The sequence below is a fragment of the Pseudomonas hunanensis genome (assembly GCF_013393325.1).
In the GTDB taxonomy this organism is placed as follows: domain Bacteria; phylum Pseudomonadota; class Gammaproteobacteria; order Pseudomonadales; family Pseudomonadaceae; genus Aquipseudomonas; species Aquipseudomonas putida_P.
Window position 1 is genome coordinate 1 of the sequence record NZ_QJRC01000033.1, and the last position, 55,867, is coordinate 55,867.

54 protein-coding genes and 1 other RNA gene are annotated in these 55,867 nt (G+C 62.1%); 40 read left to right on the top strand and 15 right to left on the bottom strand.

The features are described from left to right. Nucleotides 1-60 precede the first annotated feature (60 nt). Nucleotides 61-1,530 (bottom strand): ATP-dependent RNA helicase RhlB, encoded by a 1,470-nt coding sequence (gene rhlB / locus DM807_RS00265; RefSeq protein ID WP_012274093.1) that lies wholly within the window; start codon nt 1,528-1,530, stop codon nt 61-63. Between the two features lie 101 nt (nt 1,531-1,631). After that, on the bottom strand, nt 1,632-2,288 hold the full coding sequence (locus DM807_RS00270) for an alpha/beta hydrolase (protein WP_012274092.1): 657 nt from the start codon (nt 2,286-2,288) through the stop codon (nt 1,632-1,634). 332 nt (nt 2,289-2,620) lie between these two features. Between DM807_RS00270 and DM807_RS00275 the strand changes: the two genes are divergently transcribed. From DM807_RS00275 to DM807_RS00290, 4 genes are all read left to right on the top strand, one after another. Continuing rightward, nucleotides 2,621-3,649 (top strand): amino acid ABC transporter substrate-binding protein, encoded by a 1,029-nt coding sequence (locus DM807_RS00275; protein WP_012274091.1) that lies wholly within the window; start codon nt 2,621-2,623, stop codon nt 3,647-3,649. Nucleotides 3,650-3,716: 67 nt separating this feature from the next. Then, on the top strand, nt 3,717-4,895 hold the full coding sequence (locus DM807_RS00280; RefSeq protein WP_012274090.1) for an amino acid ABC transporter permease: 1,179 nt from the start codon (nt 3,717-3,719) through the stop codon (nt 4,893-4,895). Between the two features lie 10 nt (nt 4,896-4,905). Further along, nucleotides 4,906-6,003, top strand: coding sequence for an amino acid ABC transporter permease (locus DM807_RS00285; protein ID WP_012274089.1), 1,098 nt, complete (start codon nt 4,906-4,908; stop codon nt 6,001-6,003). Nucleotides 6,004-6,013: 10 nt separating this feature from the next. Further along, a complete protein-coding gene (locus DM807_RS00290; RefSeq protein ID WP_003251792.1) occupies nt 6,014-6,778 on the top strand; it encodes an amino acid ABC transporter ATP-binding protein in 765 nt (254 codons plus the stop codon). A gap of 30 nt (nt 6,779-6,808) precedes the next feature. On the opposite strand, the gene algW is transcribed toward DM807_RS00290, so the two are convergent. Then, nucleotides 6,809-7,969 (bottom strand): Do family serine endopeptidase AlgW, encoded by a 1,161-nt coding sequence (gene algW, locus DM807_RS00295; RefSeq protein WP_012274088.1) that lies wholly within the window; start codon nt 7,967-7,969, stop codon nt 6,809-6,811. A 168-nt stretch (nt 7,970-8,137) separates the two neighbouring features. Here algW and DM807_RS00300 point away from each other — a divergent pair, with 168 nt between their 5' ends. The 3 genes from DM807_RS00300 (at nt 8,138) to cysN (ending at nt 11,929) form a co-directional block, all read left to right on the top strand. Then, the gene (locus DM807_RS00300; RefSeq protein WP_012274087.1) at nt 8,138-8,896 is read left to right on the top strand and encodes a Nif3-like dinuclear metal center hexameric protein; all 759 of its coding nucleotides are present in this window, start codon (nt 8,138-8,140) and stop codon (nt 8,894-8,896) included. Nucleotides 8,897-9,093: 197 nt separating this feature from the next. Then, nucleotides 9,094-10,011 carry a sulfate adenylyltransferase subunit CysD gene (gene cysD, locus DM807_RS00305; protein ID WP_003251799.1) on the top strand — a complete coding sequence of 306 codons (918 nt, stop codon included), beginning with the start codon at nt 9,094-9,096 and terminating at the stop codon, nt 10,009-10,011. A 16-nt stretch (nt 10,012-10,027) separates the two neighbouring features. Further along, a complete protein-coding gene (cysN, locus tag DM807_RS00310) occupies nt 10,028-11,929 on the top strand; it encodes a sulfate adenylyltransferase subunit CysN (protein ID WP_012274086.1) in 1,902 nt (633 codons plus the stop codon). A 93-nt stretch (nt 11,930-12,022) separates the two neighbouring features. Here cysN and DM807_RS00315 read toward each other — a convergent pair whose 3' ends face one another. The 3 genes from DM807_RS00315 to DM807_RS00325 all read right to left on the bottom strand — a co-directional run bounded on the left by DM807_RS00315 (nt 12,023) and on the right by DM807_RS00325 (nt 13,191). Further along, the gene (locus DM807_RS00315; protein ID WP_012274085.1) at nt 12,023-12,280 is read right to left on the bottom strand and encodes a bacteriocin immunity protein; all 258 of its coding nucleotides are present in this window, start codon (nt 12,278-12,280) and stop codon (nt 12,023-12,025) included. After that, nucleotides 12,277-12,597, bottom strand: a complete 321-nt coding sequence (locus DM807_RS00320) for an S-type Pyocin (protein ID WP_012274084.1) — start codon at nt 12,595-12,597, stop codon at nt 12,277-12,279. Before DM807_RS00320 ends, DM807_RS00315 begins: the two co-directional genes overlap by 4 nt. 114 nt (nt 12,598-12,711) lie before the next feature. Beyond that, nucleotides 12,712-13,191 carry an Lrp/AsnC family transcriptional regulator gene (locus tag DM807_RS00325; RefSeq protein ID WP_012274083.1) on the bottom strand — a complete coding sequence of 160 codons (480 nt, stop codon included), beginning with the start codon at nt 13,189-13,191 and terminating at the stop codon, nt 12,712-12,714. A gap of 127 nt (nt 13,192-13,318) precedes the next feature. Here DM807_RS00325 and DM807_RS00330 point away from each other — a divergent pair, with 127 nt between their 5' ends. Continuing rightward, entirely contained in the window at nt 13,319-14,515 is a 1,197-nt protein-coding gene (locus DM807_RS00330) for a methionine gamma-lyase (protein ID WP_060493237.1), read from the top strand. 59 nt (nt 14,516-14,574) lie between these two features. Here DM807_RS00330 and DM807_RS00335 read toward each other — a convergent pair whose 3' ends face one another. Then, nucleotides 14,575-15,012, bottom strand: a complete 438-nt coding sequence (locus tag DM807_RS00335; RefSeq protein WP_012274081.1) for a Z-ring associated ZapG family protein — start codon at nt 15,010-15,012, stop codon at nt 14,575-14,577. A 135-nt stretch (nt 15,013-15,147) separates the two neighbouring features. Between DM807_RS00335 and DM807_RS00340 the strand changes: the two genes are divergently transcribed. The 3 genes from DM807_RS00340 (at nt 15,148) to zapE (ending at nt 18,337) form a co-directional block, all read left to right on the top strand. Then, the gene (locus tag DM807_RS00340; protein WP_179026933.1) at nt 15,148-15,783 is read left to right on the top strand and encodes an alpha/beta hydrolase; all 636 of its coding nucleotides are present in this window, start codon (nt 15,148-15,150) and stop codon (nt 15,781-15,783) included. A gap of 25 nt (nt 15,784-15,808) precedes the next feature. Further along, nucleotides 15,809-17,158, top strand: a complete 1,350-nt coding sequence (locus tag DM807_RS00345; protein WP_060493236.1) for a tryptophan--tRNA ligase — start codon at nt 15,809-15,811, stop codon at nt 17,156-17,158. Between the two features lie 84 nt (nt 17,159-17,242). Further along, nucleotides 17,243-18,337, top strand: a complete 1,095-nt coding sequence (gene zapE, locus DM807_RS00350; RefSeq protein WP_012274078.1) for a cell division protein ZapE — start codon at nt 17,243-17,245, stop codon at nt 18,335-18,337. A 31-nt stretch (nt 18,338-18,368) separates the two neighbouring features. Here the strand turns inward: zapE and DM807_RS00355 are convergent, their stop codons facing one another. Both DM807_RS00355 and DM807_RS00360 read right to left on the bottom strand, forming a co-directional pair. Further along, on the bottom strand, nt 18,369-19,289 hold the full coding sequence (locus tag DM807_RS00355) for a GlxA family transcriptional regulator (protein ID WP_171577226.1): 921 nt from the start codon (nt 19,287-19,289) through the stop codon (nt 18,369-18,371). A gap of 179 nt (nt 19,290-19,468) precedes the next feature. Continuing rightward, nucleotides 19,469-20,509, bottom strand: coding sequence for an NADP(H)-dependent aldo-keto reductase (locus DM807_RS00360; protein ID WP_179026934.1), 1,041 nt, complete (start codon nt 20,507-20,509; stop codon nt 19,469-19,471). A 258-nt stretch (nt 20,510-20,767) separates the two neighbouring features. Here DM807_RS00360 and rplM point away from each other — a divergent pair, with 258 nt between their 5' ends. From rplM to DM807_RS00395, 7 genes are all read left to right on the top strand, one after another. Further along, on the top strand, nt 20,768-21,196 hold the full coding sequence (gene rplM, locus DM807_RS00365) for a 50S ribosomal protein L13 (RefSeq protein WP_003251819.1): 429 nt from the start codon (nt 20,768-20,770) through the stop codon (nt 21,194-21,196). Between the two features lie 14 nt (nt 21,197-21,210). Further along, entirely contained in the window at nt 21,211-21,603 is a 393-nt protein-coding gene (rpsI, locus tag DM807_RS00370; RefSeq protein WP_003260797.1) for a 30S ribosomal protein S9, read from the top strand. A 262-nt stretch (nt 21,604-21,865) separates the two neighbouring features. Further along, on the top strand, nt 21,866-22,459 hold the full coding sequence (gene petA / locus DM807_RS00375; protein WP_003251823.1) for a ubiquinol-cytochrome c reductase iron-sulfur subunit: 594 nt from the start codon (nt 21,866-21,868) through the stop codon (nt 22,457-22,459). Then, complete coding sequence (locus DM807_RS00380) at nt 22,459-23,670, top strand: cytochrome b (protein WP_003251825.1); 1,212 nt, start codon at nt 22,459-22,461, stop codon at nt 23,668-23,670. The genes petA and DM807_RS00380 overlap by 1 nt, the downstream gene beginning before the upstream one ends. Beyond that, entirely contained in the window at nt 23,670-24,449 is a 780-nt protein-coding gene (locus DM807_RS00385) for a cytochrome c1 (protein WP_012274075.1), read from the top strand. Before DM807_RS00380 ends, DM807_RS00385 begins: the two co-directional genes overlap by 1 nt. Nucleotides 24,450-24,566: 117 nt before the next feature. After that, the gene (locus DM807_RS00390; RefSeq protein WP_012274074.1) at nt 24,567-25,190 is read left to right on the top strand and encodes a glutathione S-transferase N-terminal domain-containing protein; all 624 of its coding nucleotides are present in this window, start codon (nt 24,567-24,569) and stop codon (nt 25,188-25,190) included. Nucleotides 25,191-25,200: 10 nt separating this feature from the next. Beyond that, on the top strand, nt 25,201-25,632 hold the full coding sequence (locus DM807_RS00395) for a ClpXP protease specificity-enhancing factor (protein WP_060493235.1): 432 nt from the start codon (nt 25,201-25,203) through the stop codon (nt 25,630-25,632). Nucleotides 25,633-25,682: 50 nt separating this feature from the next. Here DM807_RS00395 and DM807_RS00400 read toward each other — a convergent pair whose 3' ends face one another. The 5 genes from DM807_RS00400 to DM807_RS00420 all read right to left on the bottom strand — a co-directional run bounded on the left by DM807_RS00400 (nt 25,683) and on the right by DM807_RS00420 (nt 29,466). After that, on the bottom strand, nt 25,683-25,901 hold the full coding sequence (locus DM807_RS00400; protein ID WP_012274072.1) for a YgdI/YgdR family lipoprotein: 219 nt from the start codon (nt 25,899-25,901) through the stop codon (nt 25,683-25,685). Nucleotides 25,902-26,022: 121 nt separating this feature from the next. After that, nucleotides 26,023-26,601 carry a BON domain-containing protein gene (locus DM807_RS00405; RefSeq protein WP_012274071.1) on the bottom strand — a complete coding sequence of 193 codons (579 nt, stop codon included), beginning with the start codon at nt 26,599-26,601 and terminating at the stop codon, nt 26,023-26,025. Continuing rightward, nucleotides 26,598-27,191, bottom strand: coding sequence for a phosphoheptose isomerase (locus DM807_RS00410; protein ID WP_012274070.1), 594 nt, complete (start codon nt 27,189-27,191; stop codon nt 26,598-26,600). Before DM807_RS00410 ends, DM807_RS00405 begins: the two co-directional genes overlap by 4 nt. A gap of 86 nt (nt 27,192-27,277) precedes the next feature. Continuing rightward, on the bottom strand, nt 27,278-27,649 hold the full coding sequence (locus DM807_RS00415) for a YraN family protein (RefSeq protein ID WP_012274069.1): 372 nt from the start codon (nt 27,647-27,649) through the stop codon (nt 27,278-27,280). Continuing rightward, a complete protein-coding gene (locus DM807_RS00420) occupies nt 27,649-29,466 on the bottom strand; it encodes a penicillin-binding protein activator (protein ID WP_012274068.1) in 1,818 nt (605 codons plus the stop codon). The genes DM807_RS00415 and DM807_RS00420 overlap by 1 nt, the downstream gene beginning before the upstream one ends. Before the next feature lie 186 nt (nt 29,467-29,652). Between DM807_RS00420 and rsmI the strand changes: the two genes are divergently transcribed. From rsmI to lpxC, 18 genes are all read left to right on the top strand, one after another. Then, on the top strand, nt 29,653-30,528 hold the full coding sequence (gene rsmI, locus DM807_RS00425; protein ID WP_012274067.1) for a 16S rRNA (cytidine(1402)-2'-O)-methyltransferase: 876 nt from the start codon (nt 29,653-29,655) through the stop codon (nt 30,526-30,528). A gap of 67 nt (nt 30,529-30,595) precedes the next feature. Next, nucleotides 30,596-30,969, top strand: an RNA gene (gene rnpB, locus DM807_RS00430) — RNase P RNA component class A. Between the two features lie 308 nt (nt 30,970-31,277). Then, nucleotides 31,278-31,733 carry a division/cell wall cluster transcriptional repressor MraZ gene (mraZ, locus tag DM807_RS00435; RefSeq protein WP_004575120.1) on the top strand — a complete coding sequence of 152 codons (456 nt, stop codon included), beginning with the start codon at nt 31,278-31,280 and terminating at the stop codon, nt 31,731-31,733. Beyond that, complete coding sequence (rsmH, locus tag DM807_RS00440; RefSeq protein WP_012274066.1) at nt 31,730-32,677, top strand: 16S rRNA (cytosine(1402)-N(4))-methyltransferase RsmH; 948 nt, start codon at nt 31,730-31,732, stop codon at nt 32,675-32,677. Before mraZ ends, rsmH begins: the two co-directional genes overlap by 4 nt. Continuing rightward, nucleotides 32,674-32,967: a cell division protein FtsL gene (gene ftsL / locus DM807_RS00445; RefSeq protein WP_012274065.1), complete on the top strand. Its 294-nt coding sequence runs from the start codon at nt 32,674-32,676 to the stop codon at nt 32,965-32,967. Before rsmH ends, ftsL begins: the two co-directional genes overlap by 4 nt. Further along, the gene (locus DM807_RS00450) at nt 32,967-34,715 is read left to right on the top strand and encodes a peptidoglycan D,D-transpeptidase FtsI family protein (protein ID WP_171577224.1); all 1,749 of its coding nucleotides are present in this window, start codon (nt 32,967-32,969) and stop codon (nt 34,713-34,715) included. Before ftsL ends, DM807_RS00450 begins: the two co-directional genes overlap by 1 nt. Next, nucleotides 34,712-36,202, top strand: coding sequence for a UDP-N-acetylmuramoyl-L-alanyl-D-glutamate--2,6-diaminopimelate ligase (locus DM807_RS00455; protein WP_370739316.1), 1,491 nt, complete (start codon nt 34,712-34,714; stop codon nt 36,200-36,202). Before DM807_RS00450 ends, DM807_RS00455 begins: the two co-directional genes overlap by 4 nt. Beyond that, nucleotides 36,195-37,562, top strand: a complete 1,368-nt coding sequence (locus tag DM807_RS00460; protein WP_069942706.1) for a UDP-N-acetylmuramoyl-tripeptide--D-alanyl-D-alanine ligase — start codon at nt 36,195-36,197, stop codon at nt 37,560-37,562. Before DM807_RS00455 ends, DM807_RS00460 begins: the two co-directional genes overlap by 8 nt. Beyond that, complete coding sequence (gene mraY / locus DM807_RS00465) at nt 37,562-38,644, top strand: phospho-N-acetylmuramoyl-pentapeptide-transferase (RefSeq protein ID WP_003251852.1); 1,083 nt, start codon at nt 37,562-37,564, stop codon at nt 38,642-38,644. The genes DM807_RS00460 and mraY overlap by 1 nt, the downstream gene beginning before the upstream one ends. Nucleotides 38,645-38,650: 6 nt before the next feature. Further along, complete coding sequence (murD, locus tag DM807_RS00470; RefSeq protein WP_041166782.1) at nt 38,651-39,997, top strand: UDP-N-acetylmuramoyl-L-alanine--D-glutamate ligase; 1,347 nt, start codon at nt 38,651-38,653, stop codon at nt 39,995-39,997. Further along, a complete protein-coding gene (gene ftsW, locus DM807_RS00475; protein WP_012274060.1) occupies nt 39,994-41,208 on the top strand; it encodes a putative lipid II flippase FtsW in 1,215 nt (404 codons plus the stop codon). The genes murD and ftsW overlap by 4 nt, the downstream gene beginning before the upstream one ends. Next, nucleotides 41,198-42,277 carry an undecaprenyldiphospho-muramoylpentapeptide beta-N-acetylglucosaminyltransferase gene (gene murG / locus DM807_RS00480; RefSeq protein ID WP_012274059.1) on the top strand — a complete coding sequence of 360 codons (1,080 nt, stop codon included), beginning with the start codon at nt 41,198-41,200 and terminating at the stop codon, nt 42,275-42,277. The genes ftsW and murG overlap by 11 nt, the downstream gene beginning before the upstream one ends. Beyond that, nucleotides 42,270-43,718: a UDP-N-acetylmuramate--L-alanine ligase gene (gene murC / locus DM807_RS00485; protein WP_016713564.1), complete on the top strand. Its 1,449-nt coding sequence runs from the start codon at nt 42,270-42,272 to the stop codon at nt 43,716-43,718. The genes murG and murC overlap by 8 nt, the downstream gene beginning before the upstream one ends. Then, nucleotides 43,715-44,671, top strand: coding sequence for a D-alanine--D-alanine ligase (locus DM807_RS00490; RefSeq protein ID WP_060493232.1), 957 nt, complete (start codon nt 43,715-43,717; stop codon nt 44,669-44,671). The genes murC and DM807_RS00490 overlap by 4 nt, the downstream gene beginning before the upstream one ends. 5 nt (nt 44,672-44,676) lie before the next feature. Then, a complete protein-coding gene (locus DM807_RS00495; protein ID WP_012274056.1) occupies nt 44,677-45,546 on the top strand; it encodes a cell division protein FtsQ/DivIB in 870 nt (289 codons plus the stop codon). A 14-nt stretch (nt 45,547-45,560) separates the two neighbouring features. Further along, nucleotides 45,561-46,823 carry a cell division protein FtsA gene (ftsA, locus tag DM807_RS00500; protein WP_012274055.1) on the top strand — a complete coding sequence of 421 codons (1,263 nt, stop codon included), beginning with the start codon at nt 45,561-45,563 and terminating at the stop codon, nt 46,821-46,823. A gap of 55 nt (nt 46,824-46,878) precedes the next feature. Further along, nucleotides 46,879-48,075, top strand: a complete 1,197-nt coding sequence (ftsZ, locus tag DM807_RS00505) for a cell division protein FtsZ (RefSeq protein ID WP_012274054.1) — start codon at nt 46,879-46,881, stop codon at nt 48,073-48,075. A gap of 112 nt (nt 48,076-48,187) precedes the next feature. Continuing rightward, nucleotides 48,188-49,099: a UDP-3-O-acyl-N-acetylglucosamine deacetylase gene (lpxC, locus tag DM807_RS00510; RefSeq protein WP_012274053.1), complete on the top strand. Its 912-nt coding sequence runs from the start codon at nt 48,188-48,190 to the stop codon at nt 49,097-49,099. 53 nt (nt 49,100-49,152) lie between these two features. Here lpxC and DM807_RS00515 read toward each other — a convergent pair whose 3' ends face one another. Then, a complete protein-coding gene (locus DM807_RS00515; protein ID WP_012274052.1) occupies nt 49,153-49,608 on the bottom strand; it encodes a DUF721 domain-containing protein in 456 nt (151 codons plus the stop codon). A gap of 301 nt (nt 49,609-49,909) precedes the next feature. Between DM807_RS00515 and secA the strand changes: the two genes are divergently transcribed. The 4 genes from secA (at nt 49,910) to DM807_RS00535 (ending at nt 55,761) form a co-directional block, all read left to right on the top strand. Then, nucleotides 49,910-52,645: a preprotein translocase subunit SecA gene (secA, locus tag DM807_RS00520; RefSeq protein WP_012274051.1), complete on the top strand. Its 2,736-nt coding sequence runs from the start codon at nt 49,910-49,912 to the stop codon at nt 52,643-52,645. Between the two features lie 194 nt (nt 52,646-52,839). Then, complete coding sequence (gene argJ / locus DM807_RS00525) at nt 52,840-54,057, top strand: bifunctional glutamate N-acetyltransferase/amino-acid acetyltransferase ArgJ (protein ID WP_012274050.1); 1,218 nt, start codon at nt 52,840-52,842, stop codon at nt 54,055-54,057. 130 nt (nt 54,058-54,187) lie between these two features. Continuing rightward, a complete protein-coding gene (locus DM807_RS00530; RefSeq protein ID WP_012274049.1) occupies nt 54,188-54,820 on the top strand; it encodes a glutathione S-transferase family protein in 633 nt (210 codons plus the stop codon). Continuing rightward, nucleotides 54,817-55,761: a Nudix family hydrolase gene (locus DM807_RS00535; RefSeq protein ID WP_012274048.1), complete on the top strand. Its 945-nt coding sequence runs from the start codon at nt 54,817-54,819 to the stop codon at nt 55,759-55,761. Before DM807_RS00530 ends, DM807_RS00535 begins: the two co-directional genes overlap by 4 nt. Nucleotides 55,762-55,867 lie beyond the last annotated feature (106 nt).

The window sequence follows — 55,867 nt, forward strand, 5'->3', positions numbered from 1 at the left end:
GCGCGGCCCTTTCGCGACACAAGGCCGCTCCTACAGGGACGGCGTTAGCATTTCGGGTAATCAGTGGTGCTTGCGCGGCACCGGCTTCAACAGCTCATCCGGCGGCATTTCACACTTGATCTTGCGCCCCAGCAGTTCTTCGATCGCCGGCAACTGGTAGGAATCATCCTCACCGGCAAAGCTGATCGACACACCACTGCTCCCCGCACGGCCAGTTCGGCCAATGCGGTGCACGTAGTCGTCCGGGTCTTCCGGCAGGGTGAAGTTGATCACATGGCTGATACCATCGATGTGAATACCACGCCCCGCCACGTCGGTCGCCACCAGCACGGTGATGCGCCCTTCACGGAAGCTCTCCAGGGTACGGATGCGCTTGTGTTGCGGCACGTCGCCCGACAGCTGGGCGGCATTGATGCCGTCACGCACCAGCTTTTCTTCGATACGCCGCACTTCGTCCTTGCGGTTGGCGAACACCATTACCCGTTCCCACTTGTTCTGGGTCACCAGGTTGTACAGCAGCTTGTACTTGTCGCTGCCAGCCACGGCATACACATGCTGCTCGACCGTTTCGCTGGCGACGTTTTCCGGTTCGATCTCGACGATGGCCGGGTTGGTGGTCCACTGCTTGGCCAGGTTCATCACGTCGTCGGTGAAGGTGGCGGAGAACAGCAGGGTCTGGCGCTCGCTCTTCGGCGGCGTCTGGCGAATGATCTGGCGAACCTGGGGGATGAAGCCCATGTCGAGCATGCGGTCGGCTTCGTCCAGCACCATCACCTCGACCATGTCCAGGTGCACTTCGCCGCGCTGATTGAAGTCCAGCAGGCGGCCCGGGGTGGCCACCAGGATGTCGCAGTGGCGCGCTTCCAGGGCCTTGAGCTGCTTGTCGAAGTCCATGCCACCGACGAAGCTCATCACGTTCAGGCCGGTGTACTTGGTCAGGGCCGCGGCGTCCTTGGCGATCTGCACCACCAGCTCGCGGGTAGGGGCGATGATCAGCGCGCGCGGTTCGCCCATGTAGCGTTCCTTGGGCGGGGGCGTCTGCTGCAACTGGGAAATGATCGAGATCAGGAATGCGGCGGTCTTGCCGGTACCGGTCTGGGCCCGGCCGATGGCGTCCTGGCCACGCAGGGTGTAACCCAGTACCTGCGCCTGAATCGGCGTGCAGTATGGGAAGCCCAGGTCGTGGATGGCGTGCATCAGCTCGTTGGACAGCTTGAAGTCGTGGAAACGGGTTTTGCCTTCCTGCGGCTCGACCACGAAGTCTTCGGGCTTCCATAGGCTGGCCTGCGGTTTGGGCTTGCGCTCGCGACGCGGTTTGTCCTTGGCCGGCTTCTCGGCTGCTGGCGCTGGCGTAACGGCGGCAGGCCGCTCAGCCTTGGGGGTGGGGTTGGCGCGCGGGGCGGCCGGTTTGGCTGCGGGCCGGGGCTCGCTGGCGGGCGTGGGCGCCGGTGGTGTCACGCTGGCAGCAGGAGCGACGGCCTGTGGCGCGGCGTCTCCCTTGCCGAATATTTTCTTGAGTGCCTTGAGCACGATCGTCTCATCAACTGGTTAAGGAATGTACGCCGGGCAGTGTAATGCAAGATTCGGGCGCGGCGTAGTGGAATAGCCCTACAACTACAGGCGGTCGCGGCTTATTGCAGTTGCTTGGCCAGCCATTCGTGAATGTCGTTCAGCTCTTCGACTACCACTTCGTGCTCCATCGGGTACTCGTGCCAGCGGGCGGCGACGCCCCAGGTGTTCAGGTACTCGAAGGCGGTGCGGCCCATGGACGGGATCACTACCGGGTCGTGCACCCCATGCAGGCACAGGGCCGGGGTGCGTTGCTGGCAGGCACTCAACTGGTGCTGGTCGTTGAAGGTGGGGGCGTAGGTGGACAGGGCGATCACCCCGCCCAGTGCTTCTTGCCACTTTATATAGGCAGTGTGCAGCACCACCGCACCACCCTGGGAGAAACCGGCCAGGAAGATCCGCGACAGGTTGATGCCTTTGGCCTGCTCGGCCTTGATCAGGGCAACCACTTGCTCGGCCGACTCCTCCAGCTGAGCTTCGTCGATGGCGCGGGCTGGGGTCATGGCCTTGATGTCGTACCAGCTGGGCATGGCGTAGCCGCCGTTGATGGTCACGGGGCGGGTTGGCGCCTGGGGCATGATGAAGCGGGTGCTGAGCAGGCGCTCCTGCATGAATTCGGCCACAGGTAGGAAGTCGTAACGATCGGCCCCCAGACCGTGCAACCAGATCACACAGGCGTCAGCGGTTTTCTGTGGTTCGAGAATCAGCGGGTTGGTCATGACTGCTCCGAAAATGTGCGTGTCTTGTTATGGCGTGCGTGAAAAGAAGGCACGGGAAATGATTGTCGGAAAAAGAATGTCGCAACGATACAACTTTCCCTACTTGACGAGCGCTTAAACGCTACAGCCAAAGAATCTGGTACGCCCTTTGCAATTCAACCTGTGATGCAAAGGGCAAGCCGTGACGGTAACACCCTTTGCACGCGAAGGCTGTCACAGAACAGTCCATTGCGCCAATTGACCCAATAACAAGCCAATACGGGTCGGATACGCCTCAAAAGGGTGCGGTGCAATTCCGGCTCGATACAACAAGAGCGATTTGGAGGTTGTGAATGAAGATGTTGAAAACCACCCTGGCAGTCCTGACCGCTGCCGCCGCGCTGGGCGCCGTGAGCAATGCCCAGGCCGGCGCCACCCTCGATGCGGTAAAGAAAAAGGGCTTCGTCCAGTGTGGCGTGAGCGACGGTCTTCCAGGCTTCTCGGTACCTGATGCACAGGGCAAGATCGTCGGTATCGACGCCGATGTCTGCCGTGCCGTGGCCGCCGCCGTGTTTGGCGATGCCACCAAGGTCAAGTTCAGCCAGCTCAACGCCAAGGAACGCTTCACCGCCCTGCAATCGGGCGAAGTCGACGTGCTGTCGCGCAACACCACCTGGACCAGCTCGCGCGATGCGGGCATGGGCCTGGTGTTCGCCGGTGTCACCTACTATGACGGCGTCGGCTTCCTGGTCAACAAGAAGCTGGGTGTTTCCAGCGCCAAGGAGCTCGATGGCGCGACCATCTGCATCCAGGCCGGTACCACCACCGAGCTGAACGTATCGGACTTCTTCCGCGCCAATAACCTGAAGTACACCCCGATCACCTTCGACACGTCCGACGAAAGCGCCAAGTCGCTGGAGTCCGGCCGTTGCGACGTGCTGACTTCGGACAAGTCGCAGCTGTTCGCCCAGCGCTCCAAGCTGGCCGCGCCGACCGACTACGTGGTGCTGCCGGAAACCATCTCCAAGGAGCCACTGGGCCCGGTAGTGCGCAAGGGCGACGAGGAGTGGTTCAGCATCGTCAAATGGACCCTGTTCGCCATGCTCAACGCCGAAGAGGCGGGCATCACCTCGAAGAACGTCGAAGCTGAGGCCAAGGCCACCAAGAACCCGGACGTCGCCCGCCTGCTGGGTGGGGATGGCGAGTACGGCAAGGACCTCAAACTGCCCAAAGACTGGGTAGTGCAGATCGTCAAGCAAGTCGGCAACTACGGCGAAGTGTTCGAGAAGAACCTGGGCCAGAGCACCGACCTGAAGATCGACCGTGGCATGAACGCCCTGTGGAACAACGGCGGCATCCAGTACGCGCCACCTGTGCGCTGATGGTTGCACCCTGCGGCGGCATCCCGCCGCCGCAGGCTGTTCGAATCCCTACTGTCCGGGGCACTTCATGCAAAATCAAATCGGCGCACCCAAGGGCTTGTCCCTTAACGATCCGCGTGTGCGCGCGTGGCTGTTCCAGATTCTCACGATCGTCTTCGTGGTCGGTCTGGGCTGGTACCTGTTCCACAACACGCAAACCAACCTGCAGCACCGAGGCATCACGTCGGGCTTCGACTTTCTGGACCGCAGTGCCGGCTTCGGCATCGCCCAGCACCTGATCCCCTACGTGGAATCCGACAGCTATGCGCGGGTGTTCGTCATCGGCCTGCTCAATACCCTGCTGGTGACCTTCATCGGTGTCATCCTGGCGACGATCCTGGGCTTCATCATCGGTGTGGCGCGGCTGTCGCCAAACTGGATGATCAACAAGCTGGCGACCGTGTATGTGGAAACCTTCCGCAATATCCCGCCGCTGTTGCAGATCCTGTTCTGGTATTTCGCCGTGTTCCTGACCCTGCCAGGCCCACGGGGCAGCATCAACATCGACGATATGTTCTTCATCAGCAACCGTGGCCTGAACATGCCGGGCGCCTCCATGGCCGATGGTTTCTGGCCGTTTGCAGTGGCCGTGGTGGTGGCAATCGCGGCCATTGCCGTGATGGTGCGCATGGCCAACAAACGCTTTGACGAGACTGGCGTGCCGTTCCACAAGTTCTGGGCAGGGCTGGCGCTGTTGATCGCCATCCCGGGCTTGAGCGTGCTGTTGTTCGGCAGCCCGGTGACCTGGGAAGTACCGCAGTTGAAGGGCTTCAACTTCGTCGGTGGCTGGGTATTGATCCCCGAACTGCTGGCGCTGACCTTGGCGCTGACTATTTATACGGCAGCTTTCATCGCTGAAATCGTGCGTTCCGGCATCCGTTCGGTCAGCCATGGCCAGACCGAGGCCGCCCGTTCGCTGGGCCTGCGCGAGGGCCCGACCCTGCGCAAGGTGATCATCCCCCAGGCACTGCGGGTGATCATTCCGCCGCTGACCAGCCAGTACCTGAACCTTGCGAAGAACTCGTCGCTGGCGGCCGGTATCGGCTACCCGGAAATGGTCTCGCTGTTCGCCGGTACCGTGCTCAACCAGACCGGCCAGGCCATCGAGGTGATCGCCATCACCATGAGTGTCTATCTCGCCATCAGCATCAGCATTTCGCTGCTGATGAACTGGTACAACAAGCGCATTGCGCTGATCGAGCGGTGAGGATACGCCCGTGAATGCCCATGTTTTCAAACCCGATATGCCGCCACCGGTGAAAACCGTCGGCGTGCTCGCATGGATGCGTGCCAATCTGTTCTCCAGCTGGCTCAACACGTTGTTGACCCTGTTTGCCCTGTACTTGGTGTGGCTGATCGTGCCGCCGTTGCTGCAGTGGGCGTTGATCGACGCCAACTGGGTCGGCACCACCCGCGCCGACTGCACCAAGGAGGGCGCCTGCTGGGTGTTCGTGCAGCAGCGCTTCGGCCAGTTCATGTACGGCTACTACCCGGCGGAGCTGCGCTGGCGCGTGGACCTGACCGTGTGGCTTGCCGTGCTCGGTGCCGCGCCGCTGTTCATCAAGCGCTTCCCGCGCAAGGCCTTCTATGGCCTGGGCTTCCTGGTGCTGTACCCGGTTTTGGCCTACACCCTGCTGCACGGGGGCTACCTGGGCCTGGATAGCGTGCCGACCAGCCAATGGGGCGGGCTGATGCTGACCCTGGTGATCGCCACCGTGGGTATCGTCGGTGCCTTGCCGCTGGGCATCCTGCTGGCCCTGGGCCGGCGTTCGCGGATGCCGGCCGTGAAGGTGGTGTGCGTGACCTTCATCGAGTTCTGGCGCGGCGTACCGCTGATCACCGTGCTGTTCATGTCCTCGGTGATGCTGCCGTTGTTCCTGCCTGAAGGCATGAGCTTCGACAAGCTGCTGCGGGCGATGATCGGCGTGATCCTGTTCCAGTCGGCGTACATCGCCGAGGTGGTGCGCGGTGGCCTGCAGGCCATCCCCAAGGGCCAGTACGAAGCCGCTGCGGCCATGGGCCTGGGCTACTGGCGCTCGATGGGCCTGGTGATCCTGCCGCAGGCACTCAAGCTGGTGATCCCCGGCATCGTCAACACCTTCATCGCCCTGTTCAAGGACACCAGCCTGGTGATCATCATCGGCCTGTTCGACCTGCTGAACAGCGTCAAGCAAGCCGCCGCCGACCCGGCCTGGCTGGGCATGGCCACCGAGGGCTATGTGTTCGCCGCCCTGGTGTTCTGGGTTTTCTGTTTCGGTATGTCCCGCTACTCCATGCATCTGGAGCGCAAGCTGGACACTGGCCACAAGCGTTAGGAGTTTCGAAATGAGTGAAGCGATCAAGCAGCCTGCTGGCCCCGAAGGCATCATCCAGATGCAGGGTGTGAACAAGTGGTACGGCCAGTTCCATGTGCTCAAGGACATCAACCTGAATGTGCGCCAGGGCGAGCGCATCGTGCTGTGCGGGCCGTCCGGCTCGGGCAAGTCCACCACCATCCGCTGCCTCAACCGCCTGGAAGAGCATCAGCAGGGGCGTATCGTGGTCGACGGCGTGGAGCTGACCAACGACCTCAAGCAGATCGAGGCTATCCGCCGTGAAGTGGGCATGGTGTTCCAGCACTTCAACCTGTTCCCGCACCTGAGCATTCTGGAAAACTGCACCCTGGCGCCGATGTGGGTGCGCAAGATGCCACGGCGCAAGGCCGAGGAAATTGCCATGCATTACCTGGAGCGGGTGCGTATTCCGGAGCAGGCGCACAAGTACCCAGGGCAGTTGTCGGGTGGCCAGCAGCAGCGTGTGGCGATTGCCCGTGCGCTGTGCATGAAACCCAAGATCATGCTGTTCGATGAACCGACCTCGGCGCTGGACCCGGAAATGGTCAAGGAAGTGCTCGATACCATGGTGGGCCTGGCCGAAGATGGCATGACCATGCTTTGCGTAACCCACGAAATGGGCTTTGCCCGGACTGTGGCGAACCGGGTGATCTTCATGGACAAGGGGGAGATTGTGGAGCAAGCCGCGCCGGATGACTTCTTCGACCGGCCGCGCAGTGATCGGACCAAGTTGTTCCTCAGCCAGATCCTGCACTGATGCAGTTGGGGCCGCAAAGCGGCCCCATTTTTATTTCTCTTCCGGGTTGGCAGCCGGCGCCGGCGGCGGCCGCAGCCCCACCTCGGCAACCAGCTTCAATTGCTGCCCATTGCGCATCACCTCGATGGTGATCTTCTCATTGGGCTTGATCCGCGCCACCTGGTTCATCGACTTGCGCCCGTCACCGGCCGGCTCGCCGTTGATGCTCAGGATCACGTCACCCAGCTGCAGCCCGGCCTTGGCCGCCGGCCCTTCGCGGAAGATACCCGCCACCACGATGCCTGGGCGGTCCTTCATGCCGAACGACTCGGCCAGCTCCTGGCTCAGCGGCTGCACTTCGATACCCAGCCAGCCACGAATCACCTGGCCATGCTCGACGATCGACTTCATCACCTCCAGTGCCAGTTTTACCGGGATGGCAAAACCGATGCCTTGCGAGCCGCCGGACTTGGAAAAGATTGCCGTGTTGATGCCGACCAGGTTGCCATTGGCATCCACCAGCGCGCCACCCGAATTGCCGGGGTTGATCGCCGCGTCGGTCTGGATGAAGTCTTCGTAGTTGTTCAGGCCCAGCTGGTTTCGGCCGGTGGCGCTGATGATGCCCATGGTCACGGTCTGGCCGACGCCAAACGGGTTGCCGATGGCCAGCGACACGTCGCCGATATGGATGTTGTCGGAACGGCCGATGGTGATTGCCGGCAGATTCTTCAGGTCGATCTTGAGCACCGCCAGGTCGGTTTCCGGGTCGCTGCCGATCACGCGGGCCAAGGTTTCGCGGCCATCCTTCAGCGCAACGACGATCTGGTCGGCGCCGCTGGTGACGTGGTTGTTGGTCAGCAGGTAGCCCTCGGGGCTCATGATCACCGCCGAGCCCAGGCTTGATTCCCAGCGGCGCTGCTTGGGCAGGTTGTCGCCGAAAAAGCGGCGGAACTGCGGGTCTTCGAAGAGCGGGTGAGCGCTTTTGTTCACCACCTTGGTGGTGTACAGGTTGACCACAGCCGGGGCGGCCAATGTCACGGCGTCGGCGTACGACACCGGGCCTTGCATGATCCGCGTGGTCTGCGGTGCTTGCTGCAGGTTGACGTCCTGGCTGGGCAGGCCGACCCATTCCGGGAAACGCTGGATGATCAGCATGGCGATCAGTACGCCGGTAAGCAGGGGCCAGCCAAAGTAACGCAAAGCCTTGAACATGAACGAATCCTGGAAAGAGCGGGGGCCAGCGGCCGCGCAGTGGGGCATGAGCGCGCGCGATGATACACCGGTTCCCCCAGTGCCGGCGACGGCCCATAATGGCCGGCATTATACGGGCGTTCGCTAGGCGTTGTGCCTGGGAAAAGCGCAGTTTTCGAGGAGATTTTCATGGCCGTCGCTCTAAACACCCTGGTCGAAGAAGCCGAGCGTTACCTGGGTAGCGCGAAGATCCAGGATTATTGCCCCAATGGCCTGCAGGTCGAAGGCCGGCCACAGGTCAGCCGCATCGTCAGTGGCGTTACCGCCAGCCAGGCGCTACTGGACGCAGCGGTCGAGGCCGGGGCCGACCTGGTGCTGGTGCACCATGGTTACTTCTGGAAAGGTGAAAACCCATGCATCACCGGTATTCGCCAGCGTCGCCTGAAAACCTTGCTGAACAACGATATCAGCCTGCTGGCGTTTCACCTGCCGCTGGACGTGCACCCGGAGGTAGGTAACAACGTGCAACTGGCGCGGCAACTGGACATCACCGTCGAAGGGCCGCTGGACCCGGAGAACCCCAAAGTGGTCGGGTTGGTCGGTTCGCTGGCCGAGCCCGTGACCGCGCGTGATTTTGCAAGGCGGGTGCAGGACGTGCTGGGGCGTGAGCCGTTGCTGGTCGAAGGCGACGAGATGATCCGTCGGGTCGGCTGGTGCACCGGTGGCGGGCAGGGTTACATCGACACGGCGATTGCGGCCGGGGTGGACCTGTACCTCACAGGCGAGGCGTCGGAGCAGACCTACCACAGTGCCCGCGAGAATGGGGTCAGCTTCATTGCGGCCGGGCACCATGCCACCGAGCGCTATGGCGTGCAGGCGCTGGGCGATTACCTGGCGCGGCGGTTTGCCGTGGAGCACCTGTTCATCGATTGCCCGAACCCCATCTGAAATCAGTGCTGCCCTCTGCGCGGGCTCGCCTGCTCCCAAAGGGCGCAACGCGGCCCCAATATCAGCCAAACCCCCAGTCATATCGTTAGACCTTTTCGATCTAGCCCGCCGCCTAAATAGAAGCAGCCGCTGTGATAAAGTGGCTCGCTCGAACACGGCCCGCAGGCCGTCCATAAGATCGTTTTTCGTGAGTAGCCATGGTCGACAAACTGACGCACTTGAAACAGCTGGAGGCGGAAAGCATCCATATCATCCGCGAGGTGGCCGCCGAGTTCGACAACCCGGTGATGCTGTACTCGATCGGCAAGGATTCCGCCGTGATGCTGCACCTGGCGCGCAAGGCCTTCTTCCCGGGCAAGCTGCCGTTCCCGGTGATGCACGTCGACACCCAGTGGAAATTCCAGGAGATGTACAGCTTCCGCGACAAGATGGTCGAGGAAATGGGCCTGGAACTGATCACCCACGTCAACCCCGAGGGTGTGGCGCAGGGCATCAACCCGTTCACCCATGGCAGCTCCAAGCACACCGACATCATGAAGACCCAGGGCCTGAAGCAGGCGTTGGACAAGCATGGTTTCGACGCCGCTTTCGGTGGCGCGCGCCGCGACGAAGAGAAGTCGCGGGCCAAGGAACGCGTGTATTCGTTCCGAGACAGCAAGCACCGTTGGGACCCGAAAAACCAGCGCCCAGAGCTGTGGAACGTGTACAACGGCAAGGTCAACAAGGGCGAGTCGATCCGCGTCTTCCCGCTGTCGAACTGGACCGAGCTGGACATCTGGCAGTACATCTACCTTGAAGGCATCCCGATCGTGCCGCTGTACTTCGCCGCCGAGCGTGAAGTCATCGAGAAGAACGGCACCCTGATCATGATCGACGACGAGCGCATTCTCGAGCACCTCTCCGAGGAAGAGAAAGCCCGCATCGTCAAGAAGAAGGTGCGTTTCCGTACCCTTGGCTGCTACCCGCTGACGGGCGCTGTCGAGTCGGAAGCCGAAACGCTCACCGACATCATTCAGGAAATGCTCCTGACGCGCACTTCCGAGCGCCAGGGCCGAGTCATCGACCACGATGGCGCCGGTTCCATGGAAGACAAAAAACGTCAGGGCTACTTCTAATTTTCAGGGTTACTCCATGTCGCACCAATCCGATTTGATCAGCGAAGATATCCTCGCTTATCTGGCTCAGCACGAGCGCAAAGAACTGCTGCGTTTCCTCACCTGCGGCAACGTGGATGACGGCAAGAGCACCCTGATCGGGCGCCTGCTGCACGATTCGAAGATGATCTACGAGGACCACCTCGAGGCCATCACCCGTGATTCGAAAAAAGTCGGTACCACCGGCGAAGAAGTCGACCTGGCACTTCTGGTAGACGGCCTGCAGGCCGAGCGTGAGCAGGGCATCACCATCGATGTTGCCTACCGCTACTTCTCCACCGCCAAGCGCAAGTTCATCATTGCCGACACCCCGGGCCACGAGCAGTACACCCGCAACATGGCCACCGGTGCATCCACCTGCGACCTGGCGATCATCCTGGTCGATGCCCGCTACGGCGTGCAGACCCAGACCCGCCGCCACAGCTACATCGCCTCGTTGCTGGGCATCAAGCACATCGTGGTCGCGGTCAACAAGATGGACCTCAAGGGCTTCGACCAAGACGTCTTCGAGTCGATCAAGGCCGACTACCTGCAGTTCGCCGAAGCCATCAACCTGACCCCGAGCAGCCTGCACTTCGTGCCGATGTCGGCGCTCAAGGGTGACAACGTGGTCAACCACAGCGAGCGTTCGCCGTGGTATGCCGGCCCGACGCTGATGGAAATCCTCGAAACCGTCGAAGTGTCGGCCGACCGCAACTTCACCGACCTGCGTTTCCCGGTGCAGTACGTGAACCGCCCGAACCTGAACTTCCGTGGCTTCGCCGGCACCATCGCCAGCGGCGTGGTGCACAAGGGCGACGAAATCGTCGTGCTGCCGTCGGGCAAGAGCAGCCGCGTCAAGTCCATCGTCACCTACGAAGGTGAGCTGGAAAACGCCGGCCCAGGCCAGGCAGTGACCCTGACCATGGAAGACGAGATCGACATCTCCCGTGGCGACCTGCTGGTACATGCCGACAACGTACCGCCGGTGACCGACCAGTTCGACGCCATGCTGGTGTGGATGGCCGAAGAGCCGATGCTCCCGGGCAAGAAGTACGACATCAAGCGCGCCACCAGCTATGTGCCGGGCTCGATTGCCAGCATCACCCACAAGGTCGATGTGAACACCCTGGAGCAGGGCGCTGCCAGCGCACTGCAGCTGAACGAGATCGGCCGCGTGAAGGTTGCACTGGACGCCTCGATCGCCCTGGACGGCTACGACAGCAACCGCACCACCGGTGCGTTCATTGTCATCGACCGCCTGACCAACGGCACCGTTGGCGCCGGCATGATCATCGCTCCGCCCGTTCTGCCACACGGCAGCACCGGCCAGCATGGCAAGCAGGCCCACGTGTCGACCGAAGAGCGCGCCCTGCGCTTCGGCCAGCAGCCAGCCACCGTGCTGTTCAGCGGCCTGTCCGGCGCTGGCAAGAGCACCTTGGCCTATGCCGTGGAGCGCAAGCTGTTCGACATGGGCCGTGCGGTATACGTGCTCGATGGCCAGAACCTGCGCCACGACCTGAACAAGGGCCTGCCGCAAGACCGCGCCGGTCGCACCGAAAACTGGCGCCGCGCCGCCCATGTGGCGCGCCAGTTCAACGAGGCCGGCCTGCTGACCCTGGCTGCGTTCGTGGCCCCGGATGCCGAAGGCCGCGAACAGGCCAAGGCGCTGATCGGCAAGGACCGCCTGGTGACTGTTTACGTCCAGGCTTCGCCGCTGGCTTGCCGCGAGCGTGACCCGCAAGGCCTGTACGCCGCCGGCGGCGACAACATCCCGGGCGAAAGCTTCCCGTTCGATGTGCCGCTGGATGCTGACCTTGTGATCGACACCCAGTCCACCAGCGTGGACGAAGGTGTGAAGCTGGTGCTGGACGTGCTGCGTCAGCGTGGCGCGATCTAAGCGCTAGGCTGCAAGGAAAACCCCGCTTCGGCGGGGTTTTTTGTGTGCAATACCGGCTTGTGAGGCGATCATCACCCAATGCTGCGCCCGCTGTCAGTCCCTGAACACTGAAAGGCCCTTCGACGCTCTCCATGCCACGATGCGAGTCATTACCTGCCCAGTGCAGTCTTCCGGTTTATCCCCGGTGTAATAGATCAGGTCAGAACCATCGGGGTGCGCAACCAGCTCGATAAAATGCTCCAGCAGTCTTTCCTGCCATTCCCGGGAGCCTGTCGCCTGAATTAGCGCGTCTACTATCGAGCGGAACTCACTGTATGAATAGTCTGCCAGGTCCTGCTTCAGGCTTATCACCAGGGCGCCTCCGATGAAAGCGTGTACTGCATCGCGCTCATGATTCGCAGGTTTTCAGCGTCGTACATCAGCCCACCCCACTCGGGCGGGTTCAGGTGGCATAGCTGATAGGAGCGCAGCCCCTTTGCCGTCTCATGGAATGGCGCGCGAGGGGGCCAGCCTTTCTTGAGGCGGTTGAGCTGGGCGGGGATGAATTGCTGGCTGTAGATTGGGTCCTCTGCGATCGCCAGCCAGAAGGACTGGGAAAAATGGTCGAAGCTGTGGAATGTTCGACCTGCGAGTTTCTGGATGATGAACTCTGGAAGATGGCTGGCCATGGAGTCGTCCCTGGAATAAGAGGCATGGAAAGTGTGCCCGGAGACGAGTTTTATGTATGTCAGAGACGGACTGCGTGTCAGTAGGAGCGTTCCTGCTGATTGGGAAGATCTGTCTTAGATGTGTTTTTCCGACACAGGTATTACCCTTTTCTCCTTCACCGCCTTGTAGGAAAAACTCGAATAGATCTCCTTCACCCCCGGCAGCCGTTGCAGCACTTCCCGGGTGAATTCGCCAAACGACTCCAGGTCCCGCGCCAGAATTTCCAGCAAAAAGTCATAGCGCCCTGAGATGTTGTGGCAGGCGACGATCTCGGGAATTTCCATCAGCCGCTGCTCGAACGCCAGCGCCATGTCCTTGGTGTGGGAGTCCATCATGATGCTGACGAACGCGGTCACGCCAAACCCCAGCGACTTGGGCGAGAGGATGGCCTGGTAGCCGGTGATGTAGCCGTTGTCTTCCAGCAGCTTGACCCGTCGCCAGCAGGGCGAGGTGGTCAGCGCCACCTGGTCGGCGAGCTCGGCGATGGTGAGGCGGGCGTTGTCCTGCAAGGCAGCCAGCAGGGCGCGGTCGGTGCGATCGAGGCTTGAAGGCATGTTTTGCCCTCCTGGTCCGTTGATTATTGTTTTCGTTCCAACAAGCACGCGTATGCGTGGGCCAATTTGGAAAAAATCGGGCAGCCCGGTGGCATAAGCTTATAACAAACCACAAGAGGCTGTTGCCATGCGCGACTCCCATAACAACACCGGTTTTTCCACGCGGGCCATTCACCATGGCTACGACCCGCTTTCCCACGGTGGTGCCCTGGTGCCACCGGTGTACCAGACCGCTACTTATGCCTTCCCCACTGTCGAATACGGCGCTGCGTGCTTCGCCGGGGAGGAAACGGGGCATTTCTACAGCCGCATCTCCAACCCGACCCTGGCCTTGCTCGAGCAACGCATGGCTTCGTTGGAGGGCGGTGAGGCGGGGCTGGCGCTGGCGTCGGGGATGGGCGCGATCACTTCGACCATCTGGACCTTGCTGCGGCCTGGCGATGAACTGATTGTCGGGCGTACTTTGTATGGCTGCACGTTCGCTTTCCTGCATCACGGCATTGGCGAGTTCGGGGTAAAGATCCACCATGTCGACCTCAACGATGCCAAGGCCCTGAAAGCGGCGATCAACAGCAAAACGCGGATGATCTACTTCGAAACGCCGGCCAACCCCAACATGCAACTGGTGGATATAGCGGCGGTCGTCGAGGCAGTACGAGGGCGTGATGTACTTGTGGTGGTCGACAACACCTATTGCACGCCGTACCTGCAGCGGCCGCTGGAGCTTGGGGCGGACCTGGTGGTGCATTCGGCGACCAAGTACCTCAGTGGCCATGGTGATATCACGGCGGGCCTGGTGGTGGGGCGTAAGGCGCTGGTCGACCGCATTCGCCTGGAGGGGCTGAAGGACATGACCGGGGCGGTGCTGTCGCCGCATGACGCGTCGCTGCTGATGCGCGGTATCAAGACCTTGGCCCTGCGCATGGACCGCCATTGCGCCAACGCCTTGCAGGTGGCGCAGTTCCTCGCGCGGCAGCCGCAGGTGGAACTTATTCACTACCCAGGTTTGCCGTCGTTCGCCCAATACGAACTGGCGCAGCGGCAGATGCGCTTGCCGGGTGGGATGATTGCCTTCGAGCTCAAGGGGGGGATCGACGCCGGGCGGCGCTTCATGAATGCGCTGCAGCTGTTTGCACGGGCGGTGAGCTTGGGTGATGCCGAATCGCTGGCGCAGCATCCGGCGAGCATGACGCATTCCAGTTACACGCCGCAGGAGCGGGCGCATCACGGCATATCGGAAGGATTGGTGCGGTTGTCGGTGGGGCTGGAGGATGTGGAAGACCTGCTGGCGGATGTCGAGCAGGCATTGCAGGCTTGCAAATAGGCAGCCTGTACCAGCCCACAAAAAAGGCCTCTTGCGAGGCCTTTTTCATGTTCAGCCGATCAGCGCTTGAGCCCGTAGCTCTCGTCGAGCATGCCCGGCGAGTTCGGCGCTTTTGGCGCATAGTCGCGTGGCACTTCGGCGGTGTCTTTCGGCGGTGTCAGGCGGTCACGCGGGCCTTGCGGCGCTTCGGAATGCAGCGCAGCCAGCAGGCGCTGGCGGGTGACGTCGTCGAGGGCCAGGCTGTTGGCGCCTTCGGCCAGGTGATCCTGTACGTCCTGGTAGCTCTGGGTCAGTTTCTTGACCAGCATGGCGGTGCTGTTGAAGTGGGTGACCACTTCGTTCTGGTAGCTGTCGAAACGCTTCTGGATATCATCCAGTTGGCGCTGGGTGTTGCTCGGCGCCGCATTGGGCAGCAGGCGGGCAACGATGAAACCGACCGCCACACCGATGACCAGGGCCAGGGTTGGCAACAACCAAACAAGGAGCGAGAGTTCCACGAGTCCTTCCTCTATAAACGGCTTTGCTTTACGTTAACGGCTCAGACCTGCGCTGTATACCGCGAGCGATCGCAAATCAGAACAGAATTCCTCACCTAGACGAATCGACCCTTCCCGAGGTCACGGAGTAGTGCCTTGCTTGTCCGCGAAACCCCCTTGTTCATCGATGGCCCCAGCGGCCAGCTGGAAGCCTTGTACCTGGACGTGGCCGACGCCCGTGGCGCGGTGCTGATCTGCCACCCCAACCCGGTTCAGGGCGGCACCATGCTCAACAAGGTGGTCTCGACCCTGCAGCGCACCGCACGTGATGCCGGCTATGTGACCCTGCGTTTCAACTACCGTGGTGTTGGCCAGAGCGCCGGTAGCCATGACATGGGCGCTGGCGAAGTAGCCGATGCCGAGGCCGCTGCCGCCTGGCTGCGTGCCAAACACCCCAAGCTGCCACTTGTGCTGATGGGCTTCTCGTTCGGTGGTTTCGTGGCCACCAGTCTGGCTGGGCGCCTGGAAGCTGCAGGCACGCAGTTGCAGCATCTGTTCATGATCGCCCCCGCCGTCATGCGCCTGACCACCGAGTTCCCGGTGCCGCAGCGTTGCCCGATCACCGTGGTGCAACCGGACGCCGACGAAGTCGTCGCACCGCAGCTGGTTTACGAGTGGTCCGACAGCTTGTCGCGCCCCCATGAGCTGCTGAAAGTGGCAGAATGCGGACACTTCTTCCATGGCAAGCTGACCGATCTGAAGGATCTGCTGCTGCCGCGCCTTTCGAACTGAGCCAAGCCTGAATAAGCGAACACCCATGACCACGCGCATTCTTACCGGTATCACCACCACCGGCACACCGCACCTGGGCAACTACGCCGGCGCCATCCGCCCGGCGATCCGTGCCAGCCAGCAGCCCGGTGTCGACTCGTTCTACTTCCTGGCCGACTACCACGCCCTGATCAAGTGCGACGACCCGCAGCGCATTCAACGTTCGCGTCTGGAAATCGCCGCCACTTGGTTGGCCGGTGGCCTGGACCCGGACAAGGTGACCTTCTACCGCCAGTCCGATATCCCGGAAATCCCCGAGCTGACCTGGCTGCTGACCTGCGTTGCCGCCAAGGGCCTGCTGAACCGTGCCCATGCCTACAAGGCCTCCGTGGACAAGAACGTCGAGAGCGGCGAAGACCCGGACGCCGGCGTGAGCATGGGCCTGTTCAGCTACCCGGTGCTGATGGCTGCCGACATCCTGATGTTCAACGCCAACAAGGTGCCGGTTGGCCGTGACCAGATCCAGCACGTGGAAATGGCCCGCGACATCGGCCAACGCTTCAACCACCTGTTCGGTCAGGGCCAGGACTTCTTCGCCCTGCCAGAAGCGGTGATCGAAGAAAGCGTGGCCACGCTGCCAGGCCTGGATGGGCGCAAGATGTCCAAGAGCTATGACAACACCATCCCGTTGTTCACCAGCGCCAAGGACATGAAGGACGCCATTTCGCGCATCGTCACCGACTCGCGCGCGCCAGGCGAAGCGAAAGACCCGGACAACTCGCACCTGTTCACCCTGTACCAGGCTTTCTCGACGCCGGAGCAATGCGCCGGCTTCCGTGAAGAACTGCTGCAGGGTCTGGGCTGGGGCGATGCCAAGCAGCGCCTGTTCCAGTTGCTGGATGGCCAGCTGGCCGAAAAACGCGAGTACTACCACCAGTTGATCGCCCGCCCGGCGGACCTGGAAGACATCCTGCTGGCCGGCGCCGCCAAGGCCCGCAAGATTGCCACGCCGTTCCTCGAGCAACTGCGCGAAGCCGTTGGCCTGCGTTCGTTCCGTACTGGCGTGCAGGCCACTGCCGAAGTGAAGAAAAAAGCCGCCAAGAGTGCGCGCTTTGTCAGCTTCCGTGACGAAGATGGCAGCTTCCGCTTCCGCCTGCTGGCCGCTGACGGCGAGCAACTGCTGCTGTCGCGCAGCTTTGCCGACGGCAAGAGCGCCGGCGCCGTGAGCAAGCAGCTGCAACAGGGTGGCGAGGCCGATGTACGGGTTGAAGGCCTGAGCTTCGGCCTGTGGCTGAATGGCGAGCAGGTTGCCGACGGGCCGCAGTTTGACAGCACCGAAGCCCGTGATGTGGCCATTCAAAGCCTGCGTGATGCCCTGGCACCACAGCAGGACTGAGGCATATTGACGCAAGTCTGATTGCCATTAAGCGGGCCTGTCGCTACAGTGACGGCCCGTTTTTTGTTGCCTCGCTAACGAATCATGACTCCCTTAGAACGCTATCAAGCAGATCTGAAACGTCCCGACTTCTTCCATGACGCGGCGCAGGAAACTGCGGTGCGTCACCTGCAGCGCCTGTACGACGACCTGGTGCAGGCGCAGAACAATAAGCCAGGCATGTTCGGCAAGTTGTTCGGCAAGAAGGAGCAGACCCCGGTCAAGGGCCTGTACTTCTGGGGTGGGGTAGGGCGAGGCAAGACCTACCTGGTCGATACCTTCTATGAAGCGCTGCCGTTCAAGCAGAAGATGCGCACGCACTTCCACCGCTTCATGAAGCGCGTGCACGAGGAAATGAAAACCCTCAAGGGCGAGAAGAACCCGCTGACCATCATCGCCAAGCGCTTCAGCGAAGAAGCCAAGGTCATCTGCTTCGACGAATTCTTCGTGTCGGACATTACCGATGCCATGATCCTCGGCACTCTGATGGAAGAACTGTTCAAGAACGGCGTATCGCTGGTGGCCACCTCCAACATCGTGCCGGACGGCTTGTACAAAGACGGCCTGCAACGTGCGCGCTTCCTGCCGGCCATCGCCATGATCAAGCAGTACACCGACGTGGTGAACGTGGATAGCGGCGTCGACTACCGCCTGCGTCATCTGGAACAGGCCGAACTGTTCCACTTCCCGCTCAATGATGCGGCGCATCAGAGCATGCGTGCCAGCTTCAAGGCGCTGACCCCTGAGTGCACCCAGGCGGTCGAGAACGACGTGCTGATGATCGAGAACCGCCCGATCAATGCCCTGCGTACGTGCGACGACGTCGCCTGGTTCGACTTCCGCGCCCTGTGCGACGGGCCGCGCAGCCAGAACGACTACATTGAACTGGGCAAGATCTTCCACGCCGTGTTGCTCAGCAACGTGGAGCAGATGGGCGTTACCACCGACGACATCGCCCGTCGCTTCATCAACATGGTGGACGAGTTCTACGACCGCAACGTCAAGTTGATCATCTCGGCCGAGGTGGAACTAAAGGACCTGTATACCGGTGGGCGCCTGAGCTTCGAGTTCCAGCGTACCCTGAGCCGGTTGCTGGAGATGCAGTCGCACGAATTCCTGTCGCGCGCGCACAAGCCATAAATTTGGGGGCCGCAAAGCGGCCCCATTGGCCTCAAGCCTCTTGCATGAACTGCTGCCGATACTGGTTTGGTGACAGCTCGGTGTGCTGGCGAAACAGCCGCGCGAAGAAACTGGCATCGTCATAACCGACCTCGTAGCTGATGGTCTTGATGCTCTTGCGCGTGCTCGACAACAACCCCTTGGCTGTCTCGATGCGTAGCCGTTGCAGGTAGTGCAGCGGCTTGTCACCCGTTGCGCCCTGGAACCGGCGCATGAAGTTGCGGATGCTCATGCCGTGGTTGCGGGCCACATCTTCGAAGCGGAACTTGTCGGCGAAGTGCTCTTCCAACCAGTGCTGAATCTGCAGGATGATCAGGTCCTGGTGCAGTTTTTGCCCGCCAAAGCCCATGCGCCCCGGGGTGTAGTTGCGTTGCACTTCGTAAAGAATGTCGCGTGACACTGCACGGGCCACGTTGGCACCGCAGAAGCGCTCGATCAGGTAGATGTACAGGTCGCAGGCTGAAGTTGCACCGCCGGCGCAATAGATATTGTCGGCATCGGTCAGGTGCTTGTCCTGGTTCAGGCGGATCTTCGGGAAGCGTTCGGCAAAGCTGCTGAAGAAGCGCCAGTAGGTGGTGGCCTCCTTGCCGTCGAGCAGGCCCGACTCGGCCAGCCAGAACACGCCACTGGCCTCGGCGCACAGCACCGCGCCACGCGCGTGCTGCTCACGCAGCCACGGCAGCACCTGCGGGTAACGTTGCAGGAGGTTGTCGAAGTCATCCCAGTAGGCCGGGAGAATGATCACATCGGCGTCGTCCAGGCCACCATCGACCGGTAGCTGCACATTGCTGAAGCTGTCCACAGGTTGGCCGTCGGGGCTCACCAGGCGGATTTCGAACATGGGCTGCAAACCCAGGCCCAGCTGCTTGCTGTAGCGCAGGCTGGCGAGGTGGAAGAAGTCCTTGGCCTGCATCAAGGTCGAAGCAAACACCTTGTCAATGGCCAGGATGCTGACGCGCCGCAGCGACGCGGAGGGTTGGGTAAACATCATTGTCATTGTTCTTATAGGGTAGAGTGGTCAATCACCGGCTGGATCGTCTTATTTTTTGGCGATTGTGTCTACCCCATGTAACAGCGGGGCTGCTTTGCAGCTCAAGGTGCCGGGTTAGGCTGCTCCTGGTGGATGGCTTCAATCGCCGCCAGCAACTCATCGCTCAGGTTCAGCTCAAGGCTCGCCAGGTTGCTGTCCAGCTGTTGCAGGCTGGTGGCACCGATGATGTTGCTGGTCACGAACGGCTGTCGGGTGACGAACGCCAGGGCCATCTGCGCCGGGTCCAGGCCGTGCTCGCGGGCCAGTTGCACATAGCGGCTGCAGGCTGCCACGGTCTGCGGGTTGGAATAACGGGCAAAGCGGCTGAACAGGGTCAGGCGTGCGTTGCCCGGCCGTGCGCCGTTCTCGTACTTGCCCGAGAGCATGCCGAAGGCCAGCGGCGAATAGGCCAGCAGGCCGCACTGCTCGCGGATGGCCACTTCCGCCAGGCCTACCTCGAAGCTGCGGTTGAGCAGGTTATACGGGTTCTGGATCGACACCGCCCGCGGCCAGCCACGGCTTTCGGCCAACTGCAGGAACTTCATGGTGCCCCACGGCGTTTCGTTGGACAGGCCAATGTGGCGGATCTTGCCCGCGTGCACCTGCTCGTCGAGTACTTCGAGGGTTTCTTCCAGCGGGGTGAAATGGTCCTGTGGCAGGTGCTGGTAGCCCAGCTTGCCGAAGAAGTTGGTGCTGCGCTCCGGCCAGTGCAACTGATACAGGTCGATACGGTCGGTTTGCAGGCGCTTGAGGCTTTCGTCCAGCGCCGCGACGATGTGCTGGCGGTTGTGCTTGAGCTGGCCGTCGCGGATGTGGCTGATCCCGTTGCCGGGGCCTGCGACCTTGCTGGCCAGGACCCAGTCATCGCGATCGCCGTTGGCCCGGAACCAGTTGCCGATGATGCGTTCGGTGGCGGCGTAGGTTTCCGGGCGGGGTGGCACCGGGTACATTTCGGCTGTGTCGATGAAGTTGACCCCGGCTTTCTTGGCCCGGGCAATCTGTTCGAAGGGCTCGGCTTCAACGTTCTGCTCGCCCCAGGTCATGGTGCCCAGGCACAGGGCGCTGACGTTGAGGTCGGTACGGCCGAGCTGACGGTATTCCATCGGTTAGACTCTCCTTGGCAATAGAAGCCTATCAAAGCAGGTTGAAATTTTTCTCGCAATCTGGATAATTCAGCCCCTCTCCGCGTGGCGGAAGTGATGCACCATCACGCAGGAAGAACCCCGTCGAACATTGGCGTGCCCGACCCGAGCCCCCAAAAGCGTCTGTGTTCGGCTGCGCGCTTGCCCTTGGCAAGCTGTGCACTATCCAGTAAGATTCGCCGTCTATTTTTCGCTGGGCGGCCTCTGAGGCTTTAGAGAATGAAAACTTTTACTGCTAAACCGGAAACAGTAAAGCGCGAGTGGTTCGTAGTCGACGCCGCTGGCCAGACCCTGGGTCGTCTGGCTACCGAAATCGCTACCCGTCTGCGTGGCAAACACAAACCAGAATACACCCCTCACGTTGACACCGGCGACTACATCGTCGTTATCAACGCCGAGCAGGTTCGTGTGACTGGTGCCAAGTCTTCCGACAAAATGTACTACTCCCACTCCGGCTTCCCGGGCGGTATCAAGGAAATCAACTTCGAGAAGTTGATCGCCAAGGCCCCTGAGCGTGTTATCGAAACCGCGGTCAAAGGCATGCTGCCTAAGAACCCGCTGGGTCGCGACATGTACCGCAAGCTGAAAGTGTACGCGGGTGCTGCTCACCCACACACTGCTCAGCAGCCTCAAGAACTGAAGATCTAACGGGATAGTTCATTATGTCGGCGACTCAAAATTACGGCACTGGCCGTCGCAAGACCGCAACCGCTCGCGTATTCCTGCGTCCGGGTACTGGTAACATTTCCATCAACAACCGTTCTCTGGACGTGTTCTTCGGTCGCGAAACCGCTCGCATGGTTGTTCGCCAGCCACTCGAGCTGACCGAAACCGTTGAGAAGTTCGACATCTACGTCACCGTTTCCGGTGGTGGTGTCAGCGGTCAAGCCGGTGCGATCCGTCACGGTATCACCCGCGCTCTGATGGAATACGACGAAACCCTGCGTGGCGCTCTGCGTCGTGCTGGCTACGTCACCCGCGACGCTCGTGAAGTTGAGCGTAAGAAAGTGGGTCTGCGTAAAGCGCGTAAGCGTCCTCAGTACTCCAAGCGTTAATACCGCTTCGGCAGTCGAAAAAAGCCCGGTTCCTTGGAACCGGGCTTTTTTTTTGGCTTGAACTAACCTGTCAGCATGTCAGTGGCCGCTTGTCGCATAGACACAGATCAAGCAAAGCGCGGGTTGTCACCCTTGCCGGGGTAATCACCTTGTCAGTGTGTGGATTTGTTTCTTACCATGGCGGCCAATTTTTAGTGCCATTGACACAACCTAAGTACAAGCCTGGTTCAACAGGCCAAGCAAGCTGATGGGAGAGGACTGAATGAGCAATGACGGCGTCAACGCAGGCCGGCGCCGCTTCCTCGTAGCCGCGACATCCGTGGTCGGGGCAGCGGGAGCAGTGGGGGCTGCGGTACCGTTCGTGGGGTCATGGTTTCCCAGTGCCAAGGCGAAAGCCGCGGGTGCACCGGTGAAGGTCAATATTGCCAAGGTCGAGGCCGGGCAGCAGATGGTGGCCGAGTGGCGTGGCCAGCCCGTATTCATCGTGCGCCGAACGGAGGAGATTCTCGGTAACCTGAAAAAAATCACCGGCGATCTGTCTGATCCAGAGTCCAAGGCCTCGGTCCAGCCGGCTTACGTCGACCCCGAGGTTCGCTCGATCAAGCCGGAAATCCTCATTCTCGTGGGCCTCTGCACGCACCTGGGTTGCTCGCCCACCTTCCGCCCGGAAGTCGCGCCCGCCGACCTCGGCCCGAAATGGGTAGGTGGCTACTTCTGCCCATGCCACGGCTCCCACTATGACCTGGCTGGCCGTGTCTACAAATCGCAGCCGGCGCCTCTCAACCTGCCCGTGCCACCGCACTCTTACGAGTCGGACGAGATCATCGTCATTGGCGTCGACCAGGAGAACGCATGATGAGCAAGTTCATGGACTGGATTGATGCTCGCTTCCCCGCCACCAAGATGTGGGAAGACCACCTGAGCAAGTATTACGCGCCCAAGAACTTCAACTTCCTGTATTTCTTCGGCTCCTTGGCATTGCTGGTATTGGTGAATCAGATCGTTACCGGCGTGTGGCTGACCATGAGCTTCACGCCCTCGGCGGAAGAGGCGTTCGCCTCGGTCGAGTACATCATGCGTGATGTGGAGTACGGCTGGATTCTGCGCTACCTGCACTCTACCGGTGCGTCTGCGTTCTTCATCGTGGTCTACCTGCACATGTTCCGCGGCCTGCTCTACGGCTCCTACCAGAAGCCACGCGAACTGGTCTGGTTGTTCGGCATGCTGATCTACCTGGCGCTGATGGCTGAAGCGTTCATGGGCTACCTGTTGCCGTGGGGGCAGATGTCTTACTGGGGCGCCCAGGTGATCATTTCGCTGTTCGGTGCCATCCCGGTGATCGGTGACGACCTCACCCAGTGGATCCGTGGTGACTACCTGATCTCGGGCATCACCCTGAACCGCTTCTTCGCCCTGCACGTGGTTGCCCTGCCAATCGTGATTCTCGGCCTGGTGGTGCTGCATATCCTTGCGCTGCACGAAGTGGGTTCGAACAACCCTGATGGCGTGGACATCAAGAAGAAAAAGGACGAAAACGGCATTCCGCTGGACGGCATTCCGTTCCACCCGTACTACACCGTCAAAGACATTGTCGGGGTGGTGGTGTTCCTGTTCGTGTTCTGCGCCGTGGTGTTCTTCTTCCCGGAAATGGGCGGTTACTTCCTGGAAAAACCTAACTTCGAGCAGGCCAACGCGTTCAAGACCCCTGAGCACATCGCACCGGTGTGGTACTTCACACCCTTCTACGCGATCCTGCGTGCGGTGCCCGACAAGCTGATGGGTGTCATTGCCATGGGTGCGGCCATCGCCGTGCTGTTCGTACTGCCCTGGCTCGACCGTAGCCCGGTGCGTTCCATGCGTTACAAGGGCTGGATCAGCAAGGTCTTCCTGCTGGTGTTCTGCGTGGCCTTCGTCATCCTCGGCGTGCTGGGCGTACTGGCGCCGACACCTGGGCGTACCTTGTTGTCGCAGGTATGCACGGTGCTGTACTTCGCCTACTTCCTGCTGATGCCGTTCTACACAAGGCTCGAGAAGACCAAACCGGTTCCGGAAAGGGTGACTGGCTGATGAAAAAGTTGATTGCAGTATTTTTGCTGGCAGTGATGCCTGCCTTTTCCTTCGCTGCCGAACACGGCCTGGAGCTGGACAAGGCCGATATCGACCTGACCGACAAGGCCGCCATGCAGGACGGTGCGCGTACCTTCGCCAACTATTGCATGGGTTGCCACAGTGCCAAGTTCCAGCGTTACGAGCGAGTGGCCGATGACCTGGGCATTCCGCACGAGCTGATGCTCGAGAAGCTGGTGTTCACCGGTGCCAAGATCGGTGACCACATGCAGATCGGCATGAAGCCCAGCGACGCCAAGACTTGGTTCGGCGCTGCGCCACCCGACCTGACCCTGGTGGCTCGGGTGCGCGGTACCGACTGGCTGTACACCTATCTGCGCAGCTTCTACGAGGACCCGTCGCGGCCTTACGGGGTGAACAACAAGGTGTTCCCGAACGTCGGCATGCCGAACGTGTTGGTTGGCCTGCAGGGTAACCAGGTGATCGGCTGCAAGCAGGTGCAGACCGTGACCGATGGCAAGAAGCAATTCGACCCGTTGACCGGCAGCCCGATAACCCATGAAGCCTGTGACCAGCTGACCATTACGCCGAAATCCGGTACCCTGACCACTGAGCAGTTCGACGAGAAGGTCAAGAACCTGGTGACCTTCCTGGCCTATTCGGCCAACCCGGTCAAACTGGAAAGCCAGCGCATCGGTACCTACGTGTTGCTGTACCTGGCTTTCTTCTTCGTATTCGCCTACTTGCTCAAGCGTGAATACTGGAAGGACGTGCACTGATCACGCAGTAGTTTCTGGTTGTTGAACGCGCCCGTGGCGCCCTGGCAATACTGCCAGGGTGCCCCGGGCGCGTTTTCATTTACAGTGTCACAAGCATCCCGTGCGAGGAGCCGCTACATGGGCGCAACCAACAGGTTAGCCTGCTATTCCGATCCCGCTGATCACTATTCTCATCGGGTTCGCCTGGTGCTGGCCGAGAAGGGTGTGAGCGTGCAGGTCATCGATGTCGACCCAGCTCGCCTGCCGCCCAAGCTGGTCGAGGTCAACCCTTACGGCAGCGTGCCGACTTTGGTCGACCGAGACCTGGCGTTGTATGAGTCGACCGTGGTGATGGAATACCTCGAAGAGCGTTACCCGCACCCGCCGCTGATGCCGGTCTACCCGGTTGCGCGCGGCAACAGCCGTTTGCTGATTCACCGCATCCAGCGCGACTGGTGTGCCCTGGCCGATACCGTCCTCGACCCGCGCAGCAAAGAGGCTGTCCGAGCCGATGCGCGTAAGGCCTTGCGTGAAAGCCTGACCGGGGTCTCGCCGTTGTTCAGCGAGTTCGCCTGCTTCATGAGTGATGAGCAAAGCCTGGTCGATTGCTGTCTATTGCCCATACTCTGGCGTCTGCCGGTGTTGGGTATCGAGTTGCCGCGGCAAGCCAAGCCGCTGCTTGATTACATGGAGCGCCAGTTCGCCCGCGAGTCTTTCCAGGCGAGCCTGTCCTCCGTAGAACGTGAAATGCGCAAGCTTTAAGGAGCCGTTGATGAACTCCAGTCGCCCCTATCTGGTTCGAGCACTGTACGAGTGGATCGTCGACAACGATTGCACGCCCCATATGCTGGTCAATGCCGAATTCCCGAAAGTTCAGGTGCCGGATGGTTTCGCCAGTGATGGCCAGATCGTCTTGAATATCTCGCCAAGTGCCGTGCGCAGCCTGAACATGGACAACGAAGCGGTCAGTTTCGATGGCCGCTTCGGTGGCGTGCCTCATTCGTTGTACGTGCCGGTTGGCGCCATCCTGGGCATTTATGCTCGCGAAAATGGCCAGGGTATGGTCTTCGAGCTGGAGTCCCCGTTGATGGATGGCGACGACCTTGAAGACGATGATGTACAGCCGGATGACGATGGCCCGCCAGAGGGCGGTGGCCAGCCGCCGCGTCCGACTGGTCGGCCAAGCCTGAAAGTGGTCAAGTAACAAAAAAGGCGATCCAACCGGATCGCCTTTTTCTTTACCGCCAATCTGGGTTACAGGTCGCTGATGGTGCGTACCTGGTCCTTGTTGATGCGGGTGCGCTTGCCGTCGAGCTGTTGGAACTCGTAGAAGCCGGCGTCGCGGTCGAACTTTGGTGCATCGACAGCCTGAATTTCACGGCCATCGTTGAGGGTGATCAGGCTTGGGGTGGAGCAGCCGGCCAGGGTGGCGAAGGTGCCGATCAGCAGGGCGGGCAGCAGAAGCTTTTTCATGCGGTGTTTCCTGGGTTTCTTGAGGGTGTTGTCTGCGCCGGCCTCTTCGCGGCTAAAGCCGCTCCTACAGGGTGTAGCGTACCCCTGTAGGAGCGGCTTTAGCCGCGAAGAGGCCGGAGAGTCAGTCGATGTACTCGAACAGCTTGACGATCTTTTGCACGCCCGACACGCCTTGCACCACGGCAGTGGCCGAGTTGGCCTCTTGCTGGGTGACCAGGCCAAGCAGGTAGACGATGCCGTTTTCGGTGATCACCTTGATGCGCGAGCTTGGCACCGCATTGTCGGTCAGCATCTGGGTCTTGATCTTGGTGGTCAGCCAGGCGTCGTTGTTGCGCGCCAGGATGGAGGAGGGCTGCATCACCTGCAGCTCGTTGTGCACTTTCTTGACCCGTTGTACCTGGCTGGCGGTTTGCTCGGCCAGGCTCTTGAGGTCGGCGCGTGGGGTCTGGCCGGCCAGCAGGACAATGCCGTTGTAGCTGCTGACAACGATGTGCGAGCCCTTGTCCAGGTCTGGGTTGGCCTTGGAGATGTTCACGGCGGCCTTGGTCTCGATCAGCGAGTCGTCGATCTTGCTGCCAATGGTGCGCGTACCGCGATCGTCCTCGATCGGCGAATTGCGGGTAGAGGTGAGTACCGAGCTGCAACCGGTGACGCTCAGGCACAGGGTCAGGGCCATCAGGCCGAGGCGCATAGGGGTCATTCTTCACTCCCGAACAGTTGGCTGTCGATCAGATCGCACAGGCAGTGGATCGCCAGCAGGTGGACTTCCTGGATGCGCGCGGTAACCGTCGAAGGAACGCGGATTTCCACGTCCTCGGGCAGCAGCAGCGAAGCCATGCCGCCGCCGTCGCGACCAGTCAATGCTACGACAATCATTTCGCGGTCATGTGCGGCCTGGATCGCTTGAATGACGTTGGCCGAGTTGCCGCTGGTGGAGATCGCCAGCAGAACGTCGCCGGGCTGGCCCAGGGCGCGGATCTGCTTGGAAAAGACTTCGTTGTAGCTGTAGTCGTTGGCGATAGAGGTCAGGGTCGAGCTGTCGGTGGTCAGCGCGATGGCCGGCAGGCTCGGGCGCTCGCGCTCGAAGCGGTTGAGCAGCTCTGAAGAAAAGTGCTGGGCATCGCCGGCCGAGCCGCCGTTGCCACAGGCGAGCATCTTGCCCTCGTTGAGCAGCGCATTGACCATGACCAGGCTAGCCTGCTCGATGTGCGGTGCCAGGATGTCCATTGCCTGTTGCTTGGTATCGATGCTGGCCTGAAACAGCCGGCGAATTCGGGATTGCATGTCCATCTGGTGACCTTAAGTGGGGCGGTGGCCTTTGCTACGCGCAACAACGACCAGCCCGCGAAACATAGAGCAAAAAAAACGAAGTGGGTTCAGCATTCGAAGGCGTTTTTCAGCCATTGAAGCGGTCTGCCTGCATGGTGGCTGCCCTGCAGGGCGACTACGTCGAAGCGGCAGGGGTGGTTGCCCCAGTGGGGCTCCTTCTGCAGGAACAGGCTGGCGGCAAGCACCAGCCGTTTCTGCTTGCGCCCATCGATACTGTCGAGGGCGCCTCCGAAGCCCGCGTGCAACCGGTAGCGGACTTCGACGAATACTACTGTATCGGCGTCGAGCATGACCAGATCAAGCTCACCGCCTTTGCATCGCCAGTTGCGTGCCAGCAGTTGCAGGCCTTGCCCCTGAAGGTACTCAAGGGCTTGGGTCTCTGCTGCTTGCCCGGCACGGGTAGGCGATGCTGCAGGCATCAGCGCGGGGTGTCAGGCAGGCGCTTGACCTGGCCGCCGGCAAACTCGGCCCATGGCAGCTGGCGCTCGACGCGTTGGTTGGCGTTGATGCTCAGGCTGCCCGAAAGGCCCAGGACGCGGTTGTCCGGCAGTGCTTTCAGCTGGCCCAGGCGTGGCGCCAGGCTGTAGGCATCGACGCCCATGGCATACAGACGGCCCAGGCTGCCAGCGGCCTGTGGCCACTGCTGTACGACCTGTTGGCGCAGGCTGTTGCTGGTGTCGAGCAGCCACGGCGTTTCGCAGAAGCGGATGCCGTTCATGTCGTTGTACTGGTTGACGTCACCGCTGGCGCTGTACAGGTTCGAGGTGGCGTAGACCGGTACGTCACCGGCGTACTGGAAGTTCAGGGTCGGCTTGATCTGCTGGGCCTGCTGTGGGGTCGAGGCGAGGAAAATGAAGTCGATGTCCTGGCGGCGCGACGGTTGTGCGGCAATGCTGCCGCCTACCGTGCTTTGCAGGCTCTTGGCGCGGCCTTCGCTCTGGCGCAGTTGGAACAGGTCGGCAATCTGCTGGGCCAGGGCGACCGGCTGGGCGATGCGCTCGGCGGCGAGCAGGGTGCCACCATTGCCTTCCCAGTCCTGACGGAAGGCGGCCAGTACGCGGTCGCCCCATTCACCGCTCGGCACCAGGGCCACGGCGCGGACCATGCCATCGGCGCGGGCGCGGCGGGCTACTTCGCGGGCTTCGTCTTCGGCAGCCAGGCCGAACTGGAACAGTTGCGGCGGGGCTTTCTGGCCGGCGTCGGCGTAGTTCAGGGCCAGGGTAGTGATCGGCAATTGCGGTTTGGCGGCCAGTTGCTTCACCAGCGGCTTTTCCAGCGGGCCGATGACCAGTTGCACGCCGGCGGCCTGGGCCTGGCGATAGAAGTCATCGAGCGAGCCGATGCGCGAGCTGTCGAACACCTGCACGGCAGGTGCCGGTTGGCCGGCTTGCTGGGCCTGGAAGTGAGCGGCCATGAAGCCGTCACGCAGGGCGCGGGCAACACCGGCCAGCGGGCCCTCCTGAGGCAGCAGCAGGGCGACCTTGGTCAGCGGTTGGCTGGCCAGTTCCTTGAGCTTGGTCAGCGCCAGCGGCAGTTGCTGGGCGGCAGGGTGGTCCGGGTGTTGTTTGACCCAGGTCTCGATGGCCGCTTGTTGCTGTTCCAGGGTGCCTGCACTTTTCACGGCGAAGGCCAGGCTGGTCCAGCCGGCCAGGGTCTGATCGTTGGCTGGCTGTTGCAGTTGCTCTGCCGGCAGTGAGGCAACCAGGGCCCAGATGGCGTCATTGTTGGCGCTGGCGGCCTGGCCGCTGAGCAGCGGGGCCAGCAGCACGCGCTGTTGTGCGGCAGCCAAGGCCTGGCCGTCGGCTTCGAGGGCGGCGGCATGCACGTTGTAGGTGCGCGCTTGCTGTTCCTTTGGCAGCTCAGCTACGCGCTGCAGGCTGGGGTGGGCCAGGGCAGCCAGGGCCGCTTTGGGCTGGTTGCGGCTCATGGCCAGCTCGGCGGCGAGGGTGCTGGCGAACACTTGCTGGGCCGGCTTGAGCGTGTCCAGCGGAACCTGCTCGAGAATGCGTGCGGCGCGTGGGAAATCCTTCTGCTTGTAGGCCAGGTCGGCCGCGCTCAGGCGCAGCAGGGCCGCGTCTTCAGCAGACTTGCTGGAAGCGGCTTTTTCGAGCAGTTGCTCGATGCTGGCGTCCGGGGTGCGTGGCAGTTCGCCCAGGCTGGATGAGGGCGAGCTGGCGCAGGCTGCCAGCAGGGCGGCGAGGCAGAGGGCTGTGAGCAGCCGCAGGCAAGCGATCATGTAAAGGTCCTGTTACTCGATCAAGTTGGCCGGCAATTGTACCCAAGCACTGGCCGGGGCGCGATGTTGCTGTGTCGATCCTTCACTATAGGCGGCTTGTTGCTGATCGCCGGCGAAGATCTTTGCGCCCTGTTGCAGGCGCTCGGGCTACAATGGCGCCTTTGATCCAAATGACAGGTGTACGCAGTGACTGATGTGGCAGGGGCTTCGAAATCCACGGTGGGGACGCTGTATGTGGTGGCAACCCCCATCGGCAATCTCGACGACATGAGCGCCCGGGCGCTGAAGGTGCTGGCGGATGTGGCCCTGATCGCCGCCGAAGACACCCGTCATTCGATCCGCCTGCTGCAACACTTTGGCATCGATACGCCGTTGGCGGCCTGCCATGAGCACAACGAGCGCGACGAGGGCGGGCGCTTCCTCACCAAGCTGCTCGCGGGTGAGCATGTGGCGCTGGTTTCCGATGCCGGCACGCCGCTGATTTCCGATCCGGGTTACCACCTGGTGCGCCAGGCGCGGGCCGCGGGCGTGAACGTGGTGCCGGTGCCGGGCGCCTGTGCTTTGATCGCCGCGCTGTCGGCAGCCGGCTTGCCGTCGGACCGCTTCATCTTCGAAGGCTTCCTGCCGGCCAAGCAGGCCGGGCGTCGGGCACGCCTGGAGCAAGTAAAGGAAGAGCCGCGTACGCTGATTTTCTATGAGGCCCCGCACCGGATCCTGGAGTGCCTTGAGGACATGGAAGCGGTATTTGGTGGCGACCGCCCGGCGTTGCTGGCGCGCGAATTGACTAAAACCTTCGAGACCCTGAAGGGTTTGCCGCTGGCGGAGCTACGTGCATTCGTTGCTGGTGATAGCAACCAGCAGCGCGGTGAATGCGTGGTGCTGGTCGGCGGCTGGAGTGCGCCGGAGGGCGAGCAGGCCATCAGCGCCGAGGCGCAGCGTGTGCTCGACCTGCTGTTGGCCGAGTTGCCGCTGAAGCGGGCGGCGGCACTTGCCGCGGAAATTACCGGTGTGCGCAAGAACCTGTTGTATCAACTTGCCCTTGAAAAGCAGAAAGCCGAATAGTGGCACTTTGATATAAATACCGGTATTGCTTGTTCTTGTGCGCGCGTGCCGGTAACCTTGGCGGCGGAGAGTCGATCGGACAGTCGCTGCCTGTTTTTGTTCCGCAACTTTGTTGTGTGGACAGCAGGGGGAGGAAAGTCCGGGCTCCATAGGGCAGAGTGCCAGGTAACGCCTGGGAGGCGCGAGCCTACGGAAAGTGCCACAGAAAATAACCGCCTAAGCACTTCGGTGCCGGTAAGGGTGAAAAGGTGCGGTAAGAGCGCACCGCACGTCTGGCAACAGTGCGTGGCTAGGTAAACCCCACTCGGAGCAAGACCAAATAGGGTTCCATCAGGCGTGGCCCGCGTCGGAACCGGGTAGGTTGCTAGAGGCGTCCAGTGATGGCCGTCGTAGAGGAATGACTGTCCTCGACAAAACCCGGCTTACAGATCGACTCTCCACCTTTCCTTCCCTGCGTGATTCGGTAGCAGATCCTCTCTGGTAATACCGAAAAAATCTTACTCTTGATAAATCACTTTAACTTTGAACTCCATTCGCTTGGGTGGGTTTGATTTTTCACGTGTTTTTTTCTCTTCGGCAGTCCTTCCACATTCCCTTATCGCGCTAAATCTCGGTCCTGTAAGGCTTTTCCTTATGAACGCGCCTTGACGGTGCTGCGGACGGATTCCTATAGTGTGCGCAAGTGGCAGAAAGTGGGATGAAGTGGGTTTTCTGGCACAAAAAAGCTAACATTGTGGGGAATCGCAGCCGTGTTCCGCGGAGCCAACGCCGTCAGCCTCGATGCCAAGGGCCGTCTCGCCATGCCGAGCCGGTACCGTGACGAGCTCGATTCGCGTTGCAATGGTCAGCTGATCGTGACCATCGACGCTGTAGACCCCTGCTTGTGTGTTTATCCCCTCGATGAGTGGGAACAGATAGAAGCCAAGTTGCGTGCCTTGCCATCGTTGCGTGAGGAAAACCGCCGCCTGCAGCGCTTGCTGATTGGTAATGCGGTTGACCTGGAGCTCGATGGCAGTGGTCGTTTCCTGGTGCCGCCCCGCCTGCGTGAGTACGCCAAGCTCGACAAGAAGGCGATGCTGGTGGGGCAACTGAACAAATTCCAGCTGTGGGATGAAGATGCCTGGAACGCGGTTTCGGCAGCCGACCTTGCAGCTATTCAACAACCGGGCGCCATGCCCGACGAATTGCGTGACCTGATCCTGTGACCATAGATAGCGGCTTCAACCACATTACCGTCCTGCTCGACGAAGCTGTCGAGGCATTGGCCCTGCGCGCCGACGGTTGCTATCTGGACGGCACCTTTGGCCGTGGCGGACACAGCCGGCTGATACTCAGCAAGCTCGGGCCGCAAGGGCGGCTGCTGGGCTTCGACAAAGATCCACAGGCGATTGCCACGGGGCAAGCGCTGGCGGCCGAAGACGGCCGCTTTGTCATTGTGCAGCGCAGCTTTGCCGAGCTGGGCGCTGAGGTGGCCGAGCGCGGCCTGCACGGGAAGGTCAGTGGTGTGCTGCTGGACCTGGGCGTGTCTTCGCCGCAGCTGGATGACCCCGAGCGTGGCTTCAGCTTCCTCAATGATGGCCCGCTGGACATGCGTATGAACCCGGGCCAGGGCATCAGTGCCGCGGAGTTCATCGCCACTGCGCCAGTAGAAGAAATCGCCCGCGTCTTCAAGGAGTACGGCGAGGAGCGTTTCGCTGGGCGTATGGCGCGGGCCGTGGTCGAACGCCGCGAAAAGCAGCCGTTCACCCGTACCGCCGACCTGGCAGAAGTGCTCAAGGTGGCCAACCCGGCTTGGGAAAAAGGTAAAAACCCGGCTACCCGTGCCTTCCAGGGGCTTCGCATTCACGTCAACAACGAGCTGGGCGACCTTGAGGCTGGCCTTGAAGCCGCACTCGATGCGCTCGAAGTCGGGGGCCGTCTGGCGGTCATCAGTTTCCACTCGTTGGAAGACCGTATCGTCAAGCTGTTCATGCGCAAGCTGGTGAAAGGCGAGGCCGACAACCTGCCGCGCAACCTGCCGGTGCAGCACAAGGTCTTCGAGCCAAAAATCAAACTCATCGGCAAGGCCCAGTTCGCCTCCGAAGCCGAGCTCAAGGCCAACCCGCGGTCGCGTAGCGCCGTGATGCGTGTGGCGGAGAAACTGCGGTGAGCAGGCTGTTCGCCAAGCCTTTGCCAGGCGGAAGCTTCCTGATGCTTCTGCTGTTCGTTGGCGTGCTGGTTTCGGCCATTGCCGTGTCCTACAGCGCGCACTGGAACCGCCAGCTGCTCAATACCCTGTACGGTGAATTGAGCGAGCGCGACAAGGCTCAGGCCGAATGGGGCCGGCTGATTCTGGAGCAGAGCACCTGGACCGCCGCCAGCCGTATCGAGAACCTGGCTTCCGAACAGCTGAAAATGCGCGTGCCGTCGGCTGACGAAGTACGGATGGTGGCGCCATGATGAAGCTCGAAGGCGCACTCTACCCGTGGCGCTTCCGCGTGGTGATCGGCTTGCTGGCAATCATGGTCGGTGCGATCTGCTGGCGCATCATCGACCTGCAGGTAGTTGACCGTGACTTCCTCAAGGGCCAGGGCGATGCGCGCAGCCTGCGTCACATTCCCATCCCGGCGCACCGTGGGTTGATTACCGACCGCAACGGTGAGCCATTGGCCGTGAGTACCCCGGTTACCACCCTGTGGGCCAACCCCAAGGAAATGCAGGCCTCCAAGGAGCGCTGGCCGCAACTGGCTGCCGCGCTGGGGCAAAACCCGCAACAGCTGATCGAACGCCTGACTCAGCAGGCCAACAAAGAGTTCATCTACCTGGTGCGTGGCCTGACCCCGGAGCAGGGCCAGCACGTGCTCGACTTGAAAGTGCCCGGTGTGTACGGCCTGGAAGAATTCCGCCGCTTCTACCCGGCCGGTGATGTCACCGCGCACATGGTCGGCTTTACCGACCTCGACGACCACGGTCGTGAAGGGGTGGAGCTGGCCTATGACGAGTGGCTGGCCGGTGTCCCAGGCAAGCGCCAGGTGATCAAGGACCGGCGCGGCAGGCTGATCAAGGACATCCAGGTAACCAAGAACGCCAAGGCCGGGAAGACCTTGGCGTTGTCGATAGACCTGCGCCTGCAGTACCTGGCTACCCGCGAGCTGCGCAATGCCATTGCCGAGCAGGACGCCAAGGCCGGCAGCCTGGTGATCATGGACGTGAAGACCGGTGAGGTCCTGGCCATGGTCAACCAGCCGACCTACAACCCCAACAACCGCCGCAGCATGTTCCCGGCGGCCATGCGTAACCGGGCGATCATCGATGTGTTCGAGCCGGGTTCCACGGTCAAGCCGATTTCCATGAGCGCGGCGCTGCAGAGCGGCCGCTGGAAACCGACCGACAAGGTCGAGGTGTACCCGGGTAGCCTGCAGATCGGCCGCTACACCATCAAGGACGTGTCGCGCAGCGAGGGCCCGATCCTCGACCTGACCGGCATCCTGATCAACTCCAGTAACGTCGGTATGAGCAAGATCGCCTTCGACATCGGGGGCGAGGCCATCTACCGGGTCATGTCCCAGGTCGGTCTGGGTCAGTACACCGGCCTTGGCTTCCCGGGCGAGCGTGTCGGTAACCTGCCCAACCACCGCGAGTGGCGCAAGGCCGAGACCGCGACGCTGTCCTATGGCTATGGCTTGTCGGTGACTGCCTTGCAACTGGTGCATGCCTACGCAGCGCTGGCCAACGACGGCAAGATGGTGCCGCTGTCGATCATCAAGGTCGACAAGGCCCCGGAAGCGGTGCAGGCCATTCCGAAGGAAACCGCCGAAACCGTTCAAGGCATGCTGCAGCAGGTGATTGAAGCGCCGCGTGGTGTGTTCCGTGCCCAGGTGCCGTTCTATCACGTGGCCGGCAAGTCCGGCACCGCGCGTAAAGCCACCGTGGGCTCCAAGGGTTACACCGAAAACGCCTACCGCTCGCTGTTCGCCGGCTTCGGGCCGATGAGCGACCCGCGCTACGCCATCGTCGTGGTCATCGACGAGCCGGGCAAGGGTGGTTACTTCGGTGGTCTGGTCTCGGCGCCGGTGTTCAGCAAGGTCATGTCCGGCACCCTGCGCCTGATGAACGTGCCGCCAGACAACCTGCCGCCACCAGCACCCGCGGCACCTGCCGTGCAATCGCAAGTCAATGCAACAGCCGCCAAGGGAGGGCGTGGATGATGACAATGCCATTAAGCAAACTTTTCGCCCACGCCAGCCGTGACCCGCTGATTCGTGAACTGACCCTGGACAGCCGCAACGTGCGCCCGGGTGACCTGTTCCTGGCCGTGCCGGGTGCCAAGGTCGATGGCCGCGAGCATATCGCCGATGCCTTGACCCGTGGTGCCGCCGCCGTGGCCTATGAAGAGCAGGGCGCCACCGTGCTGCCGCTGACCGAAGTGCCATTGATTCCGGTCAAGGGCCTGATCGCACAGCTGTCGGATGTCGCCGGGCGTTTTTATGGCGAACCCAGCCGCCAGCTGAACCTGGTCGGTGTGACCGGGACCAACGGCAAGACCAGCGTTACCCAATTGGTGGCCCAGGCGCTCGACCTGCTCGGCCAGCGCTGCGGCCTGATCGGCACCCTGGGTACCGGCTTCTACGGCGAGTTGCAGAGCGGCCGTCTGACCACGCCCGACCCGATTGCCGTGCAGTCGACCCTTTACGATTTGAAAAAGCAGGGCGCCAAGGCTGTGGCCATGGAGGTTTCCTCTCACGCCCTGGAGCAAGGCCGAGTCGCCGCATTGGAGTTCGACATCGCGGTGATGACCAACCTGTCCCGCGACCACCTCGACTACCACGGCAGCATGGAGGCCTATGAGGCCGCCAAGGCCAAGCTGTTCGCCTGGCCCAGCCTGCGTTGCCAGGTGGTCAACCTGGATGACGCCTTTGGCCGTCGCCTGGCCGCTGACTTTGCCCGCCGTCCGAGCGTCGACCATATCGACACCCGGCTGCTGAGCTACAGCCTGGAAAACCCAGATGCCTCGCTGTTCTGTCGCGAGGCCGCGTTCAGTGACGATGGCGTGCGCGCGACGATCGTTACCGCACAAGGTGAGCGTATCCTGCGCAGTCAGCTGCTGGGGCGCTTCAACCTGAGCAACATGCTCGCCGCTGTCGCGACACTGCTGGCACTGGATTATGCACTGGACGAAATCCTCAAGGTCACCCCGCAACTGCACGGTCCGGTAGGCCGTATGCAGCGCCTGGGTGGCGGCGACAAACCGCTGGTGGTGGTCGATTACGCCCACACCCCGGACGCCCTTGAAAAAGTGCTCGAAGCCCTGCGTCCACACGCCCACGGTAAGCTGCTGTGCCTGTTCGGCTGCGGCGGCGACCGTGATCGCGGCAAGCGCCCGCTGATGGCCGAAGTGGCCGAGCGCCTGGCCGATCGCGTACTGGTCACCGATGACAACCCACGTACCGAAGACCCACAGCGCATCTTCGACGACATCCGTCCCGGTTTCGCCCGGCCTGTCTCGGTCGAGTTCGTTGCCGGTCGTGGCGAGGCCATCGCGCAGTTGATTGCCACCGCAGCTGCCAACGACGTGATCGTGCTGGCTGGCAAGGGGCACGAGGATTACCAGGAGATCAATGGCGAGCGCCATGACTTCTCCGATTTGACCGAAGCCGAAAAGGCACTTGCAGCCTGGGAGGCGCCACATGCTTAAGCCACTATCACTCAGCCAGCTGACTACAGCACTGAGTGGTCGACAAATCGGTGCCGACGCCATGTTTACCGGTGTCAGCATCGACAGCCGCAGTGTCGGCGCCGGGCAACTGTTCGTCGCCCTGGCCGGTCCGCGTTTCGATGGTCACGACTACCTGGCCGATGTAAAAGCCAAAGGCGCGGTCGCAGCCTTGGTAGAGCGTGAAGTCGCCGATGTAGACCTGCCACAGCTGTTGGTGGCCGATTGCCGCCTGGCCCTTGGCCAACTCGGTGCATTGAACCGCGCCGCATTCGACAAACCGGTGGTGGCCATTACCGGCTCCAGCGGCAAGACCACGGTCAAGGAAATGCTCGCCAGCATCCTGCGTACCCGTGGCCTGGTGCACGCTACCCGTGGCAACTTGAACAACGACCTCGGTGCGCCGCTGACACTGCTGGAGATCGCCCCGGAGCACAGCGCCGCAGTGATCGAGCTGGGCGCCTCGCGCATTGGTGAGATCCGCTACACCGTGGGCCTGACCCAGCCGCAGGTGGTCATCATCAACAACGCCGGTACCGCCCACGTTGGCGAGTTCGGCGGCCCGGAGAAGATTGTCGAAGCCAAGGGCGAGATTCTCGAAGGCCTGGGCGAGGGCGGCATTGCCATCCTCAACCTGGACGACAAGGCCTTCGCCATCTGGAGTGCGCGTGCCGGCTCGCACAAGGTCGTCAGTTTCGCGCGCAGCAACCCGAAGGCCGATTTCCACGCCACGGACATCGGTCGCGATGCACGTGGCTGCCCGTCGTTCAAGCTGCATGGCGCGGGTGAAACGGTAGACGTGCAACTCAATGTGCTGGGCGAGCACAACGTCAGCAATGCCCTGGCCGCTGCCGCCGCTGCGCATGCCGTTGGTCTGAGCCTGAACGGTATTGCTGCCGGCCTGGCTGCAGTGCAGCCGGTCAAGGGCCGTACCGTGGCACAGATTGCGCCGAACGGGGTACGGGTGATCGACGACAGTTACAACGCAAATCCCTCCTCCATGTGCGCGGCCATTGATATACTCGCCGGCTTTTCCGGACGCACCGTCCTGGTGCTTGGGGATATCGGCGAATTGGGGCAATGGGCGGAAGAAGGCCATCGTCAGGTGGGTGACTACGCGCGTGGCAAGGTCGATGCCCTGTACGCAGTGGGTTCCAACATGACACACGCGGTCAAGGCGTTCGGCGCCAATGGCCGCCATTTCGCTACTCAAGCTGAGCTGATCGACGCAGTTAGCGCCGAACACGCCAGCGACACCACTATTTTGATCAAGGGCTCGCGCAGCGCTGCGATGGAAAACGTCGTGGCGGCATTGTGCGGTGCCAGCGGGGAGAAACATTAATGCTGCTGCTGTTGGCCGAGTATCTGCAACAGTTCCACAAAGGCTTCGCGGTCTTCCAGTACCTGTCCCTGCGCGGGATTCTTGGTGTACTGACCGCGTTGTCCCTGGCGCTGTGGCTGGGGCCGTGGATGATCCGTACCCTGCAAATTCGCCAGATCGGCCAGGCCGTGCGTAACGACGGTCCGCAATCGCACCTGTCCAAGTCCGGCACCCCGACCATGGGTGGCGCGCTGATCCTGTCGGCCATCGCCGTCAGCACCCTGCTGTGGGCGGACCTGAGCAACCGTTACGTCTGGGTTGTGCTGATCGTCACCCTGGCGTTCGGTGCCATCGGCTGGGTCGATGACTACCGCAAGGTGATCGAAAAGAACTCGCGTGGCCTGCCGAGCCGCTGGAAGTATTTCTGGCAGTCGGTGTTCGGCCTGGCGGCGGCAGTGTTCCTGTACAAGACCGCGCCAACCAGCGTGGAGACCACCCTGATCCTGCCGTTCATCAAGGATGTCACCATTCCGCTGGGCGTCGGCTTCGTGGTGCTGACTTACTTCGTCATCGTCGGCTCGAGCAACGCGGTCAACCTCACCGATGGCCTCGACGGCCTGGCAATCATGCCGACAGTGATGGTCGGCGGTGCGCTGGGCATCTTCTGCTACCTGTCAGGTAACGTGAAGTTCGCCGAATACCTGCTGATCCCCTATGTGCCGGGCTCGGGCGAGCTGATTGTGTTTTGCGGCGCGCTGATCGGTGCCGGCCTGGGCTTCCTGTGGTTCAACACCTACCCGGCACAAGTGTTCATGGGCGACGTCGGCGCGCTTGCGCTGGGCGCTGCGCTGGGCACCATCGCCGTGATCGTGCGCCAGGAAATCGTGCTGTTCATCATGGGGGGCATCTTCGTTGTCGAAACCCTGTCGGTGGTGATCCAGGTCGCCTCCTTCAAGCTGACCGGCAAGCGCGTGTTCCGCATGGCGCCGATCCACCACCACTTTGAACTCAAGGGCTGGCCAGAGCCACGGGTGATCGTCCGCTTCTGGATCATCACCGTGATCCTGGTGCTGATCGGCCTTGCAACCCTGAAACTGAGGTAGATGAGCGTGTCTTTGATCGCTTCCGACCAATTCCGCATCGTTGTCGGCCTCGGCAAGAGCGGCATGTCCCTGGTTCGCTTCCTGGCGAACCGGGGCATTGCCTTTGCGGTCGCCGACACCCGCGAGCAACCGCCGGAACTGGACACCCTGCGCCGTGATTACCCGCAGGTGGAAGTGCGCTGTGGTGAGTTGGACGTGGACTTCCTGTGCCGCGCCAACGAGCTGTACGTGAGCCCTGGCCTGGCCTTGGCCACGCCGGCCCTGCAGCAGGCGGCCGCGCGCGGCGTGAAGCTGTCCGGCGATATCGAGTTGTTCGCCCGCCATGCCACCGCGCCGATCATTGCCATCAGCGGTTCCAACGCCAAGAGCACCGTCACTACCCTGGTCGGCGAAATGGCCGCCAAGGCCGGCAAGCGCGTGGCCGTGGGCGGCAACCTCGGTACTCCGGCGCTGGACCTGCTGGCCGATGATGTCGAGCTGTACGTGCTGGAGCTGTCCAGCTTCCAGCTGGAAACCACTGACCAGCTCAACGCTGAAGTGGCTACGGTGCTGAACATCAGCGAAGACCACATGGATCGCTACAGCGGCCTGCCTGCCTACCACTTGGCCAAGCACCGGATCTTCCGGGGCGCCAAGCAGGTGGTGGTCAACCGTCAGGACGCCCTGAGCCGGCCGCTGCCGGTGGAAGGCCGCCCATGCTGGACCTTCGGCCTCAACCAGCCGGACTTCAAGGCCTTTGGCCTGCGTGAAGTGGATGGCGAAAAATACCTGGCGTTCGAGTTCCAGGCGCTGATGCCGGCGCGCGAGCTGAAGGTTCGCGGCGCTCACAACCAGAGCAACGCCCTGGCGGCCCTGGCCTTGGGGCATGCCGCCGGCCTGCCGTTCGAGCCCATGCTCGAAGCCCTGCGTGAGTTCGGTGGCCTGGCCCACCGTTGCCAGTGGGTACGCGAGCGTAACGGGGTGAACTGGTACGACGATTCCAAGGCCACCAACGTGGGTGCTGCCCTGGCCGCCATCGAAGGCCTGGGGGCCGATATCGAAGGCAAGCTGGTGCTGATTGCCGGTGGCGATGGCAAGGGCGCTGAATTCACCGCACTGCGCGAGCCGGTCAAGCGTTTCTGCCGCGCCGTGGTGTTGCTGGGGCGTGATGCCGAGCGTCTGGCCGACGCCTTGGGCGATGACGTGCCGCTGGTACGGGTCAAGAGCCTCGACGACGCCGTGCAGCAGTGTGCCCAGCTGGCCCAGGCCGGTGATGCCGTGCTGCTGTCGCCGGCGTGCGCCAGCCTCGACATGTTCAAGAACTTCGAAGAACGCGGGCGCCTGTTCGCCCAGGCAGCGGGAGGCCTTGCATGATCTTTGGCATCCTCAAGCCTTACCCGTCGCCGCTGATCAGCGGCCGTGGCATCGACCTGGACTTCCCGATGCTTGCCGGTTGCCTGGCCTTGCTGGGCCTTGGCCTGGTGATGATCACCTCGGCGTCCTCGGAAGTGGCTGCGGTGCAGTCGGGCAACCCGCTTTACCACATGTTCCGCCACCTGGTTTACGTATCCCTTGGCCTGGTTGCCTGTGGTGCGACCATGCTGGTGCCGATCGCCACCTGGCAGCGCATGGGCTTCATGATGCTGCTGGGCGCCTTCGGCCTGCTGGTGCTGGTGCTGGTGCCAGGCATCGGTCGTGAAGTGAACGGCTCCATGCGCTGGATCGGTTTCAGCTTCTTCAACGTGCAGCCTTCGGAAATTGCCAAGGTGTTCGTGGTCATCTACCTGGCCGGCTACCTGGTGCGCCGTCAGACCGAGGTGCGCGAAACCTGGATGGGCTTCTTCAAACCGTTCATCGTGCTGCTGCCCATGGCTGCACTGCTGCTGATGGAGCCGGACTTCGGTGCCACCGTGGTGATGATGGGCGCGGCGGCGGCGATGCTGTTCCTTGGCGGGGTGGGGCTGTTCCGCTTCAGCCTGATGGTGGTGCTGGCGGTGCTGGCGGTGTTCGTGCTGGTACAGGCGCAGCCGTACCGGATGGCGCGCCTTATCACGTTCACCGACCCGTGGTCCGACCAGTTCGGCTCGGGTTACCAGCTGACCCAGGCGCTGATTGCCTTCGGCCGTGGCGAGTGGCTGGGTGTTGGCCTGGGCAACAGTGTGCAGAAGCAGTTCTACCTGCCTGAAGCGCACACCGACTTCGTGTTCTCGGTATTGGCCGAAGAGTTGGGCGTGGTCGGCTCGCTGGTGACCATCGCCTTGTTCGTGTTCGTCACCGTGCGTGCCCTGTACATCGGCCTGTGGGCCGAGAAGGCCAAGCAGTTCTTTGCCGCCTATATGGCGTTCGGCCTGGCCTTCCTGTGGATCGGCCAGTTCCTGATCAACATTGGCGTGAACGTCGGCCTGCTGCCGACCAAGGGCCTGACCTTGCCATTCCTCAGTTACGGGGGCAGCTCGCTGGTGATCTGCTGTGCCTGCGTGGGCCTGTTGCTGCGCATCGAGTGGGAAAGCCGCACGCACCTGGGCAGCGAGGAACACGAATTCAGTGAAAGCGATTTTGCCGAGGAGACCAGTCATGGCCGCTGACGGCAAGAATGTATTGATCATGGCAGGCGGCACCGGGGGCCATGTGTTCCCGGCCCTGGCCTGCGCCCGAGAGTTCCAGGCACGCGGTTACAGCGTGCACTGGCTGGGCACCCCGCGCGGCATCGAGAACGAGCTGGTGCCACAGGCAGGCTTGCCATTGCACCTGATCCAGGTCAGCGGCTTGCGCGGCAAGGGCAAGCTGTCGTTGCTCAAGGCGCCGTTCACCCTGATCAAGGCCGTGCTGCAGGCGCGGCGGATCATTCGTCAGCTCAAGCCGGTATGCGTACTGGGCTTTGGCGGTTACGTGACCGGCCCTGGTGGCGTTGCTGCGCGGCTGTGCGGCGTGCCGCTGGTGATTCACGAGCAGAATGCCCGGGCCGGTACCGCCAATCGCCTGCTGGTGCCACTTTCGGCGCGGGTCTGCGAAGCTTTCCCGAACACCTTCGAGGCTAGCGACAAACGTCGCACCACCGGCAACCCGGTGCGCCCGGAGCTGTTCATGGACGCGCAACGCGCGCCCCTGGCCGAGCGCCGTGCACGCCTGTTGGTGCTCGGTGGCAGCCTGGGTGCGGAACCATTGAACAAATTGTTGCCTAAGGCCCTGTCCGAGGTGCCCGCTGGGCTGCGGCCAGAGGTGTTCCACCAGGCCGGCAAGCAACACGCGCCGATCACTGCCGAGCGTTATCACGAGGCGGGCGTCGCAGCTCAGGTAGAGCCCTTCATCAAAGACATGGCCCAAGCCTATGGCTGGGCCGACATGGTGGTGTGCCGGGCCGGTGCCCTGACCGTCAGCGAGCTGGCGGCAGCAGGCCTGCCTTCGATGCTGGTGCCTTTGCCCCACGCAATCGACGACCACCAGACCCACAACGCCCAATATCTGGCCCGCGAAGGCGCTGCCTTCCTGATGCCACAAGCGACAACTGGCGCAGCGCAGCTCGCTGAACGCCTGAACGAGGTGCTGATGCAACCCGAGAAACTCAACGTCATGGCAGGCACCGCACGGCGCCTGGCCAAACCTGCCGCAACCAGCACCGTGGTCGATATCTGCCTGGAGGTGGCCCATGGTTGAGAGCCAGAAAGCCATGCCCCAGCCGAAGATGGGCCGTATTCGCCGTATTCACTTCGTCGGTATCGGCGGCGTGGGCATGTGCGGTATTGCCGAAGTGCTGCTGAACCTGGGCTATGAAGTGTCCGGTTCCGACCTTAAGGCTTCGCCGGTCACCGAGCGCCTGGAATCGTTCGGCGCCGAGATTTTCGTTGGCCACCGTGCCGAGAACGCCGCCACCGCCGACGTGCTGGTGGTGTCCAGCGCCATCAACCCGGCCAACCCGGAAGTGGCCACCGCCCTCGAACGGCGCATCCCAGTGGTACCGCGTGCCGAGATGCTGGCTGAGCTGATGCGCTATCGCCACGGCGTTGCCGTTGCCGGTACCCATGGCAAGACCACCACCACCAGCCTGCTGGCGTCGGTGTTCGCCGCCGGTGGCCTGGACCCGACCTTCGTCATCGGTGGCCGCCTGACCGCTGCCGGTACCAATGCCCAGCTGGGCACCAGCCGCTACCTGATCGCCGAAGCAGACGAAAGCGATGCCAGCTTCCTGCACCTGCAGCCGATGGTGGCCGTGGTCACCAACATCGACGCCGACCACATGGCGACCTACGAAGGTGACTTCAACAAGCTGAAGAAAACCTTCGTCGAGTTTCTGCACAACCTGCCGTTCTACGGCCTGGCCGTGATGTGCCTGGACGACCCGGTGGTGCGCGAAATCCTGCCGCAGGTGAAGCGTCCGACCGTGACCTACGGCTTCAGCGAAGAGGCCGACATCCGCGCCATCAACGTGCGCCAGCAGGGCATGCAGACCCACTTCACCGTGCTGCGCCGTGACCGCGAGCCATTGGAGGTGTCGGTGAACATGCCCGGCAACCACAACGTGCTCAACGCCTTGGCCACCATCGCCATTGCCACTGACGAAGGCATCACTGACGAAGCCATCATCCAAGGCCTTTCTGGCTTCCAGGGTGTCGGCCGTCGCTTCCAGGTGTACGGCGAGCTGCCGGTCGAAGGCGGCAGCGTGATGCTGGTCGACGACTATGGTCATCACCCGACCGAAGTGGCCGCGGTGATCAAGGCCGTGCGCGGTGGCTGGCCAAGCCGTCGCCTGGTGATCGTTTACCAGCCGCACCGCTACAGCCGCACCCGCGACCTGTATGACGATTTCGTCCAGGTACTGGGCGATGCCAACGTGCTGCTGCTGATGGAAGTGTACCCGGCCGGCGAAGAGCCGATCCCCGGTGCCGACAGCCGTCAGCTGTGCCACAGCATCCGTCAGCGCGGCAAGCTGGACCCGATCTATATCGAGCGTGGCGCCGAGCTGGCGCCGCTGGTCAAGCCACTGCTGCGCGCTGGTGACATCCTGATCTGCCAGGGTGCCGGTGATGTTGGCGGCCTGGCCCCGCAGTTGATGAAAAGCCCGCTGTTCGCAGGCGCCAAGCAGGAGAAGTCGAAATGACCAGCGCCTACGACAAGCTGCACTCCACCTTGGACGTCAAGGCATTCGGCCGCGTTGCCGTGCTGTACGGTGGCAAGAGCGCCGAGCGTGAGGTGTCGTTGAAGTCTGGCGCTGCGGTGATCGATGCGCTGACAACTGCCGGTGTCGACGTGGTTGCCATCGACGTCGGTGACGACCTGCTCGCGCGCCTGCAAAGCGAGAAAATCGACCGCGCCTTCATCATCCTCCACGGCCGTGGCGGTGAAGACGGCAGCATGCAAGGCCTGCTGGAGTGCCTTGGCATCCCCTACACCGGCAGCGGCATCCTTGCTTCGGCGCTGGCCATGGACAAGCTGCGCACCAAGCAGGTGTGGCAGAGCCTGGGCATTCCGACCCCGCGTCACGCGGTATTGGCGAGCGAAAGCGATTGTTTGCAGGCCAGTACGGAACTGGGCTTCCCGCTTATCGTCAAACCCGCCCATGAAGGCTCTAGCATCGGCATGGCCAAGGTGAACAGCGCCCAGGAACTGGTCGCCGCCTGGCAGGACGCCGCCAAATACGATTCCCAGGTACTGGTGGAACAGTGGATCCACGGCCCGGAGTTCACCATCGCGGTACTGCGCGGCCAGGTGCTGCCGCCGATCGCCCTGGGTACGCCGCACGTGTTCTACGACTACGACGCCAAGTACATCGCCAACGATACCCAGTACCGCATCCCGTGCGGCCTGGATAGCGCCAAGGAACAGGAACTGATCGACCTGACCGCACGTGCCTGCGATGCCATCGGCATCGAAGGCTGGGGGCGGCTGGACGTGATGCAGGACGAGCAGGGCCGGTTCTGGCTGCTCGAAGTCAACACCGCACCAGGCATGACAGATCATAGCCTGGTGCCCATGGCGGCCCGCGCGGCCGGCCTGGACTTCCAGCAACTGGTGCTGGCAATCCTGGCCGAAAGCGTGGCGACGCGAGGTTAACAACCATGCAAGGCGCGATGATACGTCAGCAGCAACCCGTTACCGGCCGTAGCAAGCCGGTGCCGCGTGGTGCCAGCCGGCTGGTGGCCGACGAGCCCGTATCGGCGCGCCTGCCACGGCCAAGCCTGGGCGGCCTCAAGCGCCTGCTGTGGCCGGTGCTGCTGGTGGCGGCCGGTTTTGGTGCCTACGAGGGCGCCATTCGGCTGATGCCGTACGCCGACCGGCCCATCACCAAGATCGACGTGCAGGGTGACCTCAGCTACATCAGCCAGCAGTCGGTGCAGCAGCGTATCGCGCCCTACGTGGCGGCAAGCTTCTTCAGTGTCGACCTGCCGGCGATGCGTGCCGAGCTTGAGCAGATGCCCTGGATCGCCCATGCCGAAGTGCGCCGGGTGTGGCCCGACGAGGTGGTGATCCGCCTGGAAGAGCAACTGCCGGTAGCCCGCTGGGGTGATGAAGCTTTGCTCAACAACCAGGGCCAGGCCTTTACCCCGCGCGAGCTGGCCAACTACGAACACCTGCCGCAGTTGGCCGGGCCGCAGCGTGCGCAGCAACAAGTCATGCAGCAGTATCAGGTATTGAGCCAGATGCTGCGCCCCCTGGGCTTTTCCATCGCTCGCCTGGAGCTGCGCGAGCGAGGCAGCTGGTTCCTGACCACCGGTGCGAGCAGTGCCGGGCCGGGCATCGAGCTGCTGCTGGGGCGCGACCATCTGGTGGAGAAGATGCGCCGTTTCATTGCCATTTACGACAAGACACTCAAAGACCAGATCACCACTATCGCCCGCATTGATCTGCGTTATTCCAACGGACTTGCCGTTGGTTGGCGGGAACCGATTGCACCGACGACGGCCCAACCCGCCGTTGCGAAGAATTAGAGAGAGGCAGGACCATGGCAAACGCGCATAGCGGCAAAATGATCGTCGGGCTGGACATTGGCACCTCCAAGGTGGTGGCGCTGGTGGGCGAAGTGGGCGAAGACGGCACCCTGGAAATCGTCGGGATCGGCACTCATCCGTCCCGTGGCCTGAAGAAGGGCGTGGTGGTGAACATCGAGTCCACCGTGCAGTCGATCCAGCGCGCCGTGGAAGAGGCACAGCTGATGGCCGGCTGCCGCATTCACTCGGCGTTCGTCGGCGTGGCTGGCAATCACATCCGCAGCCTGAACTCCCACGGTATCGTCGCCATCCGCGACCGCGAGGTCAGCGTGGCCGACCTGGAGCGCGTACTCGACGCCGCTCAGGCCGTGGCGATTCCGGCCGACCAGCGCGTGCTGCACACCCTGCCGCAGGATTACGTGATCGACAACCAGGAAGGCGTGCGCGAGCCGCTGGGCATGTCGGGCGTACGCCTGGAAGCCAAGGTTCACGTGGTCACCTGCGCGGTCAACGCGGCGCAGAACATCGAGAAGTGCGTACGCCGCTGTGGTCTGGAAATCGACGACATCATCCTCGAGCAGCTGGCTTCGGCCTATTCGGTACTGACCGATGATGAAAAAGAGCTGGGCGTGTGCCTGGTGGACATCGGTGGCGGCACCACCGACATCGCCATCTTCACCGAGGGTGCCATCCGCCACACCGCAGTCATCCCGATTGCCGGCGACCAGGTGACCAACGACATCGCCATGGCCCTGCGTACCCCTACCCAGTACGCCGAAGAAATCAAGATCCGCTACGCCTGCGCCCTGGCCAAACTGGCCGGCGCCGGCGAGACCATCAAGGTGCCGAGTGTGGGCGACCGCCCACCGCGTGAGCTGTCGCGCCAGGCCCTGGCCGAGGTGGTGGAGCCACGTTACGACGAGCTCTTCACCCTGATCCAGGCCGAACTGCGCCGCAGCGGCTACGAGGACCTGGTGCCGGCCGGCATCGTGCTCACCGGCGGCACCGCGAAGATGGAAGGCGCCGTGGAACTGGCCGAGGAAATCTTCCATATGCCGGTACGCCTGGGCGTACCGCACAGCGTTCGGGGGCTGAGCGACGTGGTGCGCAACCCGATCTATTCCACCGGCGTGGGCTTGCTCACCTATGGCCTGCTGAAGCAGTCCGAGGACCTGGTCCTGACCGGTAACAGCAACAGCAGCAACAACAGCTATGGCGATGAACCGAAGGCCCCAGTGCTTGAGCGCTTCAAGAAATGGGTCCAGGGCAACTTCTAAGTTTCAAAGCAGTAGTGGTAGGCGCAACAACTAGAGAACTGTAAGGAGAGGGAAAATGTTCGAGCTCGTAGACAACGTCCCGCAAAGCCCGGTCATCAAGGTGATCGGCGTTGGTGGTGGTGGCGGCAACGCCGTCAATCACATGGTCAAGAGCAGCATCGAAGGCGTGGAATTCATCTGCGCCAACACCGATGCCCAGGCGCTGAAAAACATTGGCGCGCGCACCATTCTGCAATTGGGCACTGGCGTGACCAAGGGCCTGGGTGCTGGTGCCAATCCGGAAGTCGGCCGTCAGGCCGCGCTGGAAGACCGTGAGCGCATCGCTGAAGTGCTGCAAGGCACCAACATGGTGTTCATCACCACTGGCATGGGCGGCGGTACCGGTACCGGTGCAGCGCCGATCATTGCCGAAGTGGCCAAGGAAATGGGCATTCTCACCGTAGCCGTGGTGACCCGTCCGTTCCCGTTCGAGGGTCGCAAACGTATGCAGATCGCCGATGAAGGCATCCGCATGCTGGCTGAAAGCGTCGACTCGTTGATCACCATCCCCAACGAGAAGCTGCTGACCATCCTGGGCAAGGATGCCAGCCTGCTGTCCGCCTTCGCCAAGGCTGACGATGTACTGGCCGGTGCCGTGCGCGGTATTTCCGACATCATCAAGCGCCCTGGCATGATCAACGTCGACTTTGCCGACGTGCGTACCGTAATGGGTGAGATGGGCATGGCCATGATGGGTACTGGCTGCGCCAGCGGCCCGAACCGTGCGCGTGAAGCCACCGAAGCCGCGATCCGCAACCCGCTGCTGGAAGACGTCAACCTGCAGGGCGCGCGCGGCATCCTGGTGAACATCACCGCAGGCCCGGACCTGTCGCTGGGTGAGTACTCCGACGTGGGTAGCATCATCGAAGCCTTCGCCTCTGACCACGCGATGGTCAAGGTCGGCACCGTGATCGACCCGGACATGCGCGACGAACTGCACGTGACGGTCGTGGCCACTGGCCTGGGCGCGCGCATCGAGAAGCCTGTGAAGGTAGTCGACAACACCCTGCAGACCGCCCAGCAGGCGTACGAAGCGTCCAACCCTGCGCCGGCCCGCCAGGAGCAGCCAGCGGTCAACTACCGTGACCTGGAGCGCCCGACCGTAATGCGCAACCAGGCCCATGCAGGTGCTGCCGCAGCCGCTAAACTGAACCCTCAGGATGACCTGGACTACCTCGATATCCCGGCTTTCCTGCGTCGTCAGGCTGATTAATGGAATTTATCAGGGGTATAAAGGTGATTGGTATTCATCAAAGGTTGGGTCTGTTATCATCCCCAGCCTTTGTTGATACCTGTTCGCAATTTGCGCTGAAGCGGCCAATGCCATGATTAAACAACGCACCCTGAAGAATACCATCCGTGCCACAGGTGTCGGTCTGCACTCCGGGGAGAAGGTTTACCTGACCCTCAAGCCTGCACCTGTTGACACCGGCATCGTCTTCCGCCGCGCCGACCTCGACCCTGTGGTCGAGATCCCTGCGCGTGCGGCCAACGTCGGCGAGACAACCATGTCGACGACGCTGGTCAACGGTGACGTCAAGGTCGATACGGTCGAGCACCTGCTCTCCGCCATGGCGGGCCTGGGCATCGATAACGCCTACGTCGAGCTCTCCGCCTCGGAAGTGCCGATCATGGATGGCAGCGCCGGACCCTTTGTATTTCTGATTCAGTCTGCCGGCCTGGAAGAACAGGACGCAGCCAAGAAGTTCATCCGCATCCTGCGTGAGGTAACTGTGGAAGAGGGCGACAAGCGCGCCACATTCCTGCCTTTCGAAGGGTTCAAGGTGAGCTTCGAGATCGACTTCGATCACCCGGTGCTTCGCAACCGGACCCAAAGCGCCAGCGTCGACTTTTCCAGCACCTCGTTCGTGAAGGAAGTCAGCCGCGCGCGTACCTTCGGCTTCATGCGTGATATCGAGTACCTGCGCAAGCACAACCTTGCGTTGGGTGGCAGTGTCGAGAACGCCATCGTGGTCGATGAGGACGGCGTGCTCAACGAAGACGGCCTTCGTTACGAAGACGAATTCGTCAAGCACAAGATCCTCGACGCCATTGGCGACCTGTACCTGCTGGGCAACAGCTTGATTGGCGAGTTCAAGGGCTACAAGTCCGGCCACGCGCTGAACAACCAGTTGCTGCGCAAGCTGATTGCTGAAACCGATGCCTGGGAAGTGGTCACTTTCGAAGATGCCAGTACGGCACCGATCTCGTACATGCGCCCTGTTGCGGCCGTGTAAGTTCGAACACTCTCTCTAGTGTTGTAATCAAGGCCACCTTCGGGTGGCCTTTTTTATGGCTTGTGCTGAGCGTGGGCTGCCAGCCGTTCCAGCGCTGCGCGCAGCTTGGGGTCGGTGATGCCCTCGGCGGTATCGCGCAGGCTTTCGGCTGCGCTGTTCGACAGCTCTGCGGCGTGCCCACCACGCTTGGCCGGCACCAGCGGCGGCTGCACCTTGTACAGGATGCGCCTGAGGTTGCCGAAGGCTTCCATGGCCTGCAATGCCGCCAGCAAACGCTTCTGCTGGTAGCGCAGGCGGGTTGCCCAATGGCCGTCGGTCACCACCAGCAACAAGGTGCCATCACGCCACGACGCCACGTGACAGTGCTCGCGGGCCGCCGGTTGCAGTTGGCTTTCCAGCAGGCGCTGCAGGTGCTCCAGGCGCTCGGCCTGGTTCAGCAGCAGGCGCAGCGGGCGCACCTGGCGCAGCAGGGCGGAGGGCGGCTGGGCGGGGGAGGGTTTGTAGGCCATGGGGTACGCATGAGATGGCAAGAGCGGCAGTTTAACACCTCTATAGCCTGTGGCGGCCGTTCGCGGGCAATGCAAGATACGAGTCATTCTCGATACGTTTCATGAACACGGGCCTTGAACTCAGGGAAAATGCCCCTATCTAAAACAAGCCCCCGCCAAAACGCTGTAATAGCATCGTGGAAATCCACCACTTTCCTCACCATCGTTTCCGGGTAGAATGCTCGTTCGCATGCGGCCTTAGGGCTGCACGGGCGACTCATGGGGCCGCCCTCCATCCCTACGTGTGGAAGATCCTGCCGATATGTTTGCGCCTTTGTTAAAAAAACTTTTTGGAAGCAAGAACGAGCGTGAAGTCAAACGCATGCTCAAGACGGTGAGTATCGTCAATGCCTTCGAAGAGAAGATGGTGGCCCTCTCCGACGAGCAGCTGCGGGGCAAGACCGCAGAGTTCAAGGAGCGCCTGGCCAAAGGCGAGACACTGGACCAATTGCTGCCCGAAGCCTTCGCCGTGGCCCGTGAGGCCGGCAAGCGCGTAATGGGCATGCGCCACTTCGACGTGCAGCTGATCGGTGGTATGACCCTGCACGAGGGTATGATCGCAGAAATGCGCACCGGTGAAGGCAAGACCTTGGTCGGTACCCTGGCCGTGTACCTCAACGCATTGTCCGGCAAGGGCGTGCACGTGGTCACCGTCAACGACTACCTGGCCCGCCGTGACGCCAACTGGATGCGCCCGCTGTACGAGTTCCTCGGCCTGTCGGTCGGTATCGTCTCGGCCTTCCAGCCGCCGGAAGAAAAGCGCGCCGCTTATGCGTCCGACATCACCTACGGCACCAACAACGAATTCGGTTTCGACTACCTGCGCGACAACATGGCGTTCAGCCAGGAGGAGAAGTTCCAGCGTGAACTGAACTTCGCCGTGATCGACGAAGTCGACTCGATCCTCATCGACGAAGCGCGTACCCCGCTGATCATTTCCGGCCAGGCTGAAGACAGCTCCAAGCTGTACATCGAAATCAACCGCCTGATCCCGCGCCTGACCCAGCACATCGAAGAGGTCGAAGGCCAGGTCACCCAGGAAGGCCACTTCACCATCGACGAGAAGAGCCGTCAGGTCGAGCTGAACGAGGCCGGTCACCAGTTCATCGAAGAGATGCTGACCCAAGCGGGCCTGCTGGCCGAAGGCGAGAGCCTGTACTCCGCCCATAACTTGGGCCTGTTGACCCACGTTTACGCTGGCCTGCGCGCGCACAAACTGTTCCACCGCAACGTCGAGTACATCGTCCAGGACGGCCAGGTCCTGCTGATCGACGAGCACACCGGCCGTACCATGCCGGGCCGCCGTCTGTCCGAGGGCCTGCACCAGGCCATCGAGGCGAAAGAAAACCTGAACATCCAGGCCGAGAGCCAGACCCTGGCTTCGACCACCTTCCAGAACTACTTCCGCCTGTACACCAAGCTGTCCGGCATGACCGGTACCGCCGACACCGAAGCGTTCGAGTTCCAGTCGATCTACGCCCTCAACGTGATGGTCATTCCGCCGAACAAGCCGCTGGCGCGCAAGGACTTCAACGACCTGGTGTACCTGACCGCCGACGAGAAATACGCCGCGATCATTGCCGACATCAAGGAAAGCATGACCAAGGGGCGGCCGATCCTGGTGGGTACCGCGACCATCGAAACTTCCGAGCACATGTCGAACCTGCTCAAGAAGGAAGGCATCGACCACAAGGTACTGAACGCCAAGTACCACGAAAAGGAAGCCGAGATCATCGCGCAAGCGGGTGCTCCGGGTGCCCTGACCATCGCCACCAACATGGCTGGCCGTGGTACCGACATCCTGTTGGGCGGTAACTGGGAAGCCGAAGTGGCCGCCCTGGAAAACCCGAGCGCCGAACAGATCGCCCAGATCAAGGCCGACTGGCAGAAGCGTCACCAGCAGGTGATCGAGGCCGGTGGCCTGCACGTAATCGCCTCCGAACGTCACGAATCGCGTCGAATCGACAACCAGCTGCGTGGCCGTTCCGGCCGTCAGGGCGACCCAGGCTCCAGCCGCTTCTACCTGTCGCTGGAAGACAGCCTGATGCGCATCTTCGCCTCTGACCGGGTGAAGAATTTCATGAAGGCACTGGGCATGCAGTCGGGCGAGGCCATCGAGCACCGCATGGTCACCAACGCCATCGAGAAGGCCCAGCGCAAGGTCGAGGGCCGCAACTTCGACATCCGTAAGCAACTGCTCGAATACGACGACGTGGCCAACGAGCAGCGCAAGGTGATCTACCACATGCGCAACAGCCTGTTGGCCGCCGAGAACATCGGCGACACCATCGTCGAATTCCGCCAGGAAGTTCTGGACGCTACCATCAGCCAGCACATTCCGCCGCAGTCGCTGCCCGAGCAGTGGGACGTGGCCGGCCTGGAAGCTTCGCTGGCCAGCGATTTCGCCATGAAGCTGCCGATTCAGCAGTGGCTCGACGAGGATGATCACCTCTACGAAGAGACCCTGCGCGAGAAGCTGCTTAACGAAATCACTACCGCCTACACCGAGAAGGAAGACCAGGCCGGTATCGAAGCCCTGCGTACCTTCGAGAAGCAAATCCTGCTGCGCGTGCTGGACGACCTGTGGAAAGATCACCTGTCGACCATGGACCACCTGCGTCACGGTATTCACCTGCGCGGCTATGCGCAGAAGAACCCGAAGCAGGAGTACAAGCGCGAGTCGTTCAGCCTGTTCCAGGAGCTGCTGGAGTCGATCAAGCGCGACACCATCCGCGTGCTGTCGCACGTACAGGTTCGCCGCGAAGACCCTATCGAAGAAGAAGCCCGCCTGCGTCGCGAGGCCGAAGAACTGGCCAGCCGCATGCAGTTCCAGCACGCCGCCGCACCGGGCCTGGAAAGCGAGCAACTGAGCGAGGAGGGTGCCGAAGTGGCGGTAGCCGCGGCGCCAGTACGTAACGACCAGAAGTTGGGCCGCAACGAACCGTGCTGGTGTGGTTCGGGCAAGAAGTTCAAGCATTGCCACGGGCAGATCGAGTGATCTGATCCACTCGCAGTAACGTGACAAATCCGGGGCCGCCGTGCGGCCCATTCGCGGCACAAGGCCGCTCCCACAAGGACCGCGCCGCATTCTAGGCTGCGATGCCCTTGTGGGAGCGGCCTTGTGCCGCGAATGGGGCGCGAAGCGGCCCCGTTCTTCCATCATCATTTCACCGTTTTTCTAGGAGCGCTCTAATGGCTGTTGGTCTTGGTCCTTTGCCCACCCTGCACCCGGTTCCGGGTTTTGAACTCGGCATCGCTTCTGCCGGCATCAAGCGCCCAGGGCGCAAGGATGTGGTGGTCATGCGCTGTGCCGAAGGCTCCAGCGTGGCTGGCGTGTTCACCCTCAACGCCTTCTGCGCGGCGCCGGTGATCCTGTCCAAGCAGCGCGTTCAGGGCACCGTGCGCTACCTGCTGACCAACACCGGTAACGCCAATGCCGGTACCGGCGCGCCAGGCCTGGCCGCAGCCGAACGTACCTGCGCCAAGCTGGCCGAGCTGGCGGGTGTGCCAGCTGAATCGGTATTGCCGTTTTCCACCGGCGTGATCGGCGAACCACTGCCGGTCGAGAAGATCGAGGGAGCACTGCAGGCCGCCCTCGACAACCTGTCGGAAAACCACTGGGCTGAAGCCGCCACCGGCATCATGACCACCGACACCCTGCCCAAGGGCGCCAGCCGCCAGTTCCAGCACGAAGGCGTGACCGTTACCGTGACTGGCATCAGCAAGGGTGCAGGCATGATCCGCCCGAACATGGCCACCATGCTCGGCTACATCGCCACCGACGCCAAGGTTGCCCCTGCGGTGCTCAAGGACCTGATGCTGGACGGCGCCAACAAGTCGTTCAACCGCATCACTATCGATGGCGACACCTCGACCAACGACTGCTGCATGCTGATCGCCACCGGCAAGGCCAACCTGCCGGAAGTGACCGAAGCCAGCGGCGCGCTGTTCGAAGCGCTGAAAAAAGCGGTGTTCGAAGTGTGCATGGAAGTGGCCCAGGCCATTGTCCGTGACGGCGAAGGCGCCACCAAGTTCGTGACCGTGCAAGTCAACGGTGGTGGCAACCACCAGGAGTGCCTGGACGTCGGCTACGCCGTGGCCCACTCGCCGCTGATCAAGACTGCGCTGTTCGCCTCCGACCCGAACTGGGGCCGTATCCTTGCCGCCGTTGGCCGTGCCGGCGTACCGGAGCTGGACGTGAGCTTGATCGACGTGTACCTGGACAGTGTGTGCATCGCCAGCAAAGGCGGCCGCAGCCCAAGCTACACCGAAGCGCAGGGTTCGGCAGTGATGGCCCAGGAAGAGATCACCATCCGTATCGAGCTGGGCCGTGGCCAGTGCAGCGAAACCATCTGGACGACCGACCTGTCCCACGAGTACGTGAAGATCAACGCCGAGTACCGTACCTGATCGAAAATGGGGCCGCGTTGCGGCCCAATCGCGACACAAGGCCGCTCCCACAAGGTCCTGTGAGAGCGGCCTTGTGTCGCGATTGGGCTGCAAAGCAGCCCCAAGACATCCAAACCAATGGAGCCGAACCATGAGCTATCACCTGATCATCGGCGACAAGCTGTATTCCTCCTGGTCGCTGCGTGGCGCCCTGGCCCTCGAGCTGGCTGGCGTGCCCTACGAAGAAACCCTGATCAAGCTCAACCAGCCTGATACCCGTCAGCGCATCCTCGCTTTTTCCTCCACCGGCAAGGTGCCGCTGCTCAAGAGTGAGCAGGGTGTGATCGCCGATTCCCTGGCCATTGCCGAATACCTCAACGAACAGCACCCCGAAGCCCAACTGTGGCCTGCCGACGTAGCCGCCCGTGCCCAGGCCCGTTCGGCTTGCGCACAGATGCACAGCGGTTTCTTCGCCTTGCGCAGCGCCATGCCGTTCGACCTGTCGCGTGACCAGGCCCTGGACGATATACCGCTTGAGGTGCAGGTCGACATCGATCGCATCGTCGCGCTGTGGTCCGAATGCCGTGTGGTGGCCAAGGACAGCGGCCCGTTCCTGTTCGGCAAGCCGAGCCTGGCCGACGCCTTCTTCGCCCCGGTGGCCGTGCGCCTGCGCACCTACCGCGTAGAGGTGCCGGCAGAGGCGGCAGCCTACATCGAAACCATTTATCAGTGGCCAGCCTTCCAGGCATGGCAGCAGGCCGGCCTGGCGGAGCGTGAAGGGTGAAACGGATACATGTTGTAGCTGCGGTCATTCGTGGTACTGACGGCCGCATTCTGATTGCACGCAGGGCCGATACCCAGCACCAGGGCGGCCTGTGGGAGTTTCCCGGCGGCAAAGTGGAGGAGGGGGAAGGCGTGGAAGCGGCATTGGCCCGTGAGCTGCGCGAGGAGCTGGGCATCGAGGTGACCCGCTCGCGTGCGCTGATCAAGGTCAGCCATGACTACCCGGACAAACAGGTGCTGCTGGACGTGCGCGAGGTCGAAGCGTTCACGGGCGAACCTCATGGCGCGGAAGGGCAGCCGCTGGAATGGGTTGCGCCGCGCGATTTGCCGCAGTACGAATTCCCTGAGGCCAACAAGCCGATCGTTGCAGCCGCACGCCTGCCGGACCAGTACCTGATTACCCCGGATGGCCTGGAAGTGCCGCAGATGCTCAAAGGCATCCAGAGGGCGGTGGCCAACGGTACGCGCCTGATTCAGTTGCGGGCGCCGGACATGTACGACCCCAAGTACCGCGATGTAGCGGTGGATGCCGTCGGGCTGTGCGCAGGCAAGGCTCAGTTGATGCTCAAGGGGCCGCTGGAATGGCTGGGCGATTTCCCGTCGGCGGGTTGGCACCTGACGGCTGCGCAGTTGCGCAAGTACGCCGCCAAAGGCAGGCCGTTCCCCAAGGAACGCTGGCTGGCGGCGTCCTGCCACAGCGTCGAGGAACTGGCGCTGGCTGAGCAGATGGGCGTGGACTTTGTCACCTTGTCGCCGGTGCAGGCGACCCAGACTCACCCAGAGGCGGTGCCGCTGGGGTGGGATGAGGCGCAGCGATTGATTGCCGGGTTCAGCAAGCCGGTTTACCTGTTGGGCGGGGTAGGGCCGGGCGAGCGCGAGCAGGCCTGGAATGCCGGGGCACAGGGTGTGGCAGGGATCCGCGCGTTCTGGCCTGAAATCTGAGTCAATTGGGCCCCAGTGGGAGCGGGTTCATCGAGGCGTCGAACCGCCGCGAACACCGGCGCAGCCGGTGCCATACACCGCGTTGGATGCTTCGCGGGTAAACCCG

What these genes read in the sequence shown, in the direction of transcription:
- DM807_RS00380 (WP_003251825.1), top strand. Translation starts at nt 22,459, where the DNA reads ATGAGCAAGTTCATGGACTGGATTGATGCTCGCTTCCCCGCCACCAAG.
- DM807_RS00495 (WP_012274056.1), top strand. Translation starts at nt 44,677, where the DNA reads ATGCAAGGCGCGATGATACGTCAGCAGCAACCCGTTACCGGCCGTAGC.
- DM807_RS00300 (WP_012274087.1), top strand. Translation starts at nt 8,138, where the DNA reads ATGGCCGTCGCTCTAAACACCCTGGTCGAAGAAGCCGAGCGTTACCTG.
- lpxC (WP_012274053.1), top strand. Translation starts at nt 48,188, where the DNA reads ATGATTAAACAACGCACCCTGAAGAATACCATCCGTGCCACAGGTGTC.
- petA (WP_003251823.1), top strand. Translation starts at nt 21,866, where the DNA reads ATGAGCAATGACGGCGTCAACGCAGGCCGGCGCCGCTTCCTCGTAGCC.
- mraY (WP_003251852.1), top strand. Translation starts at nt 37,562, where the DNA reads ATGCTGCTGCTGTTGGCCGAGTATCTGCAACAGTTCCACAAAGGCTTC.
- DM807_RS00275 (WP_012274091.1), top strand. Translation starts at nt 2,621, where the DNA reads ATGAAGATGTTGAAAACCACCCTGGCAGTCCTGACCGCTGCCGCCGCG.
- murC (WP_016713564.1), top strand. Translation starts at nt 42,270, where the DNA reads ATGGTTGAGAGCCAGAAAGCCATGCCCCAGCCGAAGATGGGCCGTATT.
- DM807_RS00515 (WP_012274052.1), bottom strand. Translation starts at nt 49,608, where the DNA reads ATGGCCTACAAACCCTCCCCCGCCCAGCCGCCCTCCGCCCTGCTGCGC.
- DM807_RS00360 (WP_179026934.1), bottom strand. Translation starts at nt 20,509, where the DNA reads ATGGAATACCGTCAGCTCGGCCGTACCGACCTCAACGTCAGCGCCCTG.
- DM807_RS00420 (WP_012274068.1), bottom strand. Translation starts at nt 29,466, where the DNA reads ATGATCGCTTGCCTGCGGCTGCTCACAGCCCTCTGCCTCGCCGCCCTG.
- DM807_RS00395 (WP_060493235.1), top strand. Translation starts at nt 25,201, where the DNA reads ATGAACTCCAGTCGCCCCTATCTGGTTCGAGCACTGTACGAGTGGATC.
- DM807_RS00460 (WP_069942706.1), top strand. Translation starts at nt 36,195, where the DNA reads ATGCTTAAGCCACTATCACTCAGCCAGCTGACTACAGCACTGAGTGGT.
- secA (WP_012274051.1), top strand. Translation starts at nt 49,910, where the DNA reads ATGTTTGCGCCTTTGTTAAAAAAACTTTTTGGAAGCAAGAACGAGCGT.
- DM807_RS00320 (WP_012274084.1), bottom strand. Translation starts at nt 12,597, where the DNA reads ATGGCCAGCCATCTTCCAGAGTTCATCATCCAGAAACTCGCAGGTCGA.
- ftsW (WP_012274060.1), top strand. Translation starts at nt 39,994, where the DNA reads ATGATCTTTGGCATCCTCAAGCCTTACCCGTCGCCGCTGATCAGCGGC.
- ftsA (WP_012274055.1), top strand. Translation starts at nt 45,561, where the DNA reads ATGGCAAACGCGCATAGCGGCAAAATGATCGTCGGGCTGGACATTGGC.
- DM807_RS00405 (WP_012274071.1), bottom strand. Translation starts at nt 26,601, where the DNA reads ATGACCCCTATGCGCCTCGGCCTGATGGCCCTGACCCTGTGCCTGAGC.
- DM807_RS00390 (WP_012274074.1), top strand. Translation starts at nt 24,567, where the DNA reads ATGGGCGCAACCAACAGGTTAGCCTGCTATTCCGATCCCGCTGATCAC.
- DM807_RS00325 (WP_012274083.1), bottom strand. Translation starts at nt 13,191, where the DNA reads ATGCCTTCAAGCCTCGATCGCACCGACCGCGCCCTGCTGGCTGCCTTG.
- DM807_RS00490 (WP_060493232.1), top strand. Translation starts at nt 43,715, where the DNA reads ATGACCAGCGCCTACGACAAGCTGCACTCCACCTTGGACGTCAAGGCA.
- rpsI (WP_003260797.1), top strand. Translation starts at nt 21,211, where the DNA reads ATGTCGGCGACTCAAAATTACGGCACTGGCCGTCGCAAGACCGCAACC.
- algW (WP_012274088.1), bottom strand. Translation starts at nt 7,969, where the DNA reads ATGTTCAAGGCTTTGCGTTACTTTGGCTGGCCCCTGCTTACCGGCGTA.
- cysD (WP_003251799.1), top strand. Translation starts at nt 9,094, where the DNA reads ATGGTCGACAAACTGACGCACTTGAAACAGCTGGAGGCGGAAAGCATC.
- rplM (WP_003251819.1), top strand. Translation starts at nt 20,768, where the DNA reads ATGAAAACTTTTACTGCTAAACCGGAAACAGTAAAGCGCGAGTGGTTC.
- DM807_RS00330 (WP_060493237.1), top strand. Translation starts at nt 13,319, where the DNA reads ATGCGCGACTCCCATAACAACACCGGTTTTTCCACGCGGGCCATTCAC.
- DM807_RS00345 (WP_060493236.1), top strand. Translation starts at nt 15,809, where the DNA reads ATGACCACGCGCATTCTTACCGGTATCACCACCACCGGCACACCGCAC.
- argJ (WP_012274050.1), top strand. Translation starts at nt 52,840, where the DNA reads ATGGCTGTTGGTCTTGGTCCTTTGCCCACCCTGCACCCGGTTCCGGGT.
- DM807_RS00450 (WP_171577224.1), top strand. Translation starts at nt 32,967, where the DNA reads ATGAAGCTCGAAGGCGCACTCTACCCGTGGCGCTTCCGCGTGGTGATC.
- murG (WP_012274059.1), top strand. Translation starts at nt 41,198, where the DNA reads ATGGCCGCTGACGGCAAGAATGTATTGATCATGGCAGGCGGCACCGGG.
- DM807_RS00410 (WP_012274070.1), bottom strand. Translation starts at nt 27,191, where the DNA reads ATGGACATGCAATCCCGAATTCGCCGGCTGTTTCAGGCCAGCATCGAT.
- DM807_RS00280 (WP_012274090.1), top strand. Translation starts at nt 3,717, where the DNA reads ATGCAAAATCAAATCGGCGCACCCAAGGGCTTGTCCCTTAACGATCCG.
- zapE (WP_012274078.1), top strand. Translation starts at nt 17,243, where the DNA reads ATGACTCCCTTAGAACGCTATCAAGCAGATCTGAAACGTCCCGACTTC.
- cysN (WP_012274086.1), top strand. Translation starts at nt 10,028, where the DNA reads ATGTCGCACCAATCCGATTTGATCAGCGAAGATATCCTCGCTTATCTG.
- DM807_RS00400 (WP_012274072.1), bottom strand. Translation starts at nt 25,901, where the DNA reads ATGAAAAAGCTTCTGCTGCCCGCCCTGCTGATCGGCACCTTCGCCACC.
- DM807_RS00270 (WP_012274092.1), bottom strand. Translation starts at nt 2,288, where the DNA reads ATGACCAACCCGCTGATTCTCGAACCACAGAAAACCGCTGACGCCTGT.
- DM807_RS00530 (WP_012274049.1), top strand. Translation starts at nt 54,188, where the DNA reads ATGAGCTATCACCTGATCATCGGCGACAAGCTGTATTCCTCCTGGTCG.
- DM807_RS00290 (WP_003251792.1), top strand. Translation starts at nt 6,014, where the DNA reads ATGAGTGAAGCGATCAAGCAGCCTGCTGGCCCCGAAGGCATCATCCAG.
- DM807_RS00415 (WP_012274069.1), bottom strand. Translation starts at nt 27,649, where the DNA reads ATGCCTGCAGCATCGCCTACCCGTGCCGGGCAAGCAGCAGAGACCCAA.
- DM807_RS00455 (WP_370739316.1), top strand. Translation starts at nt 34,712, where the DNA reads ATGATGACAATGCCATTAAGCAAACTTTTCGCCCACGCCAGCCGTGAC.
- DM807_RS00355 (WP_171577226.1), bottom strand. Translation starts at nt 19,289, where the DNA reads ATGCAGGCCAAGGACTTCTTCCACCTCGCCAGCCTGCGCTACAGCAAG.
- ftsZ (WP_012274054.1), top strand. Translation starts at nt 46,879, where the DNA reads ATGTTCGAGCTCGTAGACAACGTCCCGCAAAGCCCGGTCATCAAGGTG.
- DM807_RS00385 (WP_012274075.1), top strand. Translation starts at nt 23,670, where the DNA reads ATGAAAAAGTTGATTGCAGTATTTTTGCTGGCAGTGATGCCTGCCTTT.